Origin of the sequence: Mesorhizobium sp. M0678 (assembly GCF_040320505.1) — a bacterium.
Lineage (GTDB): Bacteria > Pseudomonadota > Alphaproteobacteria > Rhizobiales > Rhizobiaceae > Mesorhizobium.
The window spans coordinates 165,107-220,562 of record NZ_JAMYPT010000010.1 but is presented as its reverse complement, the minus strand read 5'-3'; the positions used below and the strand labels follow the sequence as shown (position 1 = coordinate 220,562).

Annotated in this window: 57 protein-coding genes, 1 tRNA gene and 3 pseudogenes (1 of these 61 only partly in view); 25 read left to right on the top strand and 36 right to left on the bottom strand. The window is 63.2% G+C overall.

Annotated elements, in window-relative coordinates; translation table 11 throughout:
* Positions 1–130 precede the first annotated feature (130 nt).
* The 8 genes from NKI29_RS19880 to NKI29_RS19845 form a co-directional block, all read right to left on the bottom strand.
* Positions 131–496, bottom strand: coding sequence for an MmcQ/YjbR family DNA-binding protein (locus tag NKI29_RS19880; RefSeq protein WP_352646609.1), 366 nt, complete (start codon positions 494–496; stop codon positions 131–133).
* A 145-nt stretch (positions 497–641) separates the two neighbouring features.
* Positions 642–3,248, bottom strand: a complete 2,607-nt coding sequence (gene clpB, locus NKI29_RS19875; RefSeq protein ID WP_352646612.1) for an ATP-dependent chaperone ClpB — start codon at positions 3,246–3,248, stop codon at positions 642–644.
* A gap of 238 nt (positions 3,249–3,486) precedes the next feature.
* Positions 3,487–4,449, bottom strand: a complete 963-nt coding sequence (locus NKI29_RS19870) for a DUF4167 domain-containing protein (protein WP_352570513.1) — start codon at positions 4,447–4,449, stop codon at positions 3,487–3,489.
* 331 nt (positions 4,450–4,780) lie between these two features.
* The gene (gene prmC / locus NKI29_RS19865; protein ID WP_352621700.1) at positions 4,781–5,659 is read right to left on the bottom strand and encodes a peptide chain release factor N(5)-glutamine methyltransferase; all 879 of its coding nucleotides are present in this window, start codon (positions 5,657–5,659) and stop codon (positions 4,781–4,783) included.
* Positions 5,652–6,731 carry a peptide chain release factor 1 gene (gene prfA, locus NKI29_RS19860; RefSeq protein WP_352797037.1) on the bottom strand — a complete coding sequence of 360 codons (1,080 nt, stop codon included), beginning with the start codon at positions 6,729–6,731 and terminating at the stop codon, positions 5,652–5,654. The genes prmC and prfA overlap by 8 nt, the downstream gene beginning before the upstream one ends.
* A gap of 8 nt (positions 6,732–6,739) precedes the next feature.
* Complete coding sequence (gene ptsP, locus NKI29_RS19855) at positions 6,740–9,010, bottom strand: phosphoenolpyruvate--protein phosphotransferase (protein ID WP_352621697.1); 2,271 nt, start codon at positions 9,008–9,010, stop codon at positions 6,740–6,742.
* 180 nt (positions 9,011–9,190) lie between these two features.
* Positions 9,191–10,444: an aspartate kinase gene (locus NKI29_RS19850; RefSeq protein WP_352634310.1), complete on the bottom strand. Its 1,254-nt coding sequence runs from the start codon at positions 10,442–10,444 to the stop codon at positions 9,191–9,193.
* A 198-nt stretch (positions 10,445–10,642) separates the two neighbouring features.
* Positions 10,643–11,212 carry a putative glycolipid-binding domain-containing protein gene (locus NKI29_RS19845; protein WP_352577137.1) on the bottom strand — a complete coding sequence of 190 codons (570 nt, stop codon included), beginning with the start codon at positions 11,210–11,212 and terminating at the stop codon, positions 10,643–10,645.
* Between the two features lie 214 nt (positions 11,213–11,426).
* Between NKI29_RS19845 and ubiG the strand changes: the two genes are divergently transcribed.
* The gene (gene ubiG, locus NKI29_RS19840; RefSeq protein WP_023675148.1) at positions 11,427–12,176 is read left to right on the top strand and encodes a bifunctional 2-polyprenyl-6-hydroxyphenol methylase/3-demethylubiquinol 3-O-methyltransferase UbiG; all 750 of its coding nucleotides are present in this window, start codon (positions 11,427–11,429) and stop codon (positions 12,174–12,176) included.
* 19 nt (positions 12,177–12,195) lie between these two features.
* Here the strand turns inward: ubiG and NKI29_RS19835 are convergent, their stop codons facing one another.
* Positions 12,196–13,086: a DMT family transporter gene (locus NKI29_RS19835; protein ID WP_352503215.1), complete on the bottom strand. Its 891-nt coding sequence runs from the start codon at positions 13,084–13,086 to the stop codon at positions 12,196–12,198.
* Between the two features lie 101 nt (positions 13,087–13,187).
* Between NKI29_RS19835 and NKI29_RS19830 the strand changes: the two genes are divergently transcribed.
* Positions 13,188–13,673: a MarR family winged helix-turn-helix transcriptional regulator gene (locus tag NKI29_RS19830; protein ID WP_352542481.1), complete on the top strand. Its 486-nt coding sequence runs from the start codon at positions 13,188–13,190 to the stop codon at positions 13,671–13,673.
* Between the two features lie 69 nt (positions 13,674–13,742).
* Entirely contained in the window at positions 13,743–15,236 is a 1,494-nt protein-coding gene (locus NKI29_RS19825) for an FAD-dependent monooxygenase (RefSeq protein ID WP_023675145.1), read from the top strand.
* A 62-nt stretch (positions 15,237–15,298) separates the two neighbouring features.
* Here the strand turns inward: NKI29_RS19825 and NKI29_RS19820 are convergent, their stop codons facing one another.
* Positions 15,299–15,952, bottom strand: a complete 654-nt coding sequence (locus NKI29_RS19820) for a Vgb family protein (RefSeq protein ID WP_352797035.1) — start codon at positions 15,950–15,952, stop codon at positions 15,299–15,301.
* 9 nt (positions 15,953–15,961) lie between these two features.
* Complete coding sequence (locus tag NKI29_RS19815; protein WP_352621692.1) at positions 15,962–17,182, bottom strand: winged helix-turn-helix domain-containing protein; 1,221 nt, start codon at positions 17,180–17,182, stop codon at positions 15,962–15,964.
* Positions 17,183–17,361: 179 nt separating this feature from the next.
* On the opposite strand from NKI29_RS19815, the gene NKI29_RS19810 reads away from it, so the two are divergent.
* Entirely contained in the window at positions 17,362–18,162 is an 801-nt protein-coding gene (locus tag NKI29_RS19810) for an SDR family NAD(P)-dependent oxidoreductase (RefSeq protein WP_352797032.1), read from the top strand.
* 114 nt (positions 18,163–18,276) lie between these two features.
* On the opposite strand, the gene NKI29_RS19805 is transcribed toward NKI29_RS19810, so the two are convergent.
* The 4 genes from NKI29_RS19805 to NKI29_RS19790 are packed head-to-tail and all read right to left on the bottom strand — an operon-like array spanning position 18,277 to position 20,674.
* Positions 18,277–18,702: a DUF1178 family protein gene (locus NKI29_RS19805; protein ID WP_352696735.1), complete on the bottom strand. Its 426-nt coding sequence runs from the start codon at positions 18,700–18,702 to the stop codon at positions 18,277–18,279.
* Positions 18,699–19,565: a carbon-nitrogen hydrolase family protein gene (locus NKI29_RS19800; RefSeq protein ID WP_352696737.1), complete on the bottom strand. Its 867-nt coding sequence runs from the start codon at positions 19,563–19,565 to the stop codon at positions 18,699–18,701. Before NKI29_RS19800 ends, NKI29_RS19805 begins: the two co-directional genes overlap by 4 nt.
* A gap of 10 nt (positions 19,566–19,575) precedes the next feature.
* Entirely contained in the window at positions 19,576–19,845 is a 270-nt protein-coding gene (gene grxC, locus NKI29_RS19795; RefSeq protein WP_352491813.1) for a glutaredoxin 3, read from the bottom strand.
* A 28-nt stretch (positions 19,846–19,873) separates the two neighbouring features.
* Positions 19,874–20,674, bottom strand: coding sequence for a ComF family protein (locus tag NKI29_RS19790; RefSeq protein WP_352570523.1), 801 nt, complete (start codon positions 20,672–20,674; stop codon positions 19,874–19,876).
* A 54-nt stretch (positions 20,675–20,728) separates the two neighbouring features.
* Between NKI29_RS19790 and NKI29_RS19785 the strand changes: the two genes are divergently transcribed.
* On the top strand, positions 20,729–21,601 hold the full coding sequence (locus tag NKI29_RS19785) for a methyltransferase domain-containing protein (RefSeq protein ID WP_352577157.1): 873 nt from the start codon (positions 20,729–20,731) through the stop codon (positions 21,599–21,601).
* 50 nt (positions 21,602–21,651) lie between these two features.
* On the opposite strand, the gene NKI29_RS19780 is transcribed toward NKI29_RS19785, so the two are convergent.
* The 7 genes and pseudogenes from NKI29_RS19780 to argJ form a co-directional block, all read right to left on the bottom strand.
* Positions 21,652–21,831, bottom strand: a complete 180-nt coding sequence (locus NKI29_RS19780) for a Flp family type IVb pilin (protein ID WP_352453066.1) — start codon at positions 21,829–21,831, stop codon at positions 21,652–21,654.
* 143 nt (positions 21,832–21,974) lie between these two features.
* Positions 21,975–22,289, bottom strand: a complete 315-nt coding sequence (locus tag NKI29_RS19775) for a DUF6678 family protein (RefSeq protein WP_352646616.1) — start codon at positions 22,287–22,289, stop codon at positions 21,975–21,977.
* Between the two features lie 11 nt (positions 22,290–22,300).
* Positions 22,301–23,052 (bottom strand): annotated as a pseudogene (locus NKI29_RS19770) (IS5 family transposase).
* 113 nt (positions 23,053–23,165) lie between these two features.
* Positions 23,166–23,471, bottom strand: coding sequence for a hypothetical protein (locus tag NKI29_RS19765; RefSeq protein WP_023677980.1), 306 nt, complete (start codon positions 23,469–23,471; stop codon positions 23,166–23,168).
* A 127-nt stretch (positions 23,472–23,598) separates the two neighbouring features.
* Positions 23,599–24,021: a (deoxy)nucleoside triphosphate pyrophosphohydrolase gene (locus NKI29_RS19760; RefSeq protein ID WP_023677979.1), complete on the bottom strand. Its 423-nt coding sequence runs from the start codon at positions 24,019–24,021 to the stop codon at positions 23,599–23,601.
* Complete coding sequence (locus tag NKI29_RS19755) at positions 24,018–24,797, bottom strand: GNAT family N-acetyltransferase (protein ID WP_352570524.1); 780 nt, start codon at positions 24,795–24,797, stop codon at positions 24,018–24,020. The genes NKI29_RS19760 and NKI29_RS19755 overlap by 4 nt, the downstream gene beginning before the upstream one ends.
* The gene (gene argJ / locus NKI29_RS19750; protein ID WP_352696739.1) at positions 24,797–26,038 is read right to left on the bottom strand and encodes a bifunctional glutamate N-acetyltransferase/amino-acid acetyltransferase ArgJ; all 1,242 of its coding nucleotides are present in this window, start codon (positions 26,036–26,038) and stop codon (positions 24,797–24,799) included. Before argJ ends, NKI29_RS19755 begins: the two co-directional genes overlap by 1 nt.
* 180 nt (positions 26,039–26,218) lie before the next feature.
* Here argJ and NKI29_RS19745 point away from each other — a divergent pair, with 180 nt between their 5' ends.
* Positions 26,219–27,445: a caspase family protein gene (locus NKI29_RS19745; RefSeq protein WP_352696741.1), complete on the top strand. Its 1,227-nt coding sequence runs from the start codon at positions 26,219–26,221 to the stop codon at positions 27,443–27,445.
* A gap of 3 nt (positions 27,446–27,448) precedes the next feature.
* On the opposite strand, the gene NKI29_RS19740 is transcribed toward NKI29_RS19745, so the two are convergent.
* Positions 27,449–27,685 carry a putative antibiotic biosynthesis monooxygenase gene (locus tag NKI29_RS19740; protein WP_352456657.1) on the bottom strand — a complete coding sequence of 79 codons (237 nt, stop codon included), beginning with the start codon at positions 27,683–27,685 and terminating at the stop codon, positions 27,449–27,451.
* A 110-nt stretch (positions 27,686–27,795) separates the two neighbouring features.
* On the opposite strand from NKI29_RS19740, the gene NKI29_RS19735 reads away from it, so the two are divergent.
* Positions 27,796–28,452 carry a TetR/AcrR family transcriptional regulator gene (locus NKI29_RS19735; protein ID WP_352797049.1) on the top strand — a complete coding sequence of 219 codons (657 nt, stop codon included), beginning with the start codon at positions 27,796–27,798 and terminating at the stop codon, positions 28,450–28,452.
* Positions 28,453–28,495: 43 nt separating this feature from the next.
* Here NKI29_RS19735 and NKI29_RS19730 read toward each other — a convergent pair whose 3' ends face one another.
* Positions 28,496–29,413: a peptidylprolyl isomerase gene (locus NKI29_RS19730; protein ID WP_352797031.1), complete on the bottom strand. Its 918-nt coding sequence runs from the start codon at positions 29,411–29,413 to the stop codon at positions 28,496–28,498.
* Positions 29,414–29,665: 252 nt separating this feature from the next.
* Between NKI29_RS19730 and secA the strand changes: the two genes are divergently transcribed.
* Positions 29,666–32,398: a preprotein translocase subunit SecA gene (gene secA, locus NKI29_RS19725; RefSeq protein WP_352754564.1), complete on the top strand. Its 2,733-nt coding sequence runs from the start codon at positions 29,666–29,668 to the stop codon at positions 32,396–32,398.
* A 287-nt stretch (positions 32,399–32,685) separates the two neighbouring features.
* Here secA and NKI29_RS19720 read toward each other — a convergent pair.
* From NKI29_RS19720 to NKI29_RS19705, 4 genes and pseudogenes are all read right to left on the bottom strand, one after another.
* Positions 32,686–33,437: pseudogene (locus NKI29_RS19720) on the bottom strand (NAD(P)-dependent oxidoreductase).
* Between the two features lie 216 nt (positions 33,438–33,653).
* Positions 33,654–33,809, bottom strand: a complete 156-nt coding sequence (locus NKI29_RS19715) for a hypothetical protein (protein ID WP_352456661.1) — start codon at positions 33,807–33,809, stop codon at positions 33,654–33,656.
* A 48-nt stretch (positions 33,810–33,857) separates the two neighbouring features.
* Positions 33,858–34,015: pseudogene (locus tag NKI29_RS19710) on the bottom strand (IS1380-like element ISCARN79 family transposase); the annotation flags it as partial.
* A 53-nt stretch (positions 34,016–34,068) separates the two neighbouring features.
* On the bottom strand, positions 34,069–34,254 hold the full coding sequence (locus NKI29_RS19705; protein ID WP_352456662.1) for a hypothetical protein: 186 nt from the start codon (positions 34,252–34,254) through the stop codon (positions 34,069–34,071).
* Between the two features lie 269 nt (positions 34,255–34,523).
* Here NKI29_RS19705 and NKI29_RS19700 point away from each other — a divergent pair, with 269 nt between their 5' ends.
* The 5 genes from NKI29_RS19700 (at position 34,524) to NKI29_RS19680 (ending at position 39,097) form a co-directional block, all read left to right on the top strand.
* Positions 34,524–35,924 (top strand): lipopolysaccharide biosynthesis protein, encoded by a 1,401-nt coding sequence (locus NKI29_RS19700; protein WP_352570532.1) that lies wholly within the window; start codon positions 34,524–34,526, stop codon positions 35,922–35,924.
* Positions 35,924–37,204 (top strand): GNAT family N-acetyltransferase, encoded by a 1,281-nt coding sequence (locus NKI29_RS19695; RefSeq protein ID WP_352570533.1) that lies wholly within the window; start codon positions 35,924–35,926, stop codon positions 37,202–37,204. Before NKI29_RS19700 ends, NKI29_RS19695 begins: the two co-directional genes overlap by 1 nt.
* Positions 37,205–37,413: 209 nt before the next feature.
* A complete protein-coding gene (locus NKI29_RS19690; RefSeq protein WP_352570534.1) occupies positions 37,414–38,022 on the top strand; it encodes a hypothetical protein in 609 nt (202 codons plus the stop codon).
* 209 nt (positions 38,023–38,231) lie between these two features.
* Entirely contained in the window at positions 38,232–38,708 is a 477-nt protein-coding gene (locus NKI29_RS19685; RefSeq protein ID WP_352570535.1) for a hypothetical protein, read from the top strand.
* A 182-nt stretch (positions 38,709–38,890) separates the two neighbouring features.
* Complete coding sequence (locus NKI29_RS19680) at positions 38,891–39,097, top strand: hypothetical protein (protein ID WP_023677964.1); 207 nt, start codon at positions 38,891–38,893, stop codon at positions 39,095–39,097.
* 94 nt (positions 39,098–39,191) lie between these two features.
* On the opposite strand, the gene NKI29_RS19675 is transcribed toward NKI29_RS19680, so the two are convergent.
* Both NKI29_RS19675 and NKI29_RS19670 read right to left on the bottom strand, forming a co-directional pair.
* Positions 39,192–39,917, bottom strand: a complete 726-nt coding sequence (locus tag NKI29_RS19675) for an SDR family NAD(P)-dependent oxidoreductase (RefSeq protein ID WP_352696755.1) — start codon at positions 39,915–39,917, stop codon at positions 39,192–39,194.
* Between the two features lie 161 nt (positions 39,918–40,078).
* Positions 40,079–40,897, bottom strand: coding sequence for an antibiotic biosynthesis monooxygenase (locus NKI29_RS19670; RefSeq protein ID WP_352570538.1), 819 nt, complete (start codon positions 40,895–40,897; stop codon positions 40,079–40,081).
* Between the two features lie 151 nt (positions 40,898–41,048).
* Here NKI29_RS19670 and NKI29_RS19665 point away from each other — a divergent pair, with 151 nt between their 5' ends.
* Positions 41,049–41,480: a winged helix-turn-helix transcriptional regulator gene (locus NKI29_RS19665; protein WP_352456668.1), complete on the top strand. Its 432-nt coding sequence runs from the start codon at positions 41,049–41,051 to the stop codon at positions 41,478–41,480.
* A 376-nt stretch (positions 41,481–41,856) separates the two neighbouring features.
* Here the strand turns inward: NKI29_RS19665 and NKI29_RS19660 are convergent.
* The 3 genes from NKI29_RS19660 to NKI29_RS19650 all read right to left on the bottom strand — a co-directional run bounded on the left by NKI29_RS19660 (position 41,857) and on the right by NKI29_RS19650 (position 44,859).
* A tRNA-Leu gene (locus tag NKI29_RS19660) sits at positions 41,857–41,941 on the bottom strand.
* Positions 41,942–42,099: 158 nt separating this feature from the next.
* Positions 42,100–42,786, bottom strand: coding sequence for a CPBP family glutamic-type intramembrane protease (locus NKI29_RS19655; RefSeq protein ID WP_352641045.1), 687 nt, complete (start codon positions 42,784–42,786; stop codon positions 42,100–42,102).
* 213 nt (positions 42,787–42,999) lie between these two features.
* A complete protein-coding gene (locus NKI29_RS19650) occupies positions 43,000–44,859 on the bottom strand; it encodes an ABC transporter ATP-binding protein (RefSeq protein ID WP_352570540.1) in 1,860 nt (619 codons plus the stop codon).
* A 378-nt stretch (positions 44,860–45,237) separates the two neighbouring features.
* Here NKI29_RS19650 and NKI29_RS19645 point away from each other — a divergent pair, with 378 nt between their 5' ends.
* Both NKI29_RS19645 and NKI29_RS19640 read left to right on the top strand, forming a co-directional pair.
* On the top strand, positions 45,238–45,825 hold the full coding sequence (locus NKI29_RS19645) for a YqaA family protein (RefSeq protein ID WP_023677958.1): 588 nt from the start codon (positions 45,238–45,240) through the stop codon (positions 45,823–45,825).
* Positions 45,826–45,854: 29 nt separating this feature from the next.
* A complete protein-coding gene (locus tag NKI29_RS19640; protein ID WP_352783383.1) occupies positions 45,855–46,373 on the top strand; it encodes a disulfide bond formation protein B in 519 nt (172 codons plus the stop codon).
* A gap of 151 nt (positions 46,374–46,524) precedes the next feature.
* Here the strand turns inward: NKI29_RS19640 and NKI29_RS19635 are convergent, their stop codons facing one another.
* Positions 46,525–47,082, bottom strand: a complete 558-nt coding sequence (locus NKI29_RS19635) for an HNH endonuclease (RefSeq protein WP_023677956.1) — start codon at positions 47,080–47,082, stop codon at positions 46,525–46,527.
* Between the two features lie 129 nt (positions 47,083–47,211).
* Positions 47,212–47,853, bottom strand: a complete 642-nt coding sequence (locus NKI29_RS19630) for a DNA-3-methyladenine glycosylase family protein (RefSeq protein WP_352797029.1) — start codon at positions 47,851–47,853, stop codon at positions 47,212–47,214.
* A gap of 122 nt (positions 47,854–47,975) precedes the next feature.
* Here NKI29_RS19630 and gluQRS point away from each other — a divergent pair, with 122 nt between their 5' ends.
* Positions 47,976–48,851, top strand: a complete 876-nt coding sequence (gene gluQRS / locus NKI29_RS19625) for a tRNA glutamyl-Q(34) synthetase GluQRS (RefSeq protein WP_352797027.1) — start codon at positions 47,976–47,978, stop codon at positions 48,849–48,851.
* Positions 48,852–49,000: 149 nt separating this feature from the next.
* Positions 49,001–49,891 carry a DMT family transporter gene (locus tag NKI29_RS19620; protein WP_023677953.1) on the top strand — a complete coding sequence of 297 codons (891 nt, stop codon included), beginning with the start codon at positions 49,001–49,003 and terminating at the stop codon, positions 49,889–49,891.
* Here NKI29_RS19620 and NKI29_RS19615 read toward each other — a convergent pair.
* Positions 49,858–50,712, bottom strand: coding sequence for a YihY/virulence factor BrkB family protein (locus tag NKI29_RS19615; RefSeq protein WP_292656768.1), 855 nt, complete (start codon positions 50,710–50,712; stop codon positions 49,858–49,860). The two genes, NKI29_RS19620 and NKI29_RS19615, sit on opposite strands and share 34 nt — an antisense overlap.
* A gap of 57 nt (positions 50,713–50,769) precedes the next feature.
* Here NKI29_RS19615 and NKI29_RS19610 point away from each other — a divergent pair, with 57 nt between their 5' ends.
* The 7 genes from NKI29_RS19610 to NKI29_RS19580 all read left to right on the top strand — a co-directional run.
* A complete protein-coding gene (locus NKI29_RS19610) occupies positions 50,770–51,636 on the top strand; it encodes an SDR family oxidoreductase (RefSeq protein WP_352797025.1) in 867 nt (288 codons plus the stop codon).
* A 24-nt stretch (positions 51,637–51,660) separates the two neighbouring features.
* Complete coding sequence (locus NKI29_RS19605) at positions 51,661–51,852, top strand: twin transmembrane helix small protein (protein WP_023677950.1); 192 nt, start codon at positions 51,661–51,663, stop codon at positions 51,850–51,852.
* Between the two features lie 29 nt (positions 51,853–51,881).
* Positions 51,882–52,463, top strand: a complete 582-nt coding sequence (locus NKI29_RS19600) for a cob(I)yrinic acid a,c-diamide adenosyltransferase (protein WP_023677949.1) — start codon at positions 51,882–51,884, stop codon at positions 52,461–52,463.
* A gap of 25 nt (positions 52,464–52,488) precedes the next feature.
* On the top strand, positions 52,489–53,292 hold the full coding sequence (locus NKI29_RS19595; RefSeq protein WP_352570548.1) for a rhomboid family intramembrane serine protease: 804 nt from the start codon (positions 52,489–52,491) through the stop codon (positions 53,290–53,292).
* Between the two features lie 208 nt (positions 53,293–53,500).
* Positions 53,501–54,250, top strand: coding sequence for an electron transfer flavoprotein subunit beta/FixA family protein (locus tag NKI29_RS19590; RefSeq protein WP_023677947.1), 750 nt, complete (start codon positions 53,501–53,503; stop codon positions 54,248–54,250).
* A gap of 155 nt (positions 54,251–54,405) precedes the next feature.
* A complete protein-coding gene (locus tag NKI29_RS19585) occupies positions 54,406–55,335 on the top strand; it encodes an electron transfer flavoprotein subunit alpha/FixB family protein (RefSeq protein WP_023677946.1) in 930 nt (309 codons plus the stop codon).
* 114 nt (positions 55,336–55,449) lie between these two features.
* Positions 55,450–55,456: the 5' end (the start) of a 3-hydroxybutyryl-CoA dehydrogenase gene (locus NKI29_RS19580; protein ID WP_352570549.1), read on the top strand. 872 nt of this gene lie beyond the right edge of the window; 7 of the gene's 879 nt are visible here — the first part of the coding sequence; its start codon is at positions 55,450–55,452; its stop codon lies off the right edge, out of view.

Here is a 55,456-nt window from a genome sequence, read left to right as displayed (position 1 = left end):
ATCGTGCTTTGCGAAAATCAAAACTCGATTTCGGGCCGATGTGGTAGGCGAACCCCTTCGCCAGCAAATCAGTTGCCAACGATAAGGTTCCAATATGAACCGGGCATGAAGATGGCGGATTTCTGACCGATTAACCGGCAGCGAGCCGCAATTCCTTGCGCGCCTGCTTCGTCAGCTTCAGCACGACAAGACGGTGGCTTTCGCGCAGGTAATCCTTCAGCGCGCCATCATCCATGCTTTCGCCGGTCTGGCGCTGGATCCATTTCATGCCGCGTGAGGCAAGATAGGGCGCGGGCCGAAGGCCCGGCTGCTCCCTCAGCACGTCATAGGCGATGTCGGAGCATTTGAAGGTAACGAACGGCTCCTTGCCCTCACTCCAGCCGCCGATCGCGAAGACCTTGCCGCCGACCTTCCAGACATGGGCGCCGCCCCACTGCACGACATGGATCGTCGAAGGCAGCGAGGCGCAGAAACTATTGTAGTCGTCCAACGTCATCTGCGCCCCACCAAGTTTCAGACCATGAACCGAAGGCCGGCGTAACAAAAGGGTATGCCGGTTTTTCGGAAAGGATCATGGTCGAGATTGAAGATAGGAATTCCATCCCGATTCGATCGGGATGGAACAGGCTCTTGGCTTGAGCTCAGGCGGCCGCTTCGGTTGCCACGACTGCCGGCTTCGAGCGGAAGTTCAAGCGGTCGGACCCAGCGGTGACCTTGACGGTCGAGCCGTCGAGGATCTCGCCGAGCAGGATCTTTTCCGCCAGCGGGTCCTGCAATTCCTTCTGCATCACCCGCTTCAGCGGCCGCGCGCCATAGGCCGGGTCGTAACCCTTGGCCGCTAGCCAGTCGATCGCCTCCTGATCGAGCGAAAGCGCGATCTTGCGGTCGACAAGCAGGTTTTCCAGGCGCTTGAGCTGGATCTCGACGATACGACCCATATCCTGCCGGCGCAGCCGGTGGAACAGGATTACCTCGTCGATGCGGTTGAGGAATTCCGGCCGGAACGAAGCCCTGACGACATTCATCACCTCGTCGCGCACGACGTCGACATCCTGGTCCTCGCCGAGATTGACCAGATATTCGCCGCCGAGGTTCGATGTCATGATGATCAGCGTGTTGCGGAAATCGACCGTGCGGCCCTGCCCATCGGTCAGCCGGCCGTCGTCGAGCACCTGCAGCAGCACGTTGAAGACATCAGGATGCGCCTTCTCGATCTCGTCGAACAGCACGACCTGATAGGGCCGGCGCCGCACCGCTTCGGTCAGCGCGCCGCCTTCCTCATAGCCGACATAGCCGGGAGGCGCGCCGATCAGCCGGGCGACCGAGTGCTTCTCCATGAACTCCGACATGTCGATACGCACCATGGCGCTCTCGTCGTCGAACAGGAAGCTGGCCAGCGCCTTGGTCAATTCGGTCTTGCCGACGCCCGTCGGTCCGAGGAACATGAACGAGCCGAGCGGCCGGTTCGGGTCCTGAAGGCCGGCGCGCGCACGGCGCACGGCTTTCGACACTGCCTGCACCGCCTCGCCCTGGCCGACGACGCGCTTGCCGATCTCGTCTTCCATGCGCAACAGCTTGTCGCGCTCGCCTTCCAGCATCTTGTCGACCGGGATCCCCGTCCAGCGCGAGACGATATGGGCGACATGATCGGGGCCGACCACTTCTTCGACCATGCCGGCCTTGCCATCCCTGGCTTCGGCCTGCTTCAGCTGCTTTTCGAGTTCCGGGATCTTGCCATAGGCAAGTTCGCCGGCGCGCTGGAATTCGCCCTTGCGCTGGGCAATGGCAAGTTCGTTGCGCGCCTCGTCGAGCTGCTTCTTGAGGTCGGCGGCAAGCCCGAGCTTCTGCTTCTCGGCCTGCCATTTCGAGGTCAGCTCGGTCGATTCCTCCTCCAGGTTCGAGAGTTCCTTCTCAAGCCGGGCGAGCCGGTCCTTCGAGGCATCGTCCTTCTCGACCTTCAGCGCCTCGCGCTCGATCTTGAGCTGCATGATGCGGCGATCGATCTCGTCCAGCGCCTCGGGCTTCGAATCGACCTGCATGCGGAGCCGCGACGCGGCCTCGTCGACGAGATCGATCGCCTTGTCCGGCAGGAAGCGGTCGGCGATGTAACGGTTTGACAGTGTAGCGGCCGCGACCAGCGCCGAATCCGAGATGCGCACCTTGTGGTGCTGCTCGTATTTCTCTTTCAGGCCGCGCAGGATCGAGACGGTGTCTTCGACCGTCGGCTCATTGACGAAGACCGGCTGGAAGCGGCGGGCAAGGGCCGCATCCTTCTCGACATGCTTGCGGTACTCGTCGAGCGTGGTGGCGCCGACGCAGTGCAGTTCGCCGCGGGCGAGCGCCGGCTTCAGCAGGTTCGACGCGTCCATGGCGCCATCCGCCTTGCCGGCACCGACAAGCGTGTGCATCTCGTCGATGAACAGAATGATGCCGCCGGCGGCAGACGTGACTTCGGAAAGCACCGCCTTCAGCCGCTCCTCGAACTCGCCGCGGTATTTGGCGCCGGCGATCAGCGACCCCATGTCGAGCGCCATCAGCTGCTTGTCCTTGAGCGATTCCGGCACATCGCCATTGACGATGCGCAGCGCCAGCCCTTCGGCGATCGCCGTCTTGCCGACGCCGGGTTCGCCGATCAGCACTGGGTTGTTCTTGGTGCGGCGCGACAGCACCTGGATGGTGCGGCGGATTTCGTCGTCGCGGCCGATGACCGGATCGAGCTTGCCCGCGCGGGCGTCCGCCGTCAGGTCGCGCGCGTATTTCTTCAGCGCGTCGTAGCCCTGCTCGGCGCTCGCCGAATCGGCAGTGCGACCTTTGCGTACGTCGTTGATGACCTGGTTCAGCGCCTGCGGCGTGACACCCGCCTTGGACAGGATGTCGGCGGTCTTGGCCGATTTTTCCATGGCCAGCGCCTGCAATAGCCGTTCGACGGTAACGAAGCTGTCACTGGCCTTCTTGGCCAGTTCCTCGGCGGTCGAAAACACCTTTGCCAGCGGCTGCGCCAGATAGAGCTGGCCATTGCCGCCCTCGACCTTGGGCATTGCCTCCAGTGCCGTTTCGACGCCGAGCTTGACGTCACGGACATTGCCGCCGGCGCGCTCGATCAGCGACGCAGCCAGGCCCTCGTCGTCATCGACAAGGACCTTGAGGATATGCTCGGGGGTGAATTGCTGGTGATTGCGGGAAAGCGCCATGGTTTGCGCGGACTGGATAAAGCCGCGCACGCGCTCGGAATATTTTTCAAGATTCATGCCTGTCTCCTTCCGTCACCGGCCCGCTTCGCGGCACCGGATCAGATTGCGGTGACGGACCCGCCCGTTCGAGCCGGATCCTGTTCACGCAAGATATGGGACGCAAACCACGGACCCTCAAGACGCCTCGACACTGGCGAATGCATAATATTCCGAGCGCGCAAAACAAAAACGGCGGAGATTTCTCTCCGCCGTCCAGGGTAAAGGATGCGCTAAGATCGGCTGAACGTTTTTCCGATCAATTCTCGACGTCTGCGATCACAGCTTGACCGCCGGGGCCTTCAGCCGGCGCTGCATCGACATTGCCAGCGTCGGTATTGCCAGTCTCGGCATTGCTTGTCTCGGCACTGCTTGTCTCGGCACTGTCACGGCCGGCGTTGTCGTTGCCGCCATTTGCCGGTTCGACATCGAGCCGCGGACGGCGCGGACGCCTGGGGCGGCGTGCCGGGCTGTTTTCGGCCGCGGCTTCGTTGAGCTCGGCCTGGGCGGCGAGACCCGCTGGCGAAAGGTTTTCGAATTGCGGTGCGGGCTCGCTCACAAAGACCGGCTCAGCGGCCGGCACGGGCTCCGCCTGCGCCGGCGTCTCGTCGCGCCGTGGCTGTTCGACGCGCTGTCCACCCTGCTGCTCGCCGCGCGCGCCATACTCGCCGCGCTGGCCGTTCTGGCCGTAACCGCCATTGGGGCGACGGTCGCGGTGGCGTCCGCCATTGTTGTCGCGTCCGTCACGGTTATCGCGGCCGCCCCGATTGTCGCGGCTGTTTTCCTGGTTCAGCGCCAGCTCGGCCGGCGTGCCATCGATGACCGGCTGCGGGCCGGCCCCGTGATTGACCGCCGAACCCGACGTCTCGTTGGCATTGTTGTTGCCGGCATTGTCGAACTCGTCGCGATCCTCGTCGCCGTCATCGTCGAAATCGTCGCGATTCTGCTGGGCGTTCTGGATCGGCATCTGCGCCTGAGCGGCTGCGATGATGCGGTTATAGTGCTCTGCATGCTGGAGATAGTTTTCCGCCATCACCCGGTCGCCGGAGCTTTGCGCGTCACGGGCAAGGGTTGCGTACTTCTCGGCAATCTGCTGAGCCGATCCGCGGATCTTCACGTCCGGGCCGTTGCTCTCATAGTTACGCGTCAGGGGATTCGGCCCCTTACGATTGTTGTTGTTATTGTTGTTGCCGCCGCCGCCACTGTTGTTGCGACCGCGCATGCGCCTGTTTTGCTGTTGTGGCCTCATTAGACTCTCTTCACTTTGAAATTTTCGAAAAACTCTTCACGAACGGAGGCGCTCATACGGCCAGCCGTTTCGTTCCTTCACCGGCGTTCGCCCGCATCAATTGCGTTGGCGCCACGTGCCATCCTGTTCCGGTTACTTCACTTGCCGGACGATTCCCGCACGAAGCTTGGGCGTCGTTTGCGCAAGAAGGCAGCTATTTCCAAGGAAAACCGAATCGCTAAGAGCACTGCCTGCTTCGTCTCATCCGGTTAACGCGACCCTAGCCGCATTCCCCGGTATTGCCAAGCGCTTTTTTCGCACTGCATCACGGCTTCCACCGTTCGAACACAAGAACTCTGTCGTTTCCGCCGAGATCACGAAACACCCCGACCGAACGGTACCCGGCCGCGGAGAATATCTCCGTAACCTGTTGGTGCTGCGTATGGCCGATCTCGACCGCAATCCTGCCTTGGAGTTCCAAATACGCTGCCGCTCCCGCGGCGATCTTCCTGTAGGGGCTCAGACCGTCCACGCCGCCATCGAGGGCCTGGCGTGGATCGAAACCGCGGACCTCGTCCTGCAGATTTCCAATGTCGTCTGAGGGTATATAGGGAGGGTTTGCGACAATTACATGGTACAGGCCAGAAACTTTTTCAAACCAGTCGGATTTGACCGGCGTGAACCGGCCGACGAGCCCCAATTCCCCGGCATTACGCATGGCTGTGGCCAGCGCCTCCTGCGAAATGTCAACGCCGGTGGCGGTCGCGGCCGGAACGGCGCTGAGCAGCGCCAGCGCGATGGCACCGGTACCGGTCCCTAGATCGAGGATGCGGCAGCCGCCCTCGCGTGCCGCCATTGCCTTGACGAAGGGCAGTATAGCCTCGACCAGCGTTTCGGTATCCGGCCGCGGCTCCAGCGTTTGCGGCGAAAGCGAAAGGCGCAAGCCGTAGAATTCGCGGTAGCCAAGGATCCGGTGTACCGGCTCGCCGGCGATGCGCCGCCGCAAGGCGGCTTCGATTACCGCCGTCACGTCCGTATCGACAGCGCGCCCGGGATCGGCGATGGCCTGCGTGCGACTGGTGCCGGAAAAATGCTCGACGATCAGCCTGGCATCGAGCGCCGGATCCGCGATCCCGGCTGCGGCGAGCCGGTTTCGCGCCTCCCGCAGCAGCGGCGCCAGCGTGGCGGGCAGGCTGTCAGCCATCGATGCCGATATCGGCGAGCAGCTTCGACTGGTGATCGGCTATCAGCGCGTCGATGATCTCGTCGAGTTCGCCCATCATCACCCGGTCGAGCTTATAGAGCGTCAGGTTGATACGATGATCGGTGACGCGACCCTGCGGAAAATTATAGGTGCGGATGCGTTCCGAGCGGTCGCCCGAGCCGACCTGCGACTTGCGCGATTCGGAACGTTCCTCGTCCGCCTTGCTGCGCTCGAGGTCGTAGAGCCTGGCGCGCAGGATCTGCATGGCCTTCGCCCGGTTCTGGTGCTGCGACTTTTCCGCCTGCACCACCATGATGCCGGTCGGAAGATGGGTGATGCGCACGGCCGAATCGGTGGTGTTGACGTGCTGGCCGCCGGAACCCGAGGCGCGCATCGTGTCGATGCGGATGTCATCGGCCCTGATGTCGATGTCGACTTCTTCGGCTTCCGGCAGCACCGCGACCGTCGCCGCCGAGGTATGAATGCGTCCGCCCGCCTCGGTCGTCGGCACGCGCTGCACCCGGTGCACGCCGGATTCGAACTTCAGATGGGCAAAGACGCCCTTGCCCGAAACGGTGGCGATGATTTCCTTGTAGCCGCCGACCTCACCCTCGCTGGCCGACACCGTCTCGAAACGCCAGCCATGCGCCGCGGCATAGCGCTCGTACATGCGAAACAGGTCGCCGGCGAAAAGCGCCGCCTCGTCGCCGCCGGTGCCGGCGCGGATCTCGAGGATGGCGTTCTTGTCGTCGGCGGCATCCTTGGGCAACAGCAGGATCTGGATGTCCTTCTGCAGCGCCTCGATGCGATGCTTGACCTCCGGCAGGTCGGCCTCGGCCAAGGCGCGCATCTCGGCGTCGGTGCCCTTGTCGGCGAGCATCGCCTCCAGATCGGCCTGTTCGCGCTCGGCGGCGCGCAGCGCCCTGATCTTTGCCACCATCTCCTGGATGTCGGCATATTCGGAGGCCATCCTGACATAGGCGTCCGGCGCTGGCCCGGCCGACATCTGCGCTTCGAGCATGTCGAAACGCTTGACGACTTGATCCATACGGTCGCGGGGCAGGTTGATCATGGCGAAGTCTATAGCGGTATCGAGCGGTCATCGGCAAAGGCTTGCAGCAGCGCCCGCATCGGCAGGCCATGCGCCGGCGCCATCAGATTGTCGTCGAAGAACGCTTCCAGTTCGCTGAGCGGCAGTTCCGTCAGCATCGCCTTGACCGGGCCGATCGATGCCGGCGACATCGAGATCGAGCGATAGCCAAGGCCGATCAGCGCCATCGCCGAGATCGGCTTGCCGGCAAGTTCGCCGCACAGGGTCACCGGCGTCTGGTTGCGAGCCCCGGCATCGGCAATTTGCTTCAAAACACGCAGGAACGGCGTCGACAGCGGGTCGAAGCGGTCGGACAATTGGGTATTGCCACGGTCCACCGCCATGACGAACTGGAACAGGTCGTTCGAGCCGACCGAGACGAAATCGACCGCCTTCATCAACTCGTCGAGCTGGAACAGCAGCGACGGCACCTCCAGCATCGCCCCCACCTTAAGGCTGGTCGGCAAATGATGGGCAAAGCGCGACAAATGCCGGACCTCGCGATCGATGATCTCGCGCGCCTGCACGATCTCACCGAGTTCCGTCACCATTGGCAGCATCAGCTTCAGTTCGCGCCCGCCGCACGCCTTGAGCAGCGCGCGGATCTGGGTGCGCAGCAGGCCAGGCCGGTCGAGCGTCAGGCGGATGGCGCGCCAGCCGAGCGCCGGGTTCTCCTCCTGGATCGAGCCCTTGAAATAGGGCAGCACCTTGTCGCCGCCAATATCGATGGTGCGGAACGTCACCGGCTTGTCGCGCGCCGCCTCGAGCACGTCACGGTACAAGCGCTCCTGGGCTTCCGCGCGCGGAAAGGTCGAGGCGACCATGAATTGCAGCTCGGTGCGGAACAGGCCGATGCCGGCCGCGCCCGCTTCGGCCAGTTGCGGCAGGTCGACCGCCAGCCCGGCATTCATCAGAAGGTCGACCTGGACACCGTCCTTGGTCACCGACGGCTTCTTGCGCAGCTCGCGGTAGACCTCCTGCCGCCGCGCCCGGAAACGCACTTTCTCGGCATAGGCCGCCTCGAGGTCGGGCTGCGGGCGCAGATGGATCGCGCCTTCCTCGCCGTCGACGATGATGGCATCGCCGTTTTCCGCCATGGAAACGGCGCCCTTCATCTGGCCGGCGACCGGTATGCCCATGGCCCGCGCCACGATGACGACATGGCTGGTCGCGGCGCCGTCCTCCAGCACCAGCCCGCGCAGCTTGTCCCTGGGATAATCGAGCAGCTCCGCAGCACCCATGGAGCGGGCGACGATGATGGCGTCCTTGGGCAGCGAGGCCGCGACGTCCTCCGGTCCGCGCCCCATCAGCTGCCGCAGCAGCCGATTGGCGAGATCGTCGAAATCGCTCATCCGTTCGCGCAGATACGGATCGGTCATGTGCAGCATGCGGGCACGCATGTCGCTCTGCACCTTTTCGACCGCCGCTTCGGCCGTCAGGCCGTTGCGGATCGCCTCCTCGAGCCGGCGCACCCAGCCGCGGTCGTTGGCGAACATGCGATAGGCTTCGAGCACCTGGCGATGCTCGCCCTCGAAGGCGACGTCGCGGCGCTCCAGCATGTCGTCGATGGAGAGCCTGAGCGAGCCGAGCGACGCGTCGAGCCGCCTGACCTCTTCCTCGCTGTCCTCGTTGAAAAGATTGGTGACGACGATGCGCGGCTCGTGCAGCACCACATGGCCGAGCCCGACGCCTTCGTTGAAGGACAGGCCGGTAAAGCTTACCGGGCGGCGCAGATCGAGCTCTAGGCCGGGCCTTGTCAGCCGCTCCAGATCGCCGGTGGCGATCATCTCGGCGATCACCATCGCCGTCGTTTCCAGCGCCTCGACCTCGTCGTCGCGATAATGGCGCATGGTCTTGTTCTGCACGACCAGGACGCCGAGTGTCCGCCCTGCCCGCAGCACCGGCACGCCGAGGAAGGAATTGTATATCTCTTCCCCTGTCTCCGGCAGGTAGGCGAAGGCAGGATGCTCCTGTGCGTTGGAGAGGTTGAGCGGCCGCGCCGAGGCCGCGATCGTGCCGACCAGGCCTTGCCCCAGCCTGAGCTGCGCCAGGTGGACGGCGTTCGGGTTCAGGCCTTCGGTGGCGTAGAGTTCGAGCACCGAATCGGCGCGCAGCACATAGAGCGAGCAAACCTCGGCAACCATGTTGGAGGCGATGTCGCGCACGATTCGGTCAAGCCGCTCCTGCGGCTCCAGCGGCTCTTGCATGAGCTCGCGGAGCCGTTTCAGCAAAACGCGCGGGCCACTGGCCGAATCACGCATCGCGGCTTCTTCTCCAATAGCGTTTCAACCGGTGCAGGTTGCCCTGCACAGCGGCACAAACGCAACAACTCAATTAGAGCGCCATCGTCCAATTGGACGCATAAAGACCGCTCCAAGATTTTCGATCCGCTGCATCCTGCCTTCCGAAAATCGATTCCGATTTCGGGCCGATGCAGTCCGCTACTGCTTATCCAGACCGTACACGGAATGCAAAGTGCGAACTGCTAGTTCCGTATAGGGACCGTCGATCAGGATCGAAATCTTGATTTCGGACGTCGTGATGGCGCGGATGTTGATCGCGCGGTCGGCAAGCGCCTTGAAGGCGGTAGCGGCGACGCCGGCATGGCTGCGCATGCCGATGCCGATGACCGAGACCTTCGACATGCCGGCTTCCGACTGCACCACGTCGTAGCCGATCGTCGCCTTCAGCCGCTCGAGCACGGCGAGCGCCTTGTCGACGTCGCCGGATGGCACGGTGAAGGTCATGTCAGTGAACTTGCCGTCCTCGGAGATATTCTGGACGATCATGTCGACATTGATGTTGGCCTCGGCCAGCGGCCCGAAAATGCCGGCGGCGACGCCCGGCCGATCGCCGACGCGGCGCAACGAAATCTGCGCCTCGTCCTTGGCGTAGGCAATTCCGGTGACGACCTGCTGTTCCACGATCTCTTCCTCGTCGCAAATAAGCGTTCCCGGCGGATTAAGCAAATCCCCCATTCCTGGTGCGTCGGGATCGTCGAAGGACGACCGCACGAAAGTACGCACCCTGTGCACCATGGCAAGCTCGACCGAGCGCACCTGCAGGACCTTGGCGCCGAGCGAGGCCATTTCGAGCATTTCCTCGAACGAAATCTTGGCCAGCCGCCGCGCCTTCGGCTCGATGCGCGGATCGGTCGTATAGACCCCGTCGACGTCGGTGTAGATATCGCAGCGGTCGGCCTTGACCGCTGCCGCGATGGCGACTGCGCTGGTATCGGAGCCGCCACGACCGAGTGTCGCGATCCGATTGTCCGGCCCGATGCCCTGGAAACCGGCAACCACCGCCACCTGGCCTTCGCCGAAGCGCTTGATCAAGAACGCGCCGTCGATGTCGAGAATGCGCGCCGCGCCATGCGCGTTGTCGGTCTTGATCGGGATCTGCCAGCCTTGCCAGGAGCGGGCATGCACGCCGATATTCTGCAGCGCGATCGCCAGCAAGCCGGCAGTGACCTGCTCGCCGGAGGCGACCACGGCGTCATATTCACGCGCATCGTGCATCGGCGAGGCCTCGCGCGTCCATTGCACGAGCTCGTTGGTCTTGCCGGCCATCGCCGAGACCACGACGGCGACCTCATGGCCGGCGTCGACCTCGCGTTTGACATGACGCGCCACATTGCGGATGCGGACGATGTCGGCGACGGACGTTCCGCCGAATTTCATCACGATGCGCGCCATAGAAGCGAAATGCCTTTGACTGGATGCCGGACCGAAGGCCGAAAAGCGGAAAAATGCGCCAAGCTGTGGCCGGGCGCTCAATGCGCGGCCTCCTTAGCCAAATGATCGCGGTTTCGCAAGGCATGCCGCCGCTGCCGGCCAGGCGACACACGAGCACAGCGTCACGCCTGCACTGCCTCTTGGCAAATGCCGCTCGCTTCAGCCCAGCTGTGCCGTGGCTCTCCACAGGCGCGGATAATCGAGGACGAAACCGAGCGGCGAGACCTCCAGTGTCTCGTGGTAGCCGAACATCGGGGCGGCATAGGCGTAATGTGCAGCATCGACGCGCTGATAGGTTTGCTCGAGGCGAACGAGCCTGAGTTCGGGAAATGTCAGATAGGCTGCCGGCGCGGGCGTCGCCGTACCGACATCGAGGGCAAAACGGCGAAGCGCCAAAAGGTTTGTGGCGGGCGTGAAGCCGAGATCGACATCGATGAGACCGTCGACTTCCGCTTGATGCTCGCCGTTCAGCGTCCATTGGCGCTCGGTCAGCCGGTCGATCCTGTAATGCAGCTCTTGCGTGCCGAGAAAGCCGTCGGCGCGCGCCGATCGTGTATGCCAATCGGCGTCGCAGTCCGCCTCGTAGGCGATGCTGCACGGCTCGCCGTCCTGGACGAAAAGCGCCTGTCCCCTGAGGTTCCACCCGGAACTCGCTTCCGACAGAAGGCAAGCGTCGTGGCCTTCCTGGTCAAGCCGGCGCCAAAGAATGGAAGCAACCGTTCGCATCATTGCGCACTCCTCCGAACCCGATGTCTCTGCTTCGTCCGCCAAAGCCTAGGCGTTTCCTTCCGGCACACCATCAACTGACACGTGCTGACACAAATGCAGCCGGCAAAAGGCCGCGCCGGAAGGCATCGCGCGCATCGCACCGCCGGCGGTGAATTTCGCGCCTTGACATTCGCAGCCTCGCGCCCGACTTCCTAGCGTCCGAGGAGACCACGCCATGCCAGAGCCCCGACGATCGACGATCGATGCCGGAGAGGTGGAACGCTTTTCCGCCCTTGCTGCCGAATGGTGGAACCCGAACGGCAAGTTCCGCCCGTTGCACAAGTTCAACCCGATCCGGCTTGCCTATATCCGCGACCAGGTGGCGGCCCGCTTCGGCCGCGATCCGCGTGCGGCACGGCCATTCGAAGGCCTGCGCTTCCTTGACATCGGCTGCGGCGGCGGGCTTTTGTGCGAGCCGATGGCGCGGCTTGGCGCCGAAGTGGTCGGCGCCGATGCCTCCGCCACCAACATCGAAGTGGCCAAGCTGCATGCGGCGGAAGTCGGCGTGAGCGTGGATTATCGCGCCACGACCGCGGAAGACCTTGCCGATGCCGGCGAAAAATTCGACGTCATCCTCAACATGGAAGTGGTCGAGCATGTCGCCAATGTCGATCTGTTCCTGGCCAAATGCGGCGAGATGGTCAAGCCTGGCGGCATCATGTTCGTCGCCACCATCAACCGCACGCTGAAGGCCCTGGGCCTGGCCATCATCGGCGCCGAATATGTGCTGCGTTGGCTGCCACGCGGCACCCACCAGTTCGGCAAGCTGGTGCGCCCCGAGGAACTGGAAAAGGCGCTTGCCGGCGCCGGCCTGACCGTCATCGACCGCACCGGCGTCACCTACAACCCGCTCGCCGACCGCTGGCAGCGCTCGAAGGACATGGACGTCAACTACATGGTGCTGGCGGAGAAGGCATCCGTTTGAAGCTTACGCCTTCTGGCCCCTATGGCCTCTGGCTTTGCGCCTTGGTGGTGATGAACACGCCGGCGGTGATGATGACGGCACCGGCCCAGGTCAGCAGTTGATAGCGCTCGCCGAGGAAGAGGGTCCCGGCAAACAGCCCGACCGCCGCCGCGACGTAGCCGATCTGGCTGAGATAGACCGGGCCGCCGACCGCTTGCAGGCGGAAGAAGAAGGCGAACATCGCCGAGGCTGATGCCACCTGTGCCGCAGCGACCAGCGGCACGCCGCCGAGCGAGCCGAATGCATTGCCGCCAAGCAGGACCAGAATGCCGGCAAACAGCATCAAGGCTGCTGCCAGATGGCTGCCGACGGCGAGCTCGATCGGGCCGGTGCCTTCGGGCCAGTCGACGGTACGGTAAATGTTGCCGGCGGCGAGGCTGACCGGGATGAGCAGGCCCATCGCAACCCAGAAAAATTCGGCCGGCTGGCCCGCTTCGCCGCGCGTCACCGCCACCATGACTGCGCCGACGAAACCGACGACTATGCCGACGATGCCCAGCATGGTCGGGCGCCTGACGCCGAGCAGCATCGAGAACACCAGCGTGACGACCGGCGACAGCGTGAACATGATGCCGCTGTAGCCGGCGCCCAGATGCGGAATGGCTGAAAACATCAGCAGATTGGGGATTGCATATGAGACGGCCGCGGTGACGAAGAAATAGCGCAGCCTGTGCGGCGTAAGCCGCATGCGCTTCCCGTTGAGCAGCAATGCGCACAAAAGCACGCCGCCGGCACCAAGCGAGATGACGAAGGCCCAGACCATGGCGGCCACGCCGGCCGCCGTCGCGATCTTGCCGAACGGCAGCGTCAGGCCGAGCAGTCCACCGGTGACAACCAGAAGGCCAAGCGCCGAGTCCCAGAGAAATTTCATCGCACCGTCCCGTCGCCCGTTCGCGGCACTTGGCCAATATCGCAAGCTGAGGTAAGATAAGCTAAAGATTCTTCACGTCAAGATACATAACGGTGAGAGACATGGATCGCGCAGCAAAAGCGATCGGGCAATGGAAAAAGGAACGGCCGGATCTCGATGTCTCGCCGATGGCCGTGCTCGGACGGTTGAACGAGGCCGCCTCGCTGATCGCACGAGAGCGGCTGGCGCCGCTGTTTGCAAGTTACGGGCTGCAATCCGGAGAATTCGATGTGCTGGCAACGCTGCGTCGTTCCGGGCCGCCATACGCGCTGACGCCGACGGCTCTCTACGAGGCGACGATGGTGACGTCGGGCGCGATGACCAACCGCCTCGACCGGCTCGAGAAATCCGGCCTGATCAAGCGCGGGCCGCACCCCGACGATCGCCGCGGCATTGTCGTGCAGCTGACTAAAAAGGGTCTGGCGTTGATCGACGAGGCGGTTACCGCTCACGTCGCCAACGAGCACCAGATACTTTCCGGCCTGATACGCCCGGAGCAGATCATGCTCGCTCGCCTGCTCGAAAAATTGATAGCGAGCCTGAACTAACCCAAACGGCAACCACTGGGACTCTGCGATCATTGCATTGGGAGTCGTAACTGCCAGAGGAGTTTGCCGATGACAGAACATGCAGTCGTGATTGCCGGAGGAGGTCCGACGGGCCTAACCCTGGCAGGCGAGTTGGCGTTGGCAGGCATCGACGTAGCCATTGTCGAACGCCGCCCGAACCAAGAGCTTGCCGGTTCGCGTGCTGGAGGTCTGAGTTCACGCACTCTCGAAGTTTTCGATCAGCGCGGCATCGCGGACCGGTTCCTCGCCGAAGGACAAATAGCCCAAGTCACGGGATTCGCGGCGATGCGTTTAGACATCAGCGATTTTCCGACCCGCCACAACTACGGGCTGGCGCTGAGACAGAAACACATTGAGCGCATTCTCGCTGGATGGGTCAGCGAGCTGGCAGTGCCGATCTATCGCGCCCGTGAATTAACGTGTTTCGTGCAGGACGACGCCGGCGTCACCATCGAACTGTCCGATGGTGCGTCGCTGCGGGCAAGCTATCTCGTCGGGTGTGATGGAGGCCGCAGTCTGGTCCGCAAAGCTGCTGGCATTGAGTTTCGAGGATGGGATGCGACGACCAGCAGCATCCTCGCCGAGGCCGAGATGGCGGAGGAGCCGCCACTGGGCATTCATCGCACCGCACTTGGCATCCATGCCTTCGGCAGGGAAGAGTACGAAATTCGTGACGGCAAGGTCGTCTTTGCCGATAAAGGTCCCATAGGCGTCATGGTCACTGAAAAGAATGTCGGCGCCACGACCGAGCCCACGCTGCGCGATCTCCGCGAAGCGCTCGTCGCCGCATGCGGAACAGATTACGGAATCCATAGCCCAACCTGGATTTCCAGGTTCACGGACATGTCGCGGCAGGCGGCGGCTTACCGCAAGGGCCGGGTTCTCCTAGCGGGCGATGCCGCCCATGTGCATTCCCCGGTGGGCGGACAAGGCCTCAATATCGGTGTGCAGGATGCGGTGAACCTCGGTTGGAAGTTGGCCCAAGTGGTGAAAGGAACATCGCCTGAACGCTTGCTCGACACTTATCACATCGAGCGGCATCCGGTTGCGGCCCGCGTGTTGCGTACGACAATGGCACAGGTCGCATTGCAACGTACTGATGATCGCACTGAAGCCTTGCGTGAAATCGTATCAGAGCTCCTTGGGATGGAGGAGCCTCGCAAACGGATCGCTGCCGAGATGTCCGGACTTGGTATCCATTACGACCTCGGCCAGGGGCATCCGCTGGTCGGCCGCCGCATTCCTGACCTCGACCTGGCCACGCCTGATGGTCCCATGCGCGTATTTGCGCTCCTCCAAAAAGCGCGGCCAGTGCTCTTGAATCTCGACGCGCCGGGCAGCCTCGACATCAAGCCGTGGTCAGACCGCATTAAGTTGGTTTACGCCAAATGGGACGATCCATGGGAGTTGCCTGCGCTAGGTTTGGTCTCCGCTCCAACCGCAGTTTTAATCCGACCCGATGGATATGTTGCTTGGGTAGGCGACAGGACGCAGGATGGTCTTCAAGACGCGATGAACACCTGGTTCGGACCACCGGGCTAAAAACCGCAAAAACCAGTTAGCTCGAATGGTCCCGAAATCAAACGGCTACGGAGGGCAAAAACTCAGATTCTGGTCGCAGAGCCTCGTTTGGGCCGGCGAACAGCTCTGATCTTGCCGCTGTTTCCGCCGCCACAGAAAAACTGGTCACCGCCATCGGATTCGAGCCCCGACACGCCTGTTCCCGGCGGCATATCGAGCTTCTCAAGGACCTTTCCCGTTTCAGGATCGATCCGTCTGACATCGCTCTCCTCGCCCTCCCAGGTGCCATGCCACAGCTCGCCGTCGACCCAGCTGACCCCGGTTACGACGCGGTTGGAAACGATGGTGCGAAGGATTGCCCCTGTCTCGGGATCGACCTGATGAATCTTTCGGCCCCGATGCTCCCCGACCCAGAGCGTTCCTTCGGCCCAGGCGAGCCCGGAATCACCGCCATTGCCAGGCGCCGGGATCGACGCCAGCACCCGGCCATTCCTCGGATCGATCTTCTGGATGCGATCCTCGGCGATCTGATAGAGGTGATGGCCGTCGAAGGCCGTTCCGGCGTGTGCCGCGACGTCGATCGAGCGCACCACTTTGCCGCTCGCCGGATCGAAGGCGTTCAATCTGTCGCCTGAGGCAAACCAGACATGCTCACCGTCGAAGGTAACGCCGTCCACGTGGTCGACACCCGGAAAGGGTCCATATTCTCGAAGGATTTCGGCTGCGGATCGTTCCATGATTCCATCCTAGTAGCCCGGCAGTGGGCCGGGGAGTAACAAGATTGTCGGGAAACCCGTCAGCGGCGGGGTCATCCAGCGACGCGCCCGTCCGCGGCCGAACGACTGCACCTTGCCGGCCTGGGCGAGCTGCTCGAGCGCTCGCTGCACGGTACGCGAACTGGCTCCAAGCGCAATCGACAGGGCCGAACTCGACCAAGACTCGCCGTCGGCGAGGAAGGCGAGCACGGCGGCATGCTCTTCTTCGACGGGTGGCGCCAGCACGACGACCTCACCTGCGCGGCGCGGGGCCAGCGCAAAGCCCCGCTTCGTCGCGCTCACATCCGCCAAGCTCCGAAGCTCCGCGCGAAGCCGCCCGACTTCGACCCGTAACCGTGCGCGATGTGATTCGTCCGCGTCCTTTCCGCGGAAAGCGCGCGCAATGAGCGTCGATCTTGCCACGTCCCCCGGCCAGGCTTCGGCCAGCGCGCGGGCCAGCGCGAACAGCACCGGGCGGGTCGCCAGCGAGACGACCGTGTCTGCGACCCGCACGACATTGCGGCATGCATCCACCACGAGCGCCCCCGACGCCAGGAGCGCTTCGACTTCGTCGAGCAGGAGGGGCCGTTCCCCGCCACGCGCGACAAGGCGTGCGGCCGGCGTGTCCAGCACCAGCGATGCGCTCTCCACCTCCGCGATCAGCGCGGGGATGCCGGACGCGCGCGCCGCCCGCGCCGCCAGGCCAAGCGCGGCGCGCGCAGGGCCGGTCCGCAAGCGGCGGATGGCGATGCCGGCGACAGCCAGCTCGTGGGCGGCCCGCGATGCCGGCGGCAGCGGCGAGGGATCGAAGCCGTCCAGCCTGCGCTCGGCTTCGTCGAGATGGCCGATCAGCAGCAGGCGCCGAACGTCGAGGTTGCGCGCATGCGCGGCGTTGACGCGGTCGCCATGCTTTTCAAGCGTCGCCCGTGCGGCGTCGAGTGCCTTGGCCGGCCAGGTAAGGTCGCGCGAGACGAGCGCGATCTCGGCCTCGGCGACGATACACCGCGCGCGGGCCACGGCCTCCCTCGGGCTGAATGCGCGCGCCGCCCTCTTGAGGAGAACCTTCGCCCGAACCAGGTCGCCAAGCTGCGCCATCGCGATACCGCGCAACGCCAGTGCCGGCGCATCGTCGCGCAGCGCAACCCGCTTCAAGGCGCCGAGCGGATCGCCCGCCGCGAGCGCATGCGCCGCCGCCGTGATCAGCGAGTCCATCGGAATCCCGTCACACTTGTCACTCCCACGGCTTCGACATCCGGCGCTAAGTCCATCTCACTAACCAGTCGTATCGACAACGGTGACTGTAGCCAACCTGAGTTGCGGCGCGCCAACCTTGAGTCGCGGCTAGATTGTGCACTAGCTCGAACGCAACGATAAGCACTAGGAGAGACGCAATGAAGATCGAAGGTTCAACCATCCTGGTGACTGGAGCCAATCGGGGCATCGGTCGGGCACTGGTCGAGGAAGCCCTGAGCAGAGGCGTAAAGCGCGTCTATGCCGCAACCCGCCAAGCCATGGCCCACCCGGACCGGCGTGTGACGTCCCTGACCATGGATGTGACCAACGCTGCGCAGATCCGGGAGGCGGTCGAGAAGATCGATGCCCTCGATATCCTCATCAACAACGCCGGCGTATCGCCCTTCGATGACCTCAGCGACCGTCGTGTGCTCGAACAACAGCTCGCCGTAAACCTCTTCGGCTCGTACGACGTTACCCAGGCTCTGCTGCCGTTGCTGGCCCGGTCGCGGGGAGCCATCGTCAACATTCTGTCGCTGGCCTCGATTGCCGCCGTGCCGTTCAGTCCGGCTTACTCGATCTCGAAGGCGGCCTCGTTCTCGCTGTCGCAGTCGTTGCGCACCCTTTTGGCCGGACGGGGTGTCAGCGTCCACAGGGTCCTTCCCGGCCCGGTCGACACGGACATGACACGGGGCCTGGACATTGCGAAGGCCTCTGCGGAGTCTGTCGCGCGGGCAATCCTGAACGGCGTGGAGAACGGCGAAGAGGAAATCTTCCCCGATCCCATGTCGGAATCCCTGGCGGAGGGCTGGCGCAGCAGTGCAGTCAAGGCGCTTGAATGCCAGTTTGCAGCCTATGCGGAAGCAAGCCCGTCAAGTGAAGCAAGCCCGTCAGGCAGTGGGCATGAAAGAAGCAGCGAAACGATTGCCCGCGAGCCCCATCCTTGCTGCTCGGCCTGAAACTGTAGACGCCTGTGCGGGGGTGGCGGCATCGCCGCCCTTCGGCGCCGCCCCGACCTTCACGGCGCTGCCTGGCGAAGAGATGCCTCGCTATGTCTGGAGCAGGTTGACGGATCAGTTGCGGTCGTCGGGGAAGCTTGGAATCGGCAAGAACTCGACGCCGTCTTCGGCCAGGCTCTTGGCCTCGTCCAGCGTCGCCTCGCCATAGATGCCGCGCGGATCGCTTTCACCGAAATGGATCTTGCGCGCTTCCTCGGCGAATTTGTCGCCGACATAGTCGGCATTCTCGCGCACCTTGTCGGCCATGGCCTTGAGCTGCGCCAGCGCCTGCTTCTGCGCCTCGCCCATGGCCAGCGCGATGCTTTCGCGCTTGCGCCCGGTGGAGACGGCAGGCGCCATCAGCGCCTTCTCGACCTTGTGCGAGCCGCAGGCCGGGCAATCGACGAAACCGCGCCTCTTCTGGGTGTCGAAATCGTCGTTGCTGCGGAACCAGGCTTCGAATTCGTGCTCGTGCTCGCAGAGCAGGGAAAAGCGGATCAAGAGGCGGCACCCCTGAGACGCGGCGCCTCCGCCGAACCGGCGTTTACGGCAAAATCGCGTGCGTTTTTGAGATTCGGTATCTTCTTGCGCGCAGCGACTGACTGCGCCGGGTCGATCTCGGCGACGATCACCGCCGGCTCGTCATGGGCGGCTTCGGCGACGATGCGGCCCCAGGGATCGACGATCAGCGAATGGCCATAGGTTTCGCGGCCGTCCTCGTGCACGCCGCCTTGCGCGGCGGCAACCACATAGGCGCCGTTCTCGATGGCACGCGCCCTGAGCAGCACGTGCCAGTGCGCTTCGCCGGTCTGGCGGGTGAAGGCTGCGGGCACCGAGAGCAGATCGGCGCCGGCCAGCGCCTCGGCACGGAACAGCTGCGGAAAGCGTAGATCGTAGCAGACGGCAAAGCCTAGCTTCGCGCCCTCGATTTCGGTGACGACAGCCTCGGTGCCCGGCTTATAAGCGGCGGATTCGCGCCAGCTCTCGCCATTGTCGAGATCGACGTCGAACATGTGGATCTTGTCATAGACGGCAAGGATTGCGCCGTCCGGCCCGAACAAAAGCGCGCGGTTGGCGAGCTTGCCGTCGACGCGCAGAATGGCGGTCGAGCCGATATGCAGGAAGATGCCGAGCTCCTTGGCCAGCCGCCGCGACGTCGAGACGACGATGTCCTTGTCCTCGGAGGTGAAGGAAGCGGCCCGTGCCTGGCTGTCGCGGATCAGCGCGCCGGTCATTTCCGGCGTCTGGATATAGGTCGCGCCAAGGCCTGCCGCCTCGCGCACCAGCCGTTCCAGATCGACCGCATTGCGCTCCGGGCTGGTTCCCGAACGCATCTGGATCGCCGCCGCCTTGAAACCACCCATCGTCATGTCCTTATCTGGCCGAGCCGTTGGCGAGCAATTTGTCCAGCCGTCCTTCCGCCTCCAATTCGTGGAGATCGTCAGAGCCGCCGACATGCGTGTCGCCGATGAATATCTGCGGAAAGGTGGAACGGCCGTGAGCGCGGGAGATCATCTCCTGGCGCAGCTCCGGCGAGAACGAGGCGTCGTGCTCGGTGTAGGTCACACCCTTCCTGTCGAGCAGCCGCTTGGCCGCGGTGCAATAGCCGCACATCATCCGCGTGTAGATCGTCACATCGACCATCGGTCAGCAATCCTGCCTCGTTCCTAGGCTATATAGGCGCCGATTCGTCGGCCCGAAAGTCCCCCGGCAGCACACGCGCAAAGGTCAGTACGTCGACCGCGCCGGCACCGCCCTTCTTCAACGCCTTGGCGACCGCGCGGACGGTGGCGCCGGTGGTGTAGACATCGTCGATCAGCAGCACCCGGCGGCCGGCGATTTCGATCTCCGCCTCATCAGGCACTTTGAATGCGGCGCGAACATTTTCCTCGCGTTCCCGCCGCTCAAGCCCGACCTGCTGGCGCGTGAGTTTGACGCGCCTGATGGCTGATGGCGCGAAAGGCCGCTCCCCGAGCTGCGCCACCGCCCGCGCCAGTTCCGCCGACTGGTTGAACTGCCGTCGGAAGAAACGCCGCCAGTGCAGCGGCACCGGCACGACCACGTCGGCCTCGGCGATGAGCTCGGCACCGGCGCGAAGCATCCAGCGCGCCATCCACGGCGCCAGATCGGTGCGGTCCTGGTATTTCAGCCCTTGCACCATCTGGCGGGCAACGCCGGAATAGGCGACCGCCGCCCGCGCGCGCTCGAACGGCGGCGGGTCGGCTATCGCCTCCGCCGACAGGAAACCCTCACCCATATTGTGGGTGAACGGCGTGCCCATCACCGGGCACCACGGCCGTTCCAGCAGCCTGAGTTTCGGCCAGCAGGCGCCGCACAACACGCCGGGCTGCGAGACATGGCGGCGGCAGCCGGCACAGACCGGCGGGAACAAGAGGCGCGCTGGCCAGCCCAATGCCTTGCGGGCAATGCTCTTGATCGCACTACGCTTGATCTCTGGCATGGGATCGGCCACGTGGTTGGTCCTCCGCATCACTATATCAGAGAGCGAAGCACAAGGACCTGCCCATTGCAGCCTGTAATTGACACCTCGCTCTGGCTGGCGCGCAAGCGCCGGGCACTGGCCCGCCCCATCGCCGGCGCGGATTTCCTCATGCGGCGGGCGGCCGAGGATCTTGCCGACCGGCTCGGCGCCGTCGAACGCAGGTTCGGCAAGGCGGCCTCGTTGTTTTGCCAGACGCCGGCTGCAGCAGAGGTGCTCGCCGAAAGCGGCAAGGTGACGGAAAACGTGCGCGTCGAGGCCGACGCCGCTTTCCTGGGTGGCCAGCCAGGACTGTTGGCGCCGTTGGAAACCGTGCCATTCGAGCCGGAAAGCCTCGACCTCGCAGTGTCGCTGCTGTCGCTGCAGGCGATGAACGACATTCCCGGCATGCTGGTGCAGGTCCGCCGGGCGCTGAAGCCGGACGGGCTTTTCCTTGGCGCCTTCGCCGGCACAGGCACGCTCTCCGAACTGCGCGAAAGCCTGCTTGCCGCCGAGACCGAGCTCTATGGCGGCGCCAGCCCGCGTGTGATCCCGTTCACCGACGTCCGCGACGCCGGCGCACTGCTGCAGCGCGCCGGCCTGGCACTGCCGGTTGCCGACGTCGAGACGATCACGGTGCGCTACGATTCGCTATTTGGCCTGGTCGCCGACCTGCGCGCTATGGGCGAGACCAGCGCGCTTGTCGACCGCAGCAGGCGGCCGGGCACGCGAGCGCTGTTCGCGCGCGCCGCCGAAATCTATGCGGAGCGGTTTTCGGATGCCGATGGCCGCGTCAGGGCGAGTTTCTCGGTGGTCTGGATGTCAGGCTGGGCGCCCGATGCCTCTCAGCAAAAGCCGCTGAAGCCGGGCTCCGCAAAAATATCGCTGAAGACAATCCTGGAAAACCCCGGCGGCCCCTGAGCGGATCCTTGCGCAAAAGCCAAGCGTATCCCACGCAAAAGCTAAGCCGGTCACTGTGCAAAAGCGTTGGCAAGCTTGCTGCTGTTGTCGCTGAACAACCACTGAATGGCGCCGGCAGCCTGGCCAATACCCGCGACAATGGCAAGCGACAGCACGGCGACGATCAAACCATATTCGATAGCCGTCGCACCCCTCTCGTCTTCTAAAAATCGTTGCAGCAAGATTTTCATGGGCGCCATCCCTCTTGCCCGAACCTAGCGCCGACCCGTTAAGAAAGGTTAATGCGACAGGCTTAACGCGCGGTGAACCAGCTGCATTCTAGGAACCAGCTGCATTCTAGGGTCCAGACTCGATCAGGTCAGCAACGAAGACCTCATATAAACTCGGCGGCCTGACCATCCTGAAGATAACCGAACACGCGAAAGCCGTCAGGCATTTCCTCGCCGGGCACATGCACCTTCTTGAGAGCCGAGCGGACAAGTTCTCGCTGGGCGGGCGTTTCGACCTGAATGTCTAAGTGAAGGATGGATTCGTATCCGCCCTCCCTGAAGTGGTAGAACCACTCGCGGTCGGGCTGTGAGTGGTAGCCGTTTGTGGAAAGCGTGCTCCAAGATGGTGGCGGCGTGAGCGCGTACATTTCTAGCCGAAGCTCATCCCATTTTGTGTTGTTCATCGCCGGATTGAGCATTTCGTCGCCTCTCAAAGCCAGAACGAGATCATGGTAGCCAATGCCACCCCAGACAGGAAGTTGGTGGCGAGTTTGTCGTAGCGGGTGGCGATGCGGCGGAAATCCTTGAGGCGGCAGAAGGCGTTCTCGATCAAGTGTCGTCCACGGTATCGCTCTTGGTCGTAACGGATTGCTCTCTTTCGATTGCGCCGTCCCGGGATTGCCGGCGTAGTCTTTCCCTCGCGCAGTGAACGGCGCAGTCGATCCGCATCGTGGCCCTTGTCGCCCAATAGGTAGCGCATCGGGCCAGCGCGTTCGAGTAGGGCTGGCGCTGCCTTCACGTCGCTGACGTTTCCTGCCGTCAACATCAACGCGTAGGGGCGGCCGACGACGTCTGTGAGTGCATGGACCTTAGTTGTCCAACCGCCGCGCGAACGGCCGATGGCCTGCGCTTGGCGCCCCCTTTTGCGCCGAATGCCGCCCGCTGGGCTTTGACGTAGGTGCTGTCGATCGCGGTGCTTTTCGTCACTGCGCCGGCCTGAACCAGCGCATCAAGCATCTTCAGCCAGAAGCCTCGTCGCGACCAGCGGTTGAAGCGATTGTAAACCGTGGTCGAGGGACCATAATCGGCAGGACAATCACACCAGCGGCAACCCACCTTCAGCACGTGCAGGATACCCGAAATCACCCGACGATCGTCCACGCGACGCGCACCACGCTGGTTCTTGGGCAAGTGCGGCTCGATCGTTGCCCATGCTTCGTCCGATAGCCAAAACAAAGCCATACTGCTCTTCCTGATCCACACCCGCTGGTGAATCAGGAAAGCGCCCTCCCTTCAAGGGGCTGATTGGGTTTTGGCCCTAGGAAACAGCCGAATCCTGGAGATCTGTTGAGGAGTCAGCAGTCGCCGCTGCTTCTGCCATCGGCCCGTATAACGCAGACCGAACTGGGCAGCGGCTGCAGCACGCTCTTGCGTAGCGTATAGCTGTCGCGCTGGCCGATCGAGCCGGTGCTCATCGTATCAAGCCCGTCGCGGGCAAACTGCGAGCGGGTCCGGCTGTCGAGGTAGGGCGTCGCGATCAAGGCCAGAGCCACCGCGGCCGAGCCGAACAAGAGGGCGATGCGCAATATTCCCATGCCGGCATTGGCGGCGCCAGGAAGGCGGTCGGGCCAAGGCGAGTCCCAGTCCTTTTCAAGGCTCATGCAAATCGCTCCCCAGCGGTGGAATCGGCGTAACCGCCTAGCGTCAATTTTTCACGGTCAGATAAATCTTTCATTAACGCTGCTGCCAGCGCGTTGCGGCGCTGCCCGATTTACGGCAGGTCGGCCGTTACAGCAGATCGATGAGGAACTGGATCAGCGGGGCATCGGCCGGCGGCATTGGAAAATCGCGCATCTGGCGCGGCCGCACCCATTTCAGCACCTGGCCTTCCTTCGGCTGGGCAATGCCGCGGAATCGACGGCAGACGAACAGCGGCATCAGCAGGTGAAAATCATCGTAGGAATGGCTGGCGAAGGTGAGTGGCGCCAGGCAAGGGATGTCGGTTTCGATGCCGATCTCCTCGTACAATTCGCGGATCAGGCATTGTTCCGGCGTCTCACCGGGCTCGACCTTGCCGCCCGGAAACTCCCACAGGCCGGCGAGTTGCTTGCCTTCGGGCCGCTGCGCCAAAAGCACGCGCCCGTCGGCATCGACCAGCGCGCAGGCCGCGACCAGGAGCAGGCGTTTGCCGATCGTATCCAAGCCGCTCATGCGCCGGGTGGCCGGCGATAGCGATAGCGATAGACTTCGTCGAATCCGAGCGAACGGTAGAGCGCCAGCGCCGGCGCGTTGTCAGCCTCGACCTGCAGCCAGGCTTCCCGCGCCCCGCGCAGCCGCGCCCATTTCAGCGCCGACCGGATGAGATGGCGGCCATGGCCCTGGTTGCGCACCGACCTGTCGGTGGCAATCTCGAACAGGCCGGCAAGGTCGCCGTCATGCACGCAGATCAACGTTGCCAGCGGTTCGCTGCCGGCCTCCAGCGCAAACAGCCCGGCCTCCGGCTGGATGGCGCCGATGATCTCCGACAGGCCCGGCCGCAGCGACACATCCGAGCCGCTCACCTTGAGCGCCGCGCCGATGAAACGGCTGATGTCCTTCAACGGAATCTGGTCCATGGCGTCGTCGAGCGTGGCGTCCGCCAGCGGCAGCCGCATGACCAGCGACTCCGCGAATATGCTCCAGCCCTCGCCGTCGAGGTACTTCGAAAGATCCGGCCCCGACAGCGGCGAGATGCGAAAGGTCAGCGGCCTGCCATAGGCGTCGAACCGACGGCTGGCGCGACCGATGCGCTCGGCAATGTGCTGGATGTCGCCCGGATCGAGCGGATTGACCGAATTCAGCCGCTTGGCCGGATGGCCGGCCGTCAGCCGCACCACCCAGGTGCCGTCATAATGGACGGCGGCCGCCGGCCAGGCGCGAAATCCGGCCGCCTCATAGCGGCGCACGATCGCCAACACGCTTGCCGGATGTCTGGAAGCCAACGCCATCAGCTCCGATAATCGCCGTTTATGGCGACATATTCCTTGGTGAGATCGCAGGTCCACACCGTCGCCTTGCCGCGGCCGATGCCGATATCGGCGCGGATGCGGATCTCGTCGCGCTTCATATACGCCGAAGTCGCCTCCTCGGAATAGGCGGCGTCGCGCTCGCCCTGATAGGCCAGGCGGTTGTCGCCGAACCAGATCGACAGAAGGTCGCGGTCGGCCGGTTCGCCGGCCTTGCCGACGGCCATGACGACGCGGCCCCAATTGGCGTCCTCGCCGGCGACTGCCGTCTTGACCAGCGGCGAATTGGCGATCGACAGCGCGATGCGCTTGGCCGAGCGGGCCGATTTGGCCCCGGTGACGGTGACCTCGACCTGCTTGCGGGCGCCCTCGCCGTCGCGCACCACCTGCAGTGCCAGCGATTTCAGCACCTTGCCGAGGGCACGGCGGAAGGCGCCGAGGCGCGCATCCTTGGGGTCGGAAATTGCCGGCGCGCCGCGCCTGGCGGCAGCACCCGTGGCGAACATCAGCAGCGTGTCGCTGGTCGAGGTGTCACTATCGACGGTAACCGCGTTGAAGGTCTTGGCCGTACCGCGCGACAGGAGGTCCTGCAGCACGGGTGCTGCGATCGGCGCATCGGTGGCGATGAAGGAAAGCATCGTCGCCATGTCGGGCGCGATCATCCCGGCGCCCTTGGCGATACCGTTGATGGTGACGTCGGCATCGCCGAGCTTGACCGTCGCGGTCGCCAGTTTGGGATAGGTGTCGGTAGTCATGATCGCCTTGGCGGCGTCGGTCCACAATTCCGGCTTGCCGTCCTTGACCAGCGCGGCCAGCAGATGGCTGAACTTGCCGGCGTCGAGCGGCTCGCCGATCACGCCGGTCGAGGCCAGGAACACCTCGCCCGCTGTGCAGTCGGCCGCTTTCGCCGCCACCTCGCCCGTGAGTGCGGTCGAGGCGCGGCCCTTCTGGCCGGTAAAGGCATTGGCGTTGCCGGAATTGACGACCAGCACGCGCGCCTTGCCCGCCGTGAGGTTCTGCCGGCAGAAGTCGACCGGCGCCGACGGGCATTTCGACCTGGTGAACACGCCGGCGACCGTGGTGCCGGCGTCGAACACCATGGCCAGCAGGTCGGTACGGTTCTTGTATTTTATGCCGGCCTCGGCGGTGGCGATGCGCACGCCCTCGATGGCCGGCATCTTGGCATATTTCTTCGGCGCGAGTGGCGAAACCTGTGTGGACATGGAAGACCCCGGGCGGGAAAAATCGCGAAAGGAACGCCGGTTTGCCCGATAGCACGCGCCGGCGCAAGGCGTATTCACAGCCATTACGGGTGCCGGACGCCTGACACCTGCCGCGGCAGCAAGCAGGCTGTTGCAAATTTGTTGGTGTCGCTGCGACCGATAGCGCTATGATCCTGCCCCATGGGCAGGCTTGTGGTCTTGGCACTGGCGTTTCTGGGCTTTCTGCTGCTGCGGGCGGATGCGCAGACGGCGCGGCGCGTGGCGCTTGTGGTCGGCAACGGCAGCTACGCCGAAGCCGGCACGCTGGCCAATCCCGTCAACGATGCGCTCGACATCGCCGACAAGCTGCGCGCCGTCGGTTTCGAGGTGATCGAAGGCAACGATCTCGGCAAGCGCGAGCTCGAACGCAAGATCGGCGAATTCTCCGATGCGCTGCAAGGCGCCGGTGCCGGGCTGTTCTACTATGCCGGCCATGGCCTGCAAGTCGACGGGCGCAACTTCATCGTGCCGGTCGACGCCAGGCTGGACATGCCGGTCAAGCTGCAGCTCGAGGCGGTGCCGATCGACGAGGTCCTCGACATCATGGAGCAGCAGACCAAAGTCAGCCTGGTCTTTCTCGATGCCTGCCGCAACAACCCGTTTGCCCGAAGCCTCAGCCGCAGCGCCACGACGCGCTCGGCGACGGCTCTCGCCGGCCTCGCCCAGTTCGAATCGACGCGCGGCTCGTTCATCGCCTTCTCGACGGCGCCCGGCGCTGTCGCAATGGACGGGACGGGGCGCAACTCGCCCTTTGCGGCGGCACTTTTGCGGCATATGGCCGAGCCCGGACAGAGCATCAACGACATGATGATCGCGGTGCGCCGCGACGTCGTTTCTGCAACGCGCGAGGCGCAGCGTCCCTGGGAGCAGGGGTCGCTGCTCGAGCGTTTCGAATTCGTTCCGGGCGCAGACACTGCCCAGCAACCGAAACCGGCCGTCAGCCCGGCTCCCGCGTCGCAGGTGGCTGCGCTCGAACGCTCCGTCGGCGACGAGGGTGCCATCGAAAAATTCTTGCGCGAAAACTATCTGGCGCCTGATGCCAGGAGAATGCGCGAAACCGTCAAGCGGCTTTACGGTTCGTCGGCCACCATCTACGGCACGCGCTACGACAGCGAGGCGATCGTCAAGGTCAAGACCGACTGGTTCGCGCAATGGGCATCGTGGTCGTTCGGTCTCGAACCCGGCAGCCTTGAGGTGACGCCGCACGGCCAGGACCGTGCCGACGTGGTTTTCGCCATGCGCTACGACTATGTGCCGAAAGACAAATCGGCGCAGCGGCTGACCGGCAAGGCGCGGGTGACGCTGGAACTCGTGCTGGCCGATGGCGCGTGGCGCATTGCCTCGGAAACGTCGCAAGCGCTGGAATGAACATCAGCGGACCGCTGGGTTGATGAACCCGCGAAACGCCCGCTGCACGCCCGGAATCAGCCCCCAGATCATGATCGAGACCATCAGCGGCGCGATGACCAGCGTGCGCTGCCAGATTTGCCATTCCTGCGTCAGCGGAAAAACCACGTACAAAATGGCAGTGATCAGCGGATACACGCCGAGCAGCACCAGCAGGGCGAAGCGCAGGCGCGAAAAACGCGTGGCGGCGGTCGAGGTCATTGGCGTTCTCCTCATCGTTACGGAACGTTCCGTTACATATAAAACGGATCGTTCCGTTTCGTCAAGAGTTGTATATGATGGCTGCTGAACTCACGGGTAAGGAAGAAGAGATGGGCGAAATCACCGATCCCGGGCGCAAGTCGGCTGGCGCACGGCGCAGCCCGGAAAGCGCCGATGCCATTCTCGATGCCGCCGAGGCGGTACTGGTCGAAGCCGGCTATTCCGGCTTCTCGATCGAGGCGGTGGCGCGCCGCGCACGCGCCGGAAAACCGACGATCTATCGCTGGTGGCCAAGCAAGGCCGCCTTGCTGCTCGACGTTTACCAGCGGCAAAAGCGGGTCGACAATCCCGATACCGGGAGCCTTGCGGAGGATCTCGTCGGCTTCCTGAAGAGCTTGTTCGCGCATTGGCGCGACACGTCGTCGGGCAGCGTGTTCCGATCGCTGATTGCCGAAGCGCAGTCGGATGAAAACGCGTCCGCCGCCCTTGCCGAATACGCAAGAGGGCGTCGTGTCCATACCGGCCAGATGGTCGAACGCGCCAGGGCAAGGGGAGAAATAGCTGCCGACGTCGATGCCACTGTCGTCGCCGACCTGATTGCCTCGTTCGCCTGGACGCATCTTCTGACGAACCGCCTGGACGAGGACGAAGCGACGCTGCGCAGGGCGGTCGGCTATGTCTTGAAAGGCATCGTCGCTGACGATGCCGGCGACGCCACGGCGGTCCGGCGGCGACGTCGACGCATCATCGCTCGCCCTACCAAATAGAAGCGACAGGGCGGCAGCGCGCCCTGTCGTAGCCCAATCTGGCCTATTTGGCGCTTTCCAGCGCGTCGACCGTCTTCTTCAGGTTCGCATCGGGGATGTCGACCTTGGCGTTGGCGCGCAGCGACTTGACCAGCGCGAAATACTTGTCGCGGATGACCGCCTGGCGCGCCTGGTCCTTGACCTGGTCGAAGGCCGGCGGCTGCTTGGTGCGCTTGTCCTCGACCTTGATGACATGCCAGCCGAACTGTGACTGCACCGGCTGGTCGGTATATTTGCCGACCGCCAGTGCAAACACCGCCTTGTCGAATTCCGGCACCATCTGGCCAGGTCCGAACCAGCCGAGATCGCCGCCGCTGGTCTTGCCGCTCGGATCGCTGGTGTGCTCGTTGGCAAGCTTCTGGAAATCGGCGCCGCCGTCGAGCTGCTTGATGATGGCGTCTGCCTCTTCCTTCGTCTTCACGAGGATGTGACGGGCGTGCACCTCATTGGTGGGCGGCGTGTTGGCGATTTCCTGGTCGTAGCGGGCGCGGACCTCGGCATCGGTAACCTTGTCGACGACGCCCTTCTCGACCATTTCGCCATGCAGCGCGCGCTGGTGCAGGAATGCCATGCGGCGCTGGAAGTCGGGGTCCTTGTCGAGGCCGGTGGTCACCGCCTGAGCCGCCATGACGCGGATTTCGATCGCCGCCGACAGCGCCGCGGCGCGGCGCTGCTCGGGCGGAAGCTGCGCGAACTGCTGCGACAGCTCGCCCTCGGCAAGCCCAAGGTCTGCCTCGGTCAGCGTCTGGCCGTTGACGGTGGCGACCACGGCGTTCGGATCGACCGGCTTGGCCGCCGGAGCGGGTGCTGCCGGCTGGGCAGGGGCGGCTTCCTGCGCCATCAGCGGCGACAGCGAGAGGGCCGATAGCCCGAATGCCAGACCAAGGCTGGCGAGCGACGCGCGGCGGAACAATACTGACATTACGATTATCTCCAAAGCGGGGTAGCTAGAGCGGAATGGCTTCCAGACCAGCAGGATTGTGGCGGAATTTGGCGCGGTCGACAGGGCGAGCGCGGCGTTGACATCGAATGAGCCCCCTCTTATCTGTCCAACGACTTTGCGTCCAGAACCGTTTTCCGGGCGCTTTTTGCGTTTGTCCGCGTTCACGTGGAGTTGATGGGGCCGGCCGGCGCCTGTCGCAATGACTTGGAATGCTATCGAAAGGGCCATTGGATGGTCAGTCTCGGCGGTCTCGCCCGTAAGGTTTTCGGCTCCTCCAACGATCGTCGGGTCAAATCGACCCGGCCGCGCGTCGAGGCGATCAATGCCATGGAAAACGAGATGCGGGCGCTTTCCGACGCCGAGCTTCAGGCCCGCACCGACAAATTCCGCCAGGACATCGCCAACGGCGCCAGTCTCGACGACCTCCTGGTGCCGGCCTTCGCCACCGTGCGCGAGGCCGCCCGCCGCGTGCTCGGCATGCGGCCGTTCGACGTGCAGCTGATCGGCGGCATGGTGCTGCACACTGGCGGCATTGCCGAGATGCGCACCGGCGAAGGCAAGACGCTGGTGGCGACGCTGCCGGTCTATCTCAACGCGCTCGCCGGCAATGGCGTCCATGTCGTCACCGTCAACGATTATCTGGCCACGCGCGACTCCGAATGGATGGGCCGCGTCTACAAATTCCTCGGCCTTAAGGTCGGCGTTATCGTCCATGGCCTGTCCGACGAGGAGCGCCGCGTCGCCTACGCCGCCGACGTCACCTACGCCACCAACAACGAGCTCGGCTTCGACTATCTGCGCGACAACATGAAATACGAGCGCGCCCAGATGGTGCAGCGCGGCCACAGCTACGCCATCGTCGACGAGGTCGATTCCATCCTGGTCGACGAAGCCCGCACGCCGCTGATCATTTCCGGTCCGCTCGAGGACCGTTCGGAAATGTACAACACCATCGACACCTTCATCATCCAGCTACAGCCGCAGGACTACGAGATCGACGAGAAGCAGAAGACGTCGATCTTCACCGAGGAAGGCACCGAGAAGCTGGAGAACATGCTGCGCGATGCCGGCCTGCTCAAGGGCGAGTCGCTCTACGACGTCGAGAACGTCGCCATCGTCCACCACGTCAACAACGCGCTGAAGGCGCACCGGCTGTTCCAGCGGGACAAGGACTACATCGTACGCAACGGCGAGATTGTCATCATCGACGAGTTCACCGGCCGCATGATGCCCGGCCGCCGCTATTCGGAGGGCCTGCACCAGGCGCTCGAAGCCAAGGAGCATGTGGCGATCCAGCCGGAGAACCAGACGCTCGCCTCGGTCACCTTCCAGAACTATTTCCGCCTCTACAAGAAGCTCGCCGGCATGACCGGCACGGCGCTGACCGAGGCCGAGGAATTCGCCAACATCTACAATCTCGACGTCACCGAGATCCCGACCAACCTGCCGGTCATCCGCATTGACGAAGACGACGAGGTCTACCGGACGGTCGAGGAGAAATACAAGGCGATCGTCAAGGAGATCAAGGAAGCCCGCGCCAAGGGCCAGCCGACGCTGGTCGGCACGACTTCCATCGAGAAGTCCGAGCAGCTGGCCGAACGCCTGCGCAAGGAAGGTTTTAAGGATTTCGAGGTGCTGAACGCCCGCCACCACGAGCGCGAGGCGGCGATCGTCGCCCAGGCCGGCAAGCCCGGCGCCATCACCATTGCCACCAACATGGCCGGCCGCGGCACCGACATCCAGCTCGGCGGCAATGCCGACATGCGCATCGCCGACGAGCTTGGCGACATGCCGGCCGGCCCCGAGCGCGAAGCCAAGGAAAAGGAAATCCGCGACGACATCGCCCGGCTGAAGGAAAAGGCGCTCGCCGCCGGCGGCCTCTACGTGCTGGCCACCGAACGCCATGAATCGCGCCGCATCGACAACCAGTTGCGCGGCCGCTCGGGCCGCCAGGGCGATCCCGGCCGGTCGAAATTCTTCCTGTCGCTGCAGGACGACCTGATGCGCATCTTCGGTTCCGAGCGCATGGACGGCATGCTGCAGAAGCTCGGCCTCAAGGAAGACGAGGCGATCATCCATCCGTGGATCAACAAGGCGCTGGAAAAGGCGCAGAAGAAGGTCGAGGCGCGCAACTTCGACATCCGCAAGAACCTGCTGAAATATGACGATGTCTCGAACGACCAGCGCAAGGTGGTGTTCGAGCAGCGCATCGAGCTGATGGACGGCGAGGGCCTGTCCGAAACCATCACAGAGATGCGCGAAGGCGTCATCGAGGAGATCGTCGCCAAGAACATTCCCGAAAACGCCTATGCCGAGCAGTGGAACGTCGCCGGCCTCAAGGCCGAGATCGCCGAATTCCTCAATCTCGATCTGCCGGTCGAGAACTGGGTCAAGGAAGAAGGCATCGCCGAGGACGACATCCGCGAGCGCGTCAGCCAGGCCGCCGAGGCCGCCGCCAAGGAACGCGCCGAGCGCTTCGGCCCCGACGTGATGACCTATGTCGAGCGCTCGGTGGTGCTGCAGACGCTCGACCATCTGTGGCGCGAGCACATCGTCAATCTCGACCATCTGCGCTCGGTCGTCGGCTTCCGCGGCTATGCGCAGCGCGATCCGCTGCAGGAGTACAAGGGCGAAGCGTTCGAGCTGTTCCAGGCGATGCTGGGCAATCTGCGCCAGGCCGTCACCGCGCAATTGATGCGCGTCGAGCTGGTCCGCCAGGCGGCCGATGCGCCGCCGCCCGAGGCGCCCGACATGTTCGGCAGCCACATCGACGGCTTCACCGGCGAAGACGATTTCGAAGGCGGCGAGACGGCCGTGCTGGTCCGCCAGGAGACCAACGCCATCGTCGCCCCCGAAGACCGCGATCCGAAGAACCCGGCAAGCTGGGGCAAGGTCGGCCGCAACGAAGCTTGCCCGTGTGGGTCGGGCAAGAAATACAAGCACTGCCACGGGGCGTTTGCGTAAGCGCCTACTTTCCTTCTCCCGTCATACGGGGAGAAGGTGCCCGAAAGGGCGATGAGGGGCAGCAGAGGCGTTGGCGACTAGTCGATCTCCCCATTTGAGGGGGAGATGGCCGGCAGGCCACAGGGGGCGCTGTCCCGCCGACACCAAAATACGCATTTCGAATTTTCTGTATCTCGACCGTCGGTGGTGTTTCAGTTTGAAATCTAATAGCCGGGTGACGCACGCGCTGATGTCCGCGCTTCATGAAGATCGGAACTTGCTAAAGTGGGTAAAGACACTACTTCGATTCAATAACCCCGTTCGAGGTCGATCTTGTTGGACAGAGGCTCTCCTCTTGCGACTTGACCGCAGAGATCTGCGGCCTGGTCGATTCCAGAATCCACCCAGAAGCTCGCGACATGAGGTGTGACGGTCACCTTGGGATGAGTCCACAACGGCGATGAAGCCTCCAGCGGTTCACGCTCAAACACGTCAAGACAAGCACCAGAAAGCTGACCTTCGTCGAGAGCGCGGATCAGGTCGGCTTCGTTGACATGCGCGCCCCTGCCGACATTCACAAGGTAGGCACCTCGCTTCATTTTTCCAAAGGCACTCGAGTCCCACGAGTGTCACCAGTCAGGGGAAGTGAACAGATAACGTAGTCCCGACTTGTGAATGCGTCCGCAAGCTGGGCACGGCCAAAGTAACTGTGTATACCAGGAAGCGTCTTTTGATGACGAGACCAGACTGCTGTGTCGTAGCCCAAGTCCGCAAACAGCTTTGCGGCCCAGCCACCGATCCGGCCCGCACCCAGCACAACTATTCTTGTCTCGGAGATCTTCCGCGGCGCGATCGGATTCCACAACTTGCGGGCTTGTAGACTAATGTAATCCGCAACATGCCGTTGCTGGCAGAGAACGCGAAGGACGATGTACTGCACCACTTCCGAAGCCTGCTCACGCGTTGCGAGCCTGATGAGCGGAACACTCTTGGGAAAGCTCTGAAGATCAATACCCTCGACACCAGCTCCCAAATAGACGACGGCGCTTAGCCCCGTCATGGCATCAAAAAAGCCAGGACTGGCGCCCTTGTCGATCAGCACAATATCTATGTCACTTTTGTTCCCGGCGTCTGGCCAAAGCCTGAACTCCAGCTGCGGCACACGGGTTTTCAGCTCAGCAGCCCACACTTGTGCATCAATGTAGTCAGGATACTCATTGACCATCAGAACGGTAATGGGCTCGCCTAACACTTCGCCCCTCCCAGATTCAGGTAATCAGGCATCCACCGGATTACCGGTCTGTTGAGACTGAGGTTTGCGCAAACTGGCACCAGTTGCAAGACCAGACCCGGCAAAAATGGCGTTGGTGATCGGCCAAAGTCGTGATGTCTGCCCGCTGCTGGCCGAGGATGTCGATTTCGCTTTCTTCAAGGCATAGTTCTCCCCTGGTTTTGCTGAAACGCATGACAACCGGGCCGGTCACGCCGGTGATGGATAGGGCGATGGCCGGAGTTCCGCGATCAGCCGCAGGATGTCGGGGAAGAGTTGCCTCGGGATAGCGACCTCCGCATCTGGAAGGCGACATAACACCCATGGCTGATAACCTCGGCACCGATCTTGATGAGCTTGTTTGTGAGCTGGTAAGTGGTGGCAGAACATCCTTCCTGGCCTTTAGGTCCGGTTGGCATTCCTAGTTCTCCGCATGGCTAAAGACGACAGCGCCGTTGTCCTTACGAACTTCAACGGACACGATTCCATCGTCACCCTTTCGGGTTTGGAACATGGAGGTTGCATGATCTTTCGCGGTCTTCTCCTCGTCGAAGATCACCTTGTCGACGATGCCCTGCCTTCCATACCAGATGACAGTGTAGACCATTGTTGCTGCCATGCGTTCCGCTAAGCATATAGGCGTTTTGGCATATGGGGCAAACGAGATAGGCGTTTCCGCGTATTTCAAACTGAGACACTACCGAGCAGGGTGAAGGGTTGCGCGAATGATGAATATGAAGCAGCGCACCCGCCCCTCATCCGCCTGCCGGCGCCTTCTCCCCGAGACGGGGCGAAGGAAAGCCCACCCAACCGTTTCTTAATGTGTCTCCGCTACACCAACACCCTGTAAATTGGCGGAAAACGGAGAGTATCGGGGTGCGCTTTTCCGCGGCGACGACAGCCGGGCGGTTCTTGCCGCAGCGCCTTGCGCTGCGCATAAGGCCGCTGCTTGGCCTGATCGATGCCGTCCTGTTCAGCGCCGGCGCGCGCGGCGAGGCCGGCCGCATGTCGCTGATCGCCTTTTCGGTCCGCATCGTCAGCGCCGTCATCGCCTTCGTCAGCCAGGTTTTGATGGCGCGCTGGATGGGGTCGTTCGAATACGGCATTTTCGTGCTCGTGTGGGTGACGATGGTCATCGTCGGCAATCTCGCCTGCCTCGGCTTCCACACCTCGATCATCCGCTTCATCCCGGAATATCGCGAGCGCGGCATGCTGGCCGAACTGCGCGGCATCGTGCGGGCCAGCCGGCTGTTCGTGCTGGTTGCTTCAACGGTGATCGCCGGCCTCGGCGCGCTCGGCGTCTGGCTACTGTCGCCCTTTATCGAGAACTATTATGTCGTGCCGTTCATCCTCGGCATCATCTGCCTGCCGATGATCGCCATGTCCGACCTGCTGCAAGGGCTGGCGCGGGCCAATTCCTGGGCGCTGTTTGCGCTGTCGCCGACATTCCTGGTGCGGCCGCTGCTGATCCTGGCGTTCATGGCGCTGATGCTGCTGGCGGGCTACGCGCCCGACGCCAGAACGGCGATCTTCGCCGCGATCGCCGCCACCTACGCCACCACGCTCGGTCAGCTCGTCGGCGTCACCTCGCGCATCGACAAAAGAATTCCGGCCGGGCCGATGAAGCTGCATTTCGGCCAATGGTTCATCGTCTCGCTGCCGATCTTCCTGGTCGAGAGCTTCTTCTTCCTGCTCACCAATGCCGACGTGCTGATGGTCGGCGCCTATCTCGATCCCAACGACGTCGCCGTCTATTTCGCCACCGTCAAGACGCTGGCGCTAGTGCATTTCGTCTATTTCGCGGTCAAGGCCGGCGTCGCCCAGCGCTATGCGCAGTTCACCCATGGCGAGCCGCACAGGCTCGCCGCCTTCGCCCGCGAAACCGTGTCGTGGACCTTCTGGCCGTCGCTGGCGATGGCGCTGCTCGTGCTGGCCCTAGGCGAGCCGATGCTGACCCTGTTCGGCCCGGAATTTTCCGCCGGCTATCCGCTGCTGTTCCTGCTGGTGTTCGGCGTCGTCGCGCGGGCCGCCGTCGGCCCTTGCGAAAGCCTGCTCACCATGAGCGGCAACCAGAACATCTGTGCCGCTGTCTATGCTATGACGCTGGCCTTCAACATCGCGCTTAGCGTCGTGCTGATCCCGCTCTTCGGTCTGTGGGGCGCGGCGATGGCCACCGTCTTCGCCATGATCTTCGAGGCCGGCGCGCTGTCCTTTACGGTCTGGCGCAAGCTCGGCATCGCCATGGTCATTTTCGTGCCCGCCAAAGGAGCTGCCTGATGGCTGCCGTCCCCTTGCTCGAGGAAACCAGCGGCGGCCCGGCCGGCGCCATGGTGTCCGGCCTTGCCGGGCTTGCCCGCGAAGCCGATCCCGCCCATGTCGAGATCCTCGCCAACAACCGGCCCGAGCGCAAGCTTGCCATCTATCCGGCCTCCGCCGGCTTCGACCTGGTCGAGGAGCTCGACTATCTCTGTACCCGCACGATCGAGCCCAACGTCTTCTTCAATCCGCGCTTCCTGGCGCCGGCCATGCCCAGGCTCGAGGACCGCGAGGTGCGGCTGGCCGTCATCCGGGACGGCGACCAGTATCGCAACCGGCTGCGCCTGCTGGTGCCGTTCTCGGTCGAGCGACCGGTGGTGCCGCTCGGGGTTCCCGTCATGCGCACCTGGTCGAGCCCGTTCGGCCCGATCGGCACGCCGTTGGTCGACCGCGACGATCCGATCGGTGTCATCGAGGATTTCTTCGCGATGCTGTCGAGGCCGCATCTCAAGCTGCCGAAGGTCTTCGTGCTGCCCGACATAAGGCTGGATGGCCCGGTGGCGAACCTGCTCGCCAGCGTCGCCGAAACGCGCGGCCTGACGCTGGTCACCACCGGCAAGGCCGAGCGCCCGGTGCTCGAAAGCGAGCTCGATGGCGAGGAATATCTGAAAGCTTCGCTGCGCGCGCACCATTATCGCGAGTTCCGCCGCCTGAAGCGCCGCCTCGCCGACCTCGGCCGGCTGCAGCATGTCGTGGCGCGCGGGCCTGACGAGATCCGCCACGCCATCGAAAATTTCCTGACGCTGGAGGCTGCCGGCTGGAAAGGCCGCGAGCGCACTGCCATGGCGATCGACCGCTACCGCGCCGCCTTCGCCCGCGAGGCGGTGCACCGGCTGGCCGAGCAGGATCTCTGCCGCATCCATTCGCTGACGCTCGACGGCCGCACCATTGCCTGCCTGGTCGTCTTCGTCGAGGCCGGCGTCGCCTACACCTGGAAGACCGCCTATGACGAGACGCTCGCCGCCTATTCGCCGGGCACGCTGCTGATGATCGAGGTGACCAGGCAGCATCTCGACGACCCCAACATCATGATGACCGATTCCTGCGCGGTGCCCGACCATCCGGTGATGAGCCGGCTGTGGAGCGAACGCAAGCCGATGGGCACGCTGGTGATCGGGCTGACGCCGGATGCCGACCGCCCCGCCCGCCAGGCGGCGTCGCAGCTTCACCTCTACCGTGAAACCCGCAACATGGCGCGCCTGCTGCGCAACCGGATGAGGAGCCTGCTGCGCCGGCGCTAGTGCATCGGTCCAAAGCGGGCCCGGCCGTCCGTCTCCGCACCGTCGGCCCGCTCGGGCCTAGGTCGTCAGGGTTAATTCTCCCGATCAGCGGAAAGGATTAGCATCGACGCAGTCCCAACCGGGATGAGGCGATCAATTACGGCCGCGCGTCCAGCATCACTGCCGCCTCGGTCCTGCACGGCCAGAAGAAAAAAATCTGGGAGGAATGCATGATGAAAACAACTCACCTCAGGCGTGTCGGTATCCTCACCTTGGCAGGTCTCATTGGCGCGTGGCTGAACGCCGCCACTCCTCGGGCGGCCGAACCCGACAAAGCCGAGATCGATGCCCTGCGTAAATCGCTGTCCAGGTATGAAGACTACAAGGTTGCCATTCGCGAGCTTTATCTATCGACGGTAGGATGCGTCTTCTACAGCGGCGAAAAGGTAGAGGGGGCGATGGACTACCCGAAGGGCGCGATGGGCATCCATTTCGTCAACGTCACGACTGTCGGCCCGACCGCGGATCCGACGCGCCCCAATGTGCTGATCTATGAGCCGGTCGGCGGCGAATTGCGCCTGGTCGGCGCGGAATGGCTCGTGCCCTTGACGCCGGACACAAAGGAGCCGCCGAAGCTCTTCGGCCAGACATTCCAGGGGCCGATGGAGGGGCATTACCCGCTCATCCCGAAGGAGTTCCACCACTACGACCTTCACGCCTGGCTGTTCAAGGACAACCCGCTCGGAATGTTCAGCCCGACGAACCCGGACGTGAAATGCGACAACTATCCGTTTCCGATGCCTGAGCAGCCGACCAAGATGGTGCCGGGGCCAATGTAATAGCGGCCGGGCTGCGATCCGAGCTTGCGAGGAAAGGCAGCCGGACTTCAATGGCGTTATCCCAGAGGACGCTTCTGGGATAACGTCCAACCAAAAGTCCGTTCCCGGAACTTCGGACTCGTTTTGCCGTTTGGCAACGACGGCACGAGACTGCCGCGAATTCACGAAGGCGTTCCAAGGAGCCGACCCGCGAAACGACGGAGGACCAAGTGAAAAGTCTGATCCAGACAGGATTGTCCGCAGCCGGTTCGGGTACGATCGTCAGCTTCGCCACGACAGCTGCGCTGGCCCTGCTTGCAAGGCGGGAAGGCAAAGGCGCCCTGCAGCCCACGAATGCGACCAGCCACTGGCTCTACGGCGAACAGGCCGCGTCCGTGCGGCGCGGTGACGTGGCGCACACGCTCGTCGGCTATGGCACGCATCACGCTTCCTCCATCTTCTGGGCATTCCTTTTCGAACTATGGCTCGCCTCGAGGCCGCCGCGTCCGTCGCTTCTGATATTTCGCGATGCGTTGGCGGCAGCGGCCATTGCCGCGGCAACAGATTATGGCTTCGTGCCGAAGCGGTTGACGCCAGGTTGGGAGACGGTGCTGCCGAAGCGATCTATCGCGGCGACTTTTGCGGTGATGGCGGTCGGTCTAGCGATGGGCGGCATGATCAACAAGGAATTGCGCCGGCAGCATTAGGGACAGGGATTTGAGACAGATGCTTCGCACGGCGCGTTCACATCATCGCGACGGGCGGATCGTCGCGCTCGTCCCATTCTGCGGCATCTCCACCTCATCGGGAACCTTTCTCAAGGGACATGGTTCCGAATGTGCGGCGAAAGCGTGCTGCTCATTCCTGCTATCGCCAAGGAGATTCGACCATGAAGCTTCGCGAGTTGTTGGATCAAGTAAAGGACCTGCCGCCGGACACCTTGGTCTGTGCCGCCGAAATCGATGAAGCCTTTGCAGTCAACGTTGTTGGCGTTGAAGCTGTCGAGAGCGCCAGAATCCAAAGCCGCAAACCGGATGGCACCGAAGCTGTCGAACTCGCTAACGGGACCGACAAAGTCATCGTGATCCGCTGGTGAAAACCGGGGAAGTTGCGTTCAACAGCATGATGTTCCGCTCCACTGTGGGGTGCTGAATTGCGAATGCTGGCAGCGTATCGATGGCGGCGGTCGCCTATGGCTTGGCGGGCATGGCTTGGACGAAAGCCGCCATCTGGCGTTCGAGCGCTTTGAACGCGCTGCCGCGCCAGCTCTCGGCCATGGAGGCCGATTTCGGATCAGGGAAGATTTCCTCCTCCCCTCGCGCCATGCCGTCCAGGATACCTTTCGCGACGCTCTCCGCGGAGCTCTTCGGTATATCGGCGTCTCTGCTCATGTCGGTGTCTATGGGACCGGACAGGACTGCATGAACGCTCACGCCACGAGCGCCGGCGAGAGCACGCAGCGATTGCGTCATGGAAAACGCGGCGGCCTTCGATAGTGAGTAAGACGGAATAATCGGGAAGGGAACGAGAGCCGCTTCCGACAGGATGTTGACCACGGCGCCGCGCGAATTCGTGAGCAGCGGCAGGAATGCGTGGGTTACGCCATGCACGCCGAGCAGGTTGACGGCGAGGTGTCGCTCGAGCGCAGCACGATCGCCAAGATCGTCGTAGAGCCCGATGCCGGCGTTGTTGATGAGGATATCGAGAGACCCGATCCGCTCGACAGCCGCCCCAATCTGCACCGCATCGGTCACGTCCAGGATCAGCGGCGTGACGCGCCGATCCGCGTGGGCGAGCGGTTTGCGCGCGCCGGCATAGACGCGCTTGGCACCCCGCCTCAATATTTCCTCGACCAGCGCCTTGCCGAGGCCGCGATTGGCCCCGGTCACGAGAACGGCTTTGTTTGTGACTTCCATCGATTTCGGCACGGCGATCTCTCTTCCTCTTGCATGAATGCAAGCCATTCGTTCTTGCATCATGCAAGTAGGCTATGGTTTTCTGTTCCCACGCTTGGACGCCGTCTGCCCCGTTGCATTGCTCCAGGGCAGCCGGCGCCGTGACCGGGCGAACCTTGCAACTAGGACCCGACTTCCAACGTCGTGTAGGAGATCGGCGAAGGCCGCTCCAGGAAGGCGCCGGTTATGGCCGAAACGAAATTCTTCGCGTCCGCCGAGCGTAGAAAAGCGTCGCGCTCCTGCTTCGATGCCCAGCGCTCGACGCAGATGGTAACGTTGGGCTCTGCCTCCGAGCGAAAGACGCTATAGTCGATGCACCCGCTTTGCTTGCGGGCCGCCCCCGCCACGTCCCGCAGGGCATTCCGCACCTTGCTTTCGATGCCGGGCTTCGCCGCTGCCGTCGTCATGACGATCATCTCGGCGCCATCGCCTGCCGCCTTGCGCTCGACGGCGCCGAGGTCCTCGTTTTGCGGCACAACCGTTGGGTTGGCGTTCTCTTCGCCCTTGTTGGGTTGCCCCTTGCCCGTCGAAATCAGGTCGCGGAGACTCGCGACATAGAAGCGCCACGAGTCATGGCAGACATCGTAGCATTCTTCACTCGGCGTCAGCCCGACATGGGTGAAACGCAGCTCGGTCCCCTTTTCGGTCGGCGCGATCTCGAAGACCACGTCCGTGCCGGTCCACTCGGTCGCATCCTTGACGAAGTTGAAGTAGTTCTGGACGACGTGCCAGACGACCTTCTTGCCAGGCACAAGCTCCGTGACCTTGAATGTGCCGCGGTGGATATCCTTGAAATGATAGTAGAATATCGCACCGAGCTTGTTGGTATCGCCATCTATATCTTCCGACCACCAGGCTCGCGGATTGACAACCGCGGCAAAAACCTCTTCGGGGCTTTGCTTAACGACGAATGACGTCGTGTAATCTTCTTCCTTTTTCATAACATATCTCCTGTCTGGATCTGATTGGTTGATGGACACACGAAATCTCGGGCGATGAAGTGGAGCGACACTCTCTCGACCTCTGTCGCTTGCATCATGCAAGCACAATTGCGTACTTGCATGATGCAAGTCAATAGGGTATGTTCACACCATGCTTGGTCGTCTCTATGAAAAACAAAACTGCTCGGCCTCACGCGCCCTGGAACTGGTCGGCGAGCGCTGGAGCCTGTTGATCCTGCGCGACGCGATATTCGGCGGCTGCACGCGCTTTTCGCAATTCCAGAAGAGCCTGGGGATCGCCACCAACATCCTGGCCAAGCGCCTCGAGGATTTCGTCGAGGCCGGCCTGATGGACCGTCGCCCGGGTGCCGCCGGCGAGCAGGCCGACTACGTCCTGACCCGGAAGGGGCTGGAATTCAAAACGGTCATTATCGCGCTGACCGAGTGGGGCGACAAATGGGTGCGGCCCGGACCCATCGTCTACTGCGACCAATCCGACGGCAAGCCGGTCGAGGTGCAATTGCGTCGCGCCGGCAATGGCAAGCGGGCCGACTTCGCCGACGTCGTGGCGGCCCTGCGCTAGGCACGGCGGCGGCTCCGGCCCGCAGCACGATCCAAGACGAAGCTGTTTCGCATCGTGCCATAATGCCCGCATATCTCACCTCCCGAGGTTGCATCCGTGGGCCGGGTCTGGTGGGTAGTTCGCGGGAGGAAACATGTCCGTCGGGCAGCGATCGACTTTGCGGCAACGTCTTCTTGCGGGACCGCGGCACGCCTGATCGCGTGCGGTGAGGAACGCCAGATTGCGCTTGGGGCTGGTCCGCGCACCGTTCAGCGGAAGCTTGGGCAGCTTGCGGCAACAGGCAAGACGCAACCATTCGGTGGCCGTCGAGGGCGTCGTGGACGATCCCACCCACGCCATTGGATTTAACAGGAAGTGGCGTGGGAATTTTAGGAAATGGTGCCCCTAGCCGGGATCGAACCAGCACTCCTTGCGGAACTCGATTTTGAGTCGAGCGCGTCTACCAATTCCGCCATAGGGGCTCAGGCCGGGCGGCCTGGATGGGCGCGGACTATACGGTTGGAGGCCTGTTCGTCAACTGGCCAATTCCCGAGACCCCATGTAGCTCAAACCCAGGCTTTCGATTTCGTCGATCGGAGGCTTCGGTCTAAAGTGGGCATCTCAGCCCGTTTGAACCCTTCTACCGCAACAGCGGAATGCCGATGAATACCGACGCCCCATCCATGAGCCAATGCGCCGTCGCCAGCGGCAGGATGCGGCGCACGCGCAGGTACACGAGGGTGATGAATGTCGAATGCGCGATGGGTGCCAAGAGCCGGTAGAGCATGAAGTGTGGGTCGAACGTCAGCGGCATCACCGCATGCTGAAACGACCAGGAAAACGCTACGACGGCAACGGCAAATCCCGTGCTTCCCGACAAGACTTGGAAACGCGGCAGAAGATAGCCGTTATAGGTGGTCTGCTCCGTAATGCCCCAGACCAACGGAAAGATCAGCACCCCGTAGAGCGCAGGCAAGAGCGGCAAAGGTCCGTATATTTGCGGTGCGTCAGGGTTGCCATAGACCAACAGGCTGCTGGCGGTGATCCCAGCGTAGATGAAAACGAGGCTCGGGAGGATGAGCGCAACGCCCAACAACAGATCGCGCCCCAAGCGTTTGCGATCGAAACCGACCAAATCGAGCAACGTGATGCCCTCGCGCCGCGCAAGGCACCAAAGGAGTCCAAGGCAGCCCGCGTCGATCAAGCTGCCATATACCGGCAGCCAAGCCCGTGCGTCGCGCCAGGGCGTCGCCGAACCGTGCGCAGCGTACACGGCCGCAACCAGGCCCTGCGCGGCAACAGCGAAAGCCGACCGCGCGAACAACATCAGGGCGGGGCCGGACCATGTCAGCGCGCCGGCAGATCGCCGCTCGAGAATGGCGGCACGGGAGTTCGGGATTATGGCTTCGCTCATGATCGATGAAGTTGGGATCGGCTTCCGAACGTTATGGTGGAAACGAGTTCAGCCAAGTCCGGTTTCCGGAGTGAAAGCAGAATGTATCGAGCCGGCCATGAGCAAAACATCATCACCGAGGGCGGCTCACATCTCCTCGAGGGCGTCGGCAATATAGCCGCCGGTCTGAAGCTTCCACAGTCGGGCATAGAGCCCGTCGCGCTCCAGCAGCGCCGATGGTTTTCCCTCCTCGACGATGCGGCCTTTGTCGAGGACGACGATCCGGTCCATCCTGGCAATCGTCGACAGGCGATGGGCGATGGCGATCACAGTTTTGCCTTCCATCAGAAGAGCGAGCTTGTCCTGGACCGCCGCCTCGGCCTCGCTGTCCAATGCGGACGTCGCCTCATCGAGAACCAGGATTGGCGCGTCCTTGAGCAACACCCGGGCGATCGCGACGCGCTGACGCTGGCCGCCGGAAAGTTTTACCCCGCGGTCGCCGACGAAAGCGTCGTAGCCGGTGCGGCCTTCGCCATCTCTGAGATCGGCGATGAAGCCGTCGGCCTCGGCCAGCATCGCGGCGCGCTCCAACGCCTCCGGCGGGGCATCGGGCCGGCCATAACGGATGTTGTCGCCGACGGAGCGATTCAGCAGTGAGACGTCCTGGGTGACGACGCCGATGCTCTCCCGAAGGCTGGCCTGGGTCACGCTGCGGAGATCCTGCCCATCGATCAGGATCGCGCCGCCCTTCAGCTCGAAGAACCTCAGGAGCAGGCTGACAAGGGTCGACTTGCCGGCCCCGGAGAGGCCGACGAGCCCGACCTTCTCGCCGGCGCGCACGGTGAGCGACAGGTCTTCGATCACCCGTTGACCCTCGCGGTATTCGAACTGGATGTTCTTGAACTCGACTTCGCCGGCCGTGACGTCGAGCGGCTTGGCGTTCGGCGCGTCTTTTATGGTCGGCGGCGTCGTCACGACCAGCATTGCGTCGCGGATCGTGCCCACCGCCTGGAAAATCTGCTGGCCCATCTGCAGGAAGGCACGGGAGTTGGCATTGAGCCGCTGCACGATGGCGATCGAAGCGGCGAACTGACCAACCGTGACGAAGCCGGCGACAAATCCCCAGAGCCCTATGGCAACGTTGGTGAGAAAGAGGGCAACGTTGAGCAGGACGACGCCCATATCGGTCGTCAGATAGATGCGCCTTTCGCGCTGCTGGGTCTCGATGGCGTTTTCCATCACGGTCCGCATCGCGCCCGCCTCGCTGTCTTCCGCCGCAAACAGCTTGACCATCTGAATGTTGCTGTAGAGGTCGGTCATGGCGCCGACCACGAGGCTTCGCCCCCGCGCCGAGCGGCGCGACCGCTTAGAATATTGGGGTACCGCCACCACCGCAATGGCGATGTTGGCGGAGATCCAGAGGAAAACCGGAAGCGCCAGCGGCCAGGACAACGCGCCAAGCAGAACGAGCGAACCGACGAGTTGCACCAGAAACAGCGGTATTCTGTAGAAGGCCACGACGATCTGCTGCTGCACGGCGGATGCGACTTGCGAAATGCGCGACGCCACCTGACCTGCGAAGAGGTCGTGGAAGAAGGCAAGATCCTGACGTTCCACCGCCTTGTGGCCCTGCCACTGCATCGCCGCCGGCATGCATACGGCCACCGTCTGCGAGTTCAGCGCATTGCCCACGAAGATGAGCAACGGCAGCACGGGGAAAACCAGCACGCCGAGCACGACCAGCGTCGGCCAGTCCTCCTGCAGGAAAACCGCCGCGCCCTTCGCGCTCACCCCATCGACGACGAACGAGGCCCCCCAAATCGTCGCAAGGTTGATCCCCTCGACCGCCATCATCAGGACGGTAATGGCCGCAAGGGTGCCGCGGAACATCCGCGCAAAATGCAGGAGCAGCGCAAACGGCCCGCTCGCAGGCAGCGGCGCGGGTGGAATATCCAGCGGACGGATGAGCTTCTCAAAGGCGCGATAAATGAAATCAGACAACGACATGGCGGCGCAAAGGGCGAAGCAGGGAGAGAGGATGCGACAGGAATCGCCGGTATTTAAACACGGATCGTGTTCGGCCGGAAAACCCACGATGTAATTGGAAACTGCCTTGACGCACTTCAGGCAGGCAAGTGTTCGACGCCATGGCTTGCTCGTCAATCAACTGGCCAAATCCCGACATCTGGGCTCGCTCAAGCCTCAGCCTTTCGATTTCGTGAAGCAGCTGCCATTGTGCAGCGCGGAAAATCTTTCTAGACAGGCGGCGCATGTCATTGAAGCGCACCTTGTCCGACGAGGTTGATGCGGGGCGCTTCCAAGTCTTGTTTGTACATGTCGTGATCCCAAGACCGCTTCTGGTTTGGGCGTGCATTAGGAGTGCCGATGCTTCGCGGACTTTACGACTGGACCTTGTCGCTGGCGGCGAGCAAATCGGCCGAATGGTGGCTGGCCTTCATCGCCTTCGTCGAGAGCTCGGTGTTCCTGGTGCCGGCCGACGTCCTCTATCTGCCGATGGCGCTGTCGCGGCCGGATCGCGCCTATCGTTACGCGCTGGTCGCCACCGTCGCCTCTGTGCTGGGCGGCATCGCGGGCTGGTTCATCGGCCATTATGCCTATGATGCGGTCGCGCGGCCGATCCTCGAATTTTACGGCAAATATGACGAGTTCGAAGCGATGCGCGTCTCATCGGGTGTCGGCTTCATCATCCTGATGCTGGTCACCTCCGGCCTCGCCCATCTGCCGCCGATCAAGGTTGTGACGATCCTGTCGGGCGTCATCGGTGTTCCTTTGCTGCTGTTCATCGTGCTGGCAATCGTGGCGCGCGGTGCTCGCTTCCTGTTTCTCGCGTGGCTCTTGCGCCGCTATGGCGAGCCGATCCGCCACTTCATCGAAAAGCGCCTTGGCCAGATTGCAGGCGCCGCCGCCGCTGCCCTGATTTTGCTCTATATCGTCGTCAAATACGCCGTCTGAACGACATCGAACCGAATGGACTGAGTCCGATGACAGCGACCGTGAATGCCGATACCGGACGCCAGCGGCTGCGCACCGCCCTGTTTCTCGCTGTCGCCATGGCCGCCACGGTCGGCTCGGCGCTGGCCTTCCAGTATCTCGGCGGCTATATCCCCTGCAAGCTCTGCCTCGAGCAGCGCACGCCTTACTACGTCGGCGTGCCCTTGATGCTGCTGGCGGTGCTTGCGTCGGCTCTTCACGCGCCAGCCTGGGTAAGCCGTGGCCTGCTGGCTATTGGCGGCCTGCTGATGCTCTACGGCGTCTATCTCGGCGTTTATCACTCCGGCGTCGAATGGGCGTGGTGGCCAGGCCCGACCGATTGCACCGCAGCCGCCGGGCCGGTGGACACCGGCGGCAAGGGCGTGCTCGATGCGCTCGACAAATTCGTCCCGCCCTCCTGCGACAAGGCGGCGCTCCGCATCCTCGGCCTGTCGCTGGCCGGCTGGAACGTCATCGCCAGCTTTGTCCTGGCAGTCGTAGCCTTCCGCAGCGCCTTCGCCCGCGACTGATCGGCACAACGCAGAGTTCGTCCAGAAATTCGTCAGGCCGGAGTGCATGACGTGGCTTTCGAGAACCGGAGCGGAGCGTACTAAAGTACGTGAGCACCGGAAGCGCAGAAAGCTGCGTCAGGCGACCGGCATGGCGGATTTCTGCCGAACTCTATGGTTCGAGTTCGACATCCCAGTACAGATAATCCATCCAGCTTTCGTGTAGATGGTTGGGCGGGAACAGCCGGCCGTTATTATGCAAATCATGCACCGTCGGCTGGTAGGGCTTCTGCAGCGGCCACATCTTGGCGTGGGCCGGCATCATGCCGCCCTTCCTCAGATTGCAGGGCGAGCAGGCAGCGACGACATTCTCCCAGGTCGTGGCGCCGCCGCGATGGCGAGGAATGACATGGTCGAACGTCAGATCGTCCGGCGTGCCGCAATATTGGCATTGGAAACGGTCACGCAGGAAGACGTTGAAACGGGTAAACGCCGGATGCCTCGACGGCTTCACGTAAGCCTTCAGGCTGACGACGCTCGGCAGCTTCATCGAAAAGGTCGGTGAAGAGACGGCGTGTTCGTATTCGGCGACGATGTTCACCCTCTCGAGGAACACCGCCTTGATGGCATCCTGCCAGGACCAGAGCGACAGGGGGTAATAGCTGAGCGGACGGTAATCCGCATTCAGCACCAGCGCTGGAAGCCCATCCGGAGATACGGCAACCGTCACGTCGTTGACCTCCTTCACCCTAGAACCGGTCGACGCGGATACTGTAAGCCCGACATGACAGGGATGTGAAGCGGATTGTCGATCATGCCGGGTCTCAAAAACGCATGATTTCAATGCTTTTTTGCGGATTCAGGCCGGAGGCGCGGCATCCCTGCCCTTCAATTCGCGATAATAAGCCCAGAAAAGCCGCGATGCGACACCGCGCCACGGGCTCCATGATTCGGCAAGCCGGATCAGCATTTTCTCCGGCGGACGCGGGTCGATGCCGAGTGCATGGCCGACCGCGCTCTGCAATGCAACGTCGCGCGCCGGAAAGATATCTGGGTGTCCGGCGGCAAACAAAAGGTAGACTTCAGCCGTCCACGGGCCGATCCCCGGCACCCTGGTCATGGCCGCGATCGCCTCGCTTGCATCGAGCCGGCCGAGGTGATCGAGGTCGAGCCCGTCGGCCACCGCCCGGGCGACGGCAACCAGGCCGCCCTGCTTGGGCCGCGACAGCCCGGCCTCGCGAAAGATCGCCTCGTCGGCGGCAAGTATCGCCTGCGGCGTCAGCGGATCGAGCAGTCTCGTCAGCCGGCCGAAGATGGCGTCGGCGCTCGCGCGGGACACTTGTTGCGAAACGACGATGGAAGCAAGGCTCCTGAACCCCGGCTCCGACAGCCTGAGCGGCACCTCGCCGGCCATGCCGCGCACTTTTTCCAGGCGTGGGTCGAGTAAGCATAGCCTATCCAGCCCTTGCGCAATGTCGTCGAGACTGGCGATGCGTTGCATATCTGCTTGTTCCAAAATCAAAAGTGCCGCACGCTTCGTCACGTGTCCCTCTGGACGCACGACGCCACCGGCGCAAAGTAGCAATTGGCGAAAGCGCCACACAACCCGATTGCCGCCGGACAATGACACTGCTGACATTCCGCTTCGCGCCGAGCCCGAACGGCGAACTGCATCTCGGCCATGCCTGTTCGGCGCTGCTCAATCAGAAATTGGCAAAGGCGGCGGGCGGACGCCTGCTGCTGCGCATCGAGGATATCGACACGACGCGCTGCACGCCGGAATTCGAGGCAGGCATTTTTCGCGACCTGAAATGGCTGGGGCTTGGCTGGGAGGAACCGGTGCGCCGCCAGTCCGAGCATTTTGCCGAATATCGGGCGATGCTCGAGCGGCTGATCAAGGAAGAACTTGTCTACCCGGCCTTCATGAGCAGAAGTGAGATCCGCGCCTTTATCGCCGACAGCGAGAAGCATGGCCGCGACTGGCCGCGCGACCCGGACGGCGTGCCGCTCTATCCCGCCGCCGACAAGGCGTTGACGGCGAGCGAACGCAAGCGGCGCGCCGCCGAAAATGTGCCATTTGCCTGGCGGCTGGACGTCGATGCGGCAATAGCGCGCGCCGGCAAGGACCTGTCATGGGCCGAATACACGGACGAGACGCTCTCCGCGACGCGTCGTGTCGAAGCCCATCCGCAGGATTGGGGCGACGTGGTCGTGGCGCGCCGCGAAATCCCGACCAGCTATCACCTCGCCGTCACCATGGACGACGCGCTGCAGGGCGTCAGCCATGTCGTGCGCGGCCAGGATCTCTATTCCGCGACCAGCGTGCAGCGGCTGCTTCAGCAACTGCTTGGCCTGCCGCAGCCGGCCTATTTTCACCATCGCCTGATCCTCGGCCCGGACGGACGAAAACTGTCGAAGAGTCTTGGCGATACCGGCCTTGCCGCCCAGCGTAAGACGGGCGCATCGCCGGGCGAGGTGAGGCGGCTGGTCGGTCTCTAGACTAGACCGGTGAGCTCGGGGCCATCAACGGCGCTCCTTCAATTCAAATGACTCTATGGATCAACCGTTTGGTTTTGCTTGCCGGCCCGAACGGCATTAAGCAGTCGCCGCAGTCGATCCCTCACCCGAATTCATCGCGGCCTCCGGAAATGCACAGCCTCAAGCGGTTCATCCCCGCCTCTTTCGTCGTCCTGTGGGCGACCGGCTTCATCGGCGCGCGCTATGCCATGCCGTGGGCGGAGCCCTTTACGTTCCTGGCCGCGCGCTTTGTCCTGGCCGCAATCCTGCTTGTCGCTTTGATGGCCGCACTTGGTTCGAGCCGCGCCACCCGCGATGAGGCGCTGCACGCGACCGGTGCCGGCATCCTGATGCATGGCATCTATCTCGGCGGCGTGTTCTGGGCAATCCACCGGGGCATGCCCGCCGGACTTTCAGCCCTGATCGTCGGCCTGCAGCCGCTGATCACGGCAGTGCTCGCCGGCCGGCTTCTCGGCGAGGCCATCCTGCCGCGCCACTGGGCCGGTCTCGGCCTCGGGTTGATCGGCGTGGTGATCGTGCTTTGGCCGAAGCTCGGTGCGCTCGGCGGCGGCGTGACGGCCGAGACACTGGGCGCCTCGCTGGTCTCGGTACTCGGCATGAGCGCCGGCACCATCTGGCAGAAGCGCTTTGCTTCCGGCGGCGATCTGGTGGCTGCCACGTTCTGGCAATATGTCGGCGGCGCATCGGTGATGGCTCTGGCCTCGCTCGCCTTCGAGACCCGAACGGTCATCGTCAACGGCGAACTGATCTTCGCCATGGCCTGGCTCGTGCTGGTGCTATCGATCGGCGCCATCTTCCTGTTGATGGTGATGATCCGCGACGGCGAGATGTCGAAGGTCGCCTCGCTGTTTTACCTCGTGCCGGCTGTCACCGCGGTCATCGCCTGGGCATTGTTCGGTGAGCACTTGAGCCCGCTCCAGATCGCCGGCATGGCGATCGCGACGCTCGGCGTCGGGCTGGCGACGGCTCAGCCGCCGACGCGGGCACGCGCCTCTAAATAGCGGCTGATCGCGGCGTTGAGCTCGCCACCGAGGATGAAGATCGCTGAGACGATATAGAGGAACACGACGGCGATCATGATCGAGGCGAGGCCGGCATAGGTCGTCACATAGGACGAGAAATGATCGAGATAGGCGGCGAAGATGGTCGACCCGATGAGCCAGCCGACCAGCGTGAAGATGATGCCAGGCACGATCGAAACGAAGCGGCGCTTGCCGGCCGGCAACCAGAAATGCACGGCGAACAGGCCGCCGATGATGACTACCGAGGCGATGACGTAACGCCACAGCGTGATCGTGCCCATATAGGGTTTTATCCATTCGAAATGCGACTCGGCCAGCCGTGCCAGCAATGGCGCGAAGACCAGCAGCACGCTGATGGCCAAAAACCCGGCCGTCGCGATCAGCACGAAGATGATGCTCTGCACCCGCCGGTAGATGATGCCGCGCGTTTCCGAGACGCGATAGGCCCGGTTGAGCGAGGTGCGCAGCGCCTCGATGCCGTTCGAGGCGAAATATCCGGCAAGCACGATACCGTAGGTCAACAGGTCGCTGCGCCGGACGGTAAGCACGTTGAGCACCTCGCGCGCGATCGGTTTGGCGATCTGCTCGGGCCATGTGTCGAACACAAGGTGCACGGCGGTGTCGGCGAAAGCCTGCGCGCCGAAAAAACTCGCCAGCGTCGTGGCGAAGATCAGGAAAGGAAAAAGCGCCATCAGCGCGGTGATCGCCAGATGGCTGGCCATTGCCCAGCCGTCGTCGGTGTTGAAATGGCCGAGCGCGTCGTAGAGGACGCGTTTGAGGGCTACGATCTTCCGCAACAAGAACCGCGTTCCCTTCGATTGTCCCGACGCCGCGAATATGGGAAGGGTTTGCGGTAAATGACAACCCTAGGTCAAACCATCAGTCCTCCCGGAGAAGAGTTGCGCTCCATCATTGTCACAGGTGCCTCTTCCGGTATAGGCGCCTATTGCGCCCGAGCGCTGAAGGCGGAAGGCTGGCGGGTGTTCGCAACGGCCCGAAAGCCCGAAGATATCGCCGCGCTCGAGGCCGATGGCATCGAGGCCTTTTATCTGGACTACACCGAGCCCGGATCGATCGAGGCGCTGGTAGTGTCGGTGCTGGAACGGACCAGCGGCCGGCTCGATGCGCTCTTCAACAACGGCGCCTACGGGCAGCCCGGCGCCGTCGAGGACCTGCCGGTCGAGGCTTTACGGCAGCAGTTCGAAGCCAATGTCTTTGGCTGGCATGATCTCACTCGCCGCGTCGTACCGGTGATGCGCCGCCAGGGTCATGGCCGTCTCGTTCATTGCTCGTCGATCCTCGGCCTCGCGCCGGTGCCTTTCCGCGGCGCCTACTCGGCATCGAAGCACGCTATCGAAGGGCTGATGCTGTCCCTCTATCAAGAACTCCTGGGCAGCGGCATCAATGTTTCGCTGATCGAGCCCGGGCCGGTGAAATCGAAGATCGCCAGCAACAGCCTTGCGTGGTTCCTGGCGAATATCGATCACGAGAAGTCCGTTCATCGCCTCGCCTATGCGGCGCAACTCAAACGGCTGCGGGCCGGCGGCAGCACATCGCGGCTGAAGCCCGGGCCGGAGGTGGTTTATGCCGCCTTGCACCATGCGCTTCTGTCGCGGCGCCCACGCCCGCATTATGTGGTAACAGTGCCGGCCAGGATCGGCGCGATCCTTAAACGCATCCTGCCGTCATCGGTACTCTACCGTCTGCTCGCCAAACGCGCCTGAACGCAATCCAACCTGGAACACACCATGGCAACCGTCTTCAACATCCTCGCCGTTCTCGTCATGGTCGCCGTGGTGATCGTGCTGATCCGCGGCCTCATCAACATGATGCGCGGCGGCTCCAGCATGACCTCCAACAAGCTGATGCAGACGCGCGTGCTGTTGCAGTTCGTGGCCTTGGTGCTGATCATGCTGGCGGTGTATTTCACTCGTAAGTGACGCAGCAGCCACCAGCCGGGAGGTAACCCGTGGTCAAGCTCAACAAGATCTACACCCGCACTGGCGACGATGGCACCACAGGCCTCGGCTCTGGCGAGCGGCGGCTGAAATCCGACCTTCGCATCGACGCCTACGGCACGGTCGACGAGGCCAATGCCTGCATCGGCATGGCCCGCATTCATACCGCGGCAGTAAATCCGGCGATCGATGCGATGCTCGGCCGCATCCAGAACGACCTTTTCGACCTCGGCGCCGATCTGGCAGTTCCCGATAATGGCAAGCCGCTCGACTACGAGCCGTTGCGCATCATCGCCTCGCAGACCGACCGCATCGAACAGGATATCGATCTCCTCAACAAGGACCTTGAGCCGCTCAAATCCTTCGTGCTCAACGGCGGTACGCCGGCAGCGGCTGCCCTTCACCTCGCCCGCACGGTGGCCCGCCGCGCCGAGCGCATCATGGTGGCGCTGTCGCAAGACCCGGACGAGCACGTCAACCGCGAGGCGATAAGATACATCAACCGTGTCTCGGACTTTCTGTTCGTCGCCGCACGCGCGGTCAATGACAACGGAAATGCCGACGTGCTATGGGTTCCCGGCAAGAACCGCTGAATCCGCCGGAAGCGGGAGAGGCCCGATGTTCATCCCGCTTTACGACACCAACCGGCTGCGGCACATCAAGCTGCAATATGTGACGATCAGCCTGATCGCGCTCAACGTGCTGATCTACTTTGTCACCACACTGGGCGGCGAGGATTTCGCCAACGCCGCGGTGCTGGGCCTCGGTTTCATCCCGTCGGTTGTGCATGACAGCGTCGAGCTCGCTCCGCAATTTGTCGTCATTCCGGAGAGCCTGAGCTATCTGACCTATTCCTTCCTGCACGCGGATATCTTCCACCTCGGCGGCAACATGCTGTTCCTGTGGGTGTTCGGCGACAATGTCGAGGATGCACTCGGCCATGTCCGCTACCTCGTCTTCTACCTGCTTTGCGCCATCGCCGGCGCTTTCTTCCAGGGTCTGGTTGCCTGGGATTCGCCGGTGCCGCTGATTGGCGCGTCGGGCGCCATCGCCGGTGTGGTCGCCGCCTATCTGATCCTTTATCCGCGGGTGAAGGTATGGGTGCTGGTCTTCGCGCGCATCCCGTTGCGCATCCCGGCCTTCATCCCGCTGATCCTGTGGATCCTGTTCCAGATCTTCATGTTCGCCCAGGGGGGCGAGGATCAGGTTTCCTGGGCCTGCCATATCGGCGGCATCATCGCTGGAGCCGTGCTGGTGCTTGTCTTGCGCAGCCGCGGCGTACCGCTACTCGCCGGCGCAGACGAGGAGCCGGCCGTGGTCGCCGGTCCGGTGCCCGTAGCCGTGGAGCCGGCGCCAAGCGACCCACAACCTGCGCAGCCGGCGCCGCGCTGGGGCCGGGGGACCGTTTCCGGTCCGGACTGAACCGATTTGAGTGCTTCGCCGAGGATCCGAGTGCGCCCCGGATATTGACGCGCGGGGTCGCCGCAACTACGGAAGCGCCACCCTACTGGCGTGGCGAAGACCAGAATTCCGTCCGGAATGTCGGCTTTCGACAACTCTGAAGAGGTGCACGCTGCTATAGCGCGCCCGACGAGCGTGAAGAGACTATCGTGAAAGAGGTGACAGGCAAATGAAGATCCTTGTGCCCGTGAAGCGGGTTGTGGATGCGAACGTCAAGGTCCGGGTTAAGGCGGACGGTTCGGCGGTGGAACTCGCCAACGTCAAGATGGCGATGAACCCGTTCGACGAGATCGCGGTCGAAGAGGCGATCCGGCTGAAGGAAGCTGGCAAGGCCGAAGAGATCATCGTCGTGTCGATCGGGCCGCAGCAGGCACAGGAGACCTTGCGCACGGCGCTCGCCATGGGCGCCGACCGCGCCATCCTGGTCAAGACCGACGAGCAGACTGAGCCGCTGGGCGTCGCCAAGGTGCTGAAGGGCGTCGTCGAGGCAGAACAGCCCGGCCTTGTCATTCTCGGCAAGCAGGCGATCGACGACGATTCCAACCAGACCGGCCAGATGCTGGCCGCACTTCTCGGCTGGGCGCAGGGCACCTTCGCCTCCAAGATCGTGCTCGACGGTGACAAGGCCACGGTGACGCGCGAGGTCGATGGCGGCCTGCAGACGCTGGAACTGAAGATGCCGGCGATCGTCACGGCCGATTTGCGGCTGAACCAGCCACGCTACGCGTCTCTGCCCAACATCATGAAGGCCAAGAAGAAGCCGCTCGACGAGAAGAGCCCTGCCGATTACGGCGCCGACGTCAAGCCGCGGCTTAAAGTGATCAAGACCGAGGAGCCGGGCGGCCGCAAGGCGGGCGTCAAGGTCAAGAGCGTCGCCGAACTGGTAGACAAGCTGAAGAACGAAGCCGGCGTGCTCTAAGGAAATCCGATGAGGCCGGCCTGCAAACGGCCGGTTTCTCCGCTTCCGGTGCTCACGTACTGAAGTACGCTCCGCTCCGGTTCTCGAAACCAACCGTTTTCGACTCGGCCTGACCGGATTTCAGGAGCCTCGAAGACGAAAGTCAGGAAAACATCATGGCTATTCTTCTGATTGCCGAACACGACAACGCTGCGCTTTCCGACCAGACCGCCAAGGCGCTTTCGGCGGCGCTGCAGATCGGTTCGGACGTGCATGTGCTGGTTGCCGGCAAAGGTGCCAAGCCGGCAGCGGATGCCGCCGCCAAGCTCAAGGGCGTCACCAAGGTGCTGCTCGCCGACGCCGACGAACTGACCGAGCGTCTCGCCGAACCGCTGGCGGCACTCGTCGTTTCGCTTGCTGAGCCATACGAGACGATCATCGCGCCGGCGACCTCGTCGGGCAAGAACGTCGCGCCCCGCGTGGCAGCGCTGCTCGATGTCGCCCAGATATCTGAAATCATCGAAGTCGTGTCGCCCGACACCTTCAAGCGGCCGATCTATGCCGGCAACGCCATCCAGACGGTGCAGTCCAGTGACGCCAAGAAGGTCATCACGGTGCGTACCGCTTCCTTCCAGGCAGCACCCGAGGGCGGTTCCGCGCCGGTCGAGACGGTCCAGGCGGCGGCCAATCCCGGCCTGTCGAGCTTTGTCGAGAACAAGCTCTCCGAGACCGACCGTCCGGAGCTGACCTCGGCCAAGATCATCATCTCGGGCGGCCGTGCGCTGGGCTCCTCCGAGAAGTTCCAGGAGGTCATCCTGCCGGTCGCCGACAAGCTCGGTGCGGCGGTTGGCGCATCTCGCGCCGCCGTCGATGCCGGCTATGCGCCGAACGACTGGCAGGTCGGCCAGACCGGCAAGGTGGTAGCGCCCGACCTTTATATTGCCGTCGGCATCTCCGGTGCCATCCAGCACCTTGCCGGCATGAAGGATTCGAAGGTGATCGTTGCCATCAACAAGGACGAGGAAGCGCCGATCTTCCAGGTCGCCGACTACGGTCTCGTCGGCGATCTCTTCGTCATTCTGCCGGAACTGCAAAAGGCGCTTTGACGCCTTCTGCCAAAGCGTATTAAATTCTGAGGGGTGGGGTAGACGAAGTCGCCCCGCCCTTTTAGTTTGCACTGCACAAAAAACGGGCCGCAAAGGCCTCGACGGGATCGGGTAATGAGCA

Bases quoted from the DNA above. Each gene is read 5' to 3' on its own strand.
- gluQRS (WP_352797027.1), top strand. From the start codon at position 47,976: ATGACACTGCTGACATTCCGCTTCGCGCCGAGCCCGAACGGCGAACTG.
- NKI29_RS19830 (WP_352542481.1), top strand. From the start codon at position 13,188: ATGGATCGCGCAGCAAAAGCGATCGGGCAATGGAAAAAGGAACGGCCG.
- ptsP (WP_352621697.1), bottom strand. From the start codon at position 9,010: ATGCGTGATTCGGCCAGTGGCCCGCGCGTTTTGCTGAAACGGCTCCGC.
- NKI29_RS19655 (WP_352641045.1), bottom strand. From the start codon at position 42,786: ATGTTGTTCGCGCGGTCGGCTTTCGCTGTTGCCGCGCAGGGCCTGGTT.
- NKI29_RS19740 (WP_352456657.1), bottom strand. From the start codon at position 27,685: ATGACCTCGACCGCCGCCACGCGTTTTTCGCGCCTGCGCTTCGCCCTG.
- NKI29_RS19800 (WP_352696737.1), bottom strand. From the start codon at position 19,565: ATGGGTGGTTTCAAGGCGGCGGCGATCCAGATGCGTTCGGGAACCAGC.
- NKI29_RS19880 (WP_352646609.1), bottom strand. From the start codon at position 496: ATGACGTTGGACGACTACAATAGTTTCTGCGCCTCGCTGCCTTCGACG.
- NKI29_RS19815 (WP_352621692.1), bottom strand. From the start codon at position 17,182: ATGGACTCGCTGATCACGGCGGCGGCGCATGCGCTCGCGGCGGGCGAT.
- NKI29_RS19620 (WP_023677953.1), top strand. From the start codon at position 49,001: ATGCACAGCCTCAAGCGGTTCATCCCCGCCTCTTTCGTCGTCCTGTGG.
- prmC (WP_352621700.1), bottom strand. From the start codon at position 5,659: ATGGCTGACAGCCTGCCCGCCACGCTGGCGCCGCTGCTGCGGGAGGCG.
- NKI29_RS19695 (WP_352570533.1), top strand. From the start codon at position 35,924: ATGGCTGCCGTCCCCTTGCTCGAGGAAACCAGCGGCGGCCCGGCCGGC.
- NKI29_RS19735 (WP_352797049.1), top strand. From the start codon at position 27,796: ATGGGCGAAATCACCGATCCCGGGCGCAAGTCGGCTGGCGCACGGCGC.
- NKI29_RS19835 (WP_352503215.1), bottom strand. From the start codon at position 13,086: ATGAAATTTCTCTGGGACTCGGCGCTTGGCCTTCTGGTTGTCACCGGT.
- NKI29_RS19630 (WP_352797029.1), bottom strand. From the start codon at position 47,853: ATGCAACGCATCGCCAGTCTCGACGACATTGCGCAAGGGCTGGATAGG.
- secA (WP_352754564.1), top strand. From the start codon at position 29,666: ATGGTCAGTCTCGGCGGTCTCGCCCGTAAGGTTTTCGGCTCCTCCAAC.
- NKI29_RS19585 (WP_023677946.1), top strand. From the start codon at position 54,406: ATGGCTATTCTTCTGATTGCCGAACACGACAACGCTGCGCTTTCCGAC.
- NKI29_RS19745 (WP_352696741.1), top strand. From the start codon at position 26,219: ATGGGCAGGCTTGTGGTCTTGGCACTGGCGTTTCTGGGCTTTCTGCTG.
- NKI29_RS19870 (WP_352570513.1), bottom strand. From the start codon at position 4,449: ATGCGCGGTCGCAACAACAGTGGCGGCGGCGGCAACAACAATAACAAC.
- argJ (WP_352696739.1), bottom strand. From the start codon at position 26,038: ATGTCCACACAGGTTTCGCCACTCGCGCCGAAGAAATATGCCAAGATG.
- NKI29_RS19775 (WP_352646616.1), bottom strand. From the start codon at position 22,289: ATGCTCAATCCGGCGATGAACAACACAAAATGGGATGAGCTTCGGCTA.
- NKI29_RS19845 (WP_352577137.1), bottom strand. From the start codon at position 11,212: ATGATGCGAACGGTTGCTTCCATTCTTTGGCGCCGGCTTGACCAGGAA.
- NKI29_RS19820 (WP_352797035.1), bottom strand. From the start codon at position 15,952: ATGGAACGATCCGCAGCCGAAATCCTTCGAGAATATGGACCCTTTCCG.
- NKI29_RS19650 (WP_352570540.1), bottom strand. From the start codon at position 44,859: ATGTCGTTGTCTGATTTCATTTATCGCGCCTTTGAGAAGCTCATCCGT.
- NKI29_RS19690 (WP_352570534.1), top strand. From the start codon at position 37,414: ATGATGAAAACAACTCACCTCAGGCGTGTCGGTATCCTCACCTTGGCA.
- NKI29_RS19665 (WP_352456668.1), top strand. From the start codon at position 41,049: ATGCTTGGTCGTCTCTATGAAAAACAAAACTGCTCGGCCTCACGCGCC.
- prfA (WP_352797037.1), bottom strand. From the start codon at position 6,731: ATGATCAACCTGCCCCGCGACCGTATGGATCAAGTCGTCAAGCGTTTC.
- NKI29_RS19640 (WP_352783383.1), top strand. From the start codon at position 45,855: ATGACAGCGACCGTGAATGCCGATACCGGACGCCAGCGGCTGCGCACC.
- NKI29_RS19730 (WP_352797031.1), bottom strand. From the start codon at position 29,413: ATGTCAGTATTGTTCCGCCGCGCGTCGCTCGCCAGCCTTGGTCTGGCA.
- NKI29_RS19810 (WP_352797032.1), top strand. From the start codon at position 17,362: ATGAAGATCGAAGGTTCAACCATCCTGGTGACTGGAGCCAATCGGGGC.
- NKI29_RS19610 (WP_352797025.1), top strand. From the start codon at position 50,770: ATGACAACCCTAGGTCAAACCATCAGTCCTCCCGGAGAAGAGTTGCGC.
- NKI29_RS19675 (WP_352696755.1), bottom strand. From the start codon at position 39,917: ATGGAAGTCACAAACAAAGCCGTTCTCGTGACCGGGGCCAATCGCGGC.
- NKI29_RS19760 (WP_023677979.1), bottom strand. From the start codon at position 24,021: ATGAGCGGCTTGGATACGATCGGCAAACGCCTGCTCCTGGTCGCGGCC.
- ubiG (WP_023675148.1), top strand. From the start codon at position 11,427: ATGCCAGAGCCCCGACGATCGACGATCGATGCCGGAGAGGTGGAACGC.
- NKI29_RS19605 (WP_023677950.1), top strand. From the start codon at position 51,661: ATGGCAACCGTCTTCAACATCCTCGCCGTTCTCGTCATGGTCGCCGTG.
- NKI29_RS19765 (WP_023677980.1), bottom strand. From the start codon at position 23,471: ATGAGCCTTGAAAAGGACTGGGACTCGCCTTGGCCCGACCGCCTTCCT.
- NKI29_RS19645 (WP_023677958.1), top strand. From the start codon at position 45,238: ATGCTTCGCGGACTTTACGACTGGACCTTGTCGCTGGCGGCGAGCAAA.
- NKI29_RS19595 (WP_352570548.1), top strand. From the start codon at position 52,489: ATGTTCATCCCGCTTTACGACACCAACCGGCTGCGGCACATCAAGCTG.
- NKI29_RS19825 (WP_023675145.1), top strand. From the start codon at position 13,743: ATGACAGAACATGCAGTCGTGATTGCCGGAGGAGGTCCGACGGGCCTA.
- NKI29_RS19670 (WP_352570538.1), bottom strand. From the start codon at position 40,897: ATGAAAAAGGAAGAAGATTACACGACGTCATTCGTCGTTAAGCAAAGC.
- grxC (WP_352491813.1), bottom strand. From the start codon at position 19,845: ATGGTCGATGTGACGATCTACACGCGGATGATGTGCGGCTATTGCACC.
- NKI29_RS19850 (WP_352634310.1), bottom strand. From the start codon at position 10,444: ATGGCGCGCATCGTGATGAAATTCGGCGGAACGTCCGTCGCCGACATC.
- NKI29_RS19680 (WP_023677964.1), top strand. From the start codon at position 38,891: ATGAAGCTTCGCGAGTTGTTGGATCAAGTAAAGGACCTGCCGCCGGAC.
- NKI29_RS19590 (WP_023677947.1), top strand. From the start codon at position 53,501: ATGAAGATCCTTGTGCCCGTGAAGCGGGTTGTGGATGCGAACGTCAAG.
- NKI29_RS19705 (WP_352456662.1), bottom strand. From the start codon at position 34,254: ATGGTCTACACTGTCATCTGGTATGGAAGGCAGGGCATCGTCGACAAG.
- NKI29_RS19755 (WP_352570524.1), bottom strand. From the start codon at position 24,797: ATGGCGTTGGCTTCCAGACATCCGGCAAGCGTGTTGGCGATCGTGCGC.
- clpB (WP_352646612.1), bottom strand. From the start codon at position 3,248: ATGAATCTTGAAAAATATTCCGAGCGCGTGCGCGGCTTTATCCAGTCC.
- NKI29_RS19780 (WP_352453066.1), bottom strand. From the start codon at position 21,831: ATGAAAATCTTGCTGCAACGATTTTTAGAAGACGAGAGGGGTGCGACG.